We start from the raw sequence: 57,671 nt of genomic DNA on the forward strand, positions 1-57,671 counted from the left end.
GTTAATATTGTTAGCTAATGCATATGTGATTGTGTCAGCTACATATTGTGATGTGATATTACCACTGCATTCGGTATCTAATACAAATGTCTGACCGTCTCCTCCTAAAATAATGTACGCAATACCTCTTACTTCTTGTGTGTTTGCCATTGTTAAATCTCTCCATTTCTATGTATTTTTTATTTTGGGATGGTTGATCCCAGTAGCCACTTAAAACTTTTAAATAGCTAATGCAATCAATCAACTTTTATAGATATTAGAGATGCAATTAAGCATCTCTAATTCTATGATCAAAAGAAATTTCATTAAATCTATTGACATTTGATTAAAAATAGTGTATAATTCTAATAAGTTAATAGTTATTAAAGGCACTGGTATGTCTATAAGTTAGAAATAGATTCACATTTAATATTATCAGCTTTATTTTTATTTGTCAATAGATTATTTTAAATATTTTTATTTATATTAAATTGACTGAATATTTAATATAAATATATCTTTTAATATGTTATGTTTCGTAACATATCTTAGTTAAAAGTATCAAAATCAAAACTAATACTAGCGTGCATCACTTCAAATTCGTAACTTTCTCCGTCTTTTCCACACTCTTTTATTTCAATCTGTTTAAAATTAAGCATATGTGACTGTAATCTATAACCTACTTCCATTGCCGCTTCTTCTTCTGTTTTTGCATCTAGGTCAATGCTAAATACTATGCTTATGACTTGTCGATCCTCATAATTATAAAAATCACAATTTAATACTTCAGCAATGTATTCGTAAGAATGAACTGTAGGAATCATGAAATCTTCTACTTCATGAAGGATACTATCTAAAAATAACCACTCATTCTTTTTGACTGTTAATTTTAATTCTCCACCTACGTAATGCTCTCTCAAAATTGGGAGTTCTGGGACATTATTCAAAAATTCTTCTGTGTTCATTGTGTTCATTTTACATTTCTCCTTTTTTGTTTAGATATATTACTTCCATTTATCAATAAGTGATTTTATATCATTTAACTTTTCATCAAAGTCATCTGATGCGAAGTTTATCATAGATCCTCTTAAATTTGTTTTTACTTTCTCAAGCAAATTGTACATTTCAATATGTCTTTTAATTATTTTTATATTCAATTCAAAAGTTGGAATGACTAAGCTACTACCTTGCTCAATAGCGTTATTTAAGCACGCTTGATTAAAAATCAATTCAATCTCAGCTCTCTCTAATTCCCCTATCTCTTTTTCTTCTAATAAAAATAATTTTTCATCTGGAATCTGAAATAGTCTTGCAATCTCTAATTTGTATTTTTTAGGAAAATTTCTACTTCCATTTTTCCAGCCAGTTGGCGCAGATTTTTTTATACCTAAATGATTGCATAATTCCGTCAATGTTATTTTGTTTATCCTACAAAAATAATCCAATCCATGCATTTTATCAGCCCCTAATGATTATAGTAATCATTTTCATAAAAGTATTCAATTAAATATAATATATCAATAAGATTACAGTAATCATTATAATAATGCAAGTATTTCTTTTAAATCATATCGAAACCACTTGCAATGTGATTTGTTCCACGATTATTTAAGTTGATTAATTGTGGATAACTGTAAATCTAATGCTTGTAATGCGTATGCTGATACATGATTAATCTTGTAATAGCCACTTTCGCTATTGTAGTAGCAATCAAATAACGATTGATCAAGATGTTTTGTTGCATAGTTATACTCACTAGCATAGATAAATATAAATTTAGAACACTCATCGATATTACTGATTACCAATTTATTTACATCAAATAACATTAGTCTTTCCATTAATCCTTTTATAAAATCTAGTGATGTTATCTTAGTTAATTCTTCCAATTCAAGATGGTCATCTTTAAAATATTGGTTGTTAAACGATGGATCATATGTTATTAAATTTTTCATTTACTCACCTCTAAAATTAGAATATTGTAATAGATGCAAGTGTAATCATGATAGCATAAAACGAATAAAACCAAATTTGATCTGAAATAGAATACAAATCGAGATATTGGTTGATAGACTTAATTAGCTGCATTGATTCAACTCCTTTTAATTACCATTTAAGTATTACATTTTAAGTATTACTTTATTTGTAATATTAATATATTACATTTCAAGTAATACGTCAAGTGTTTACTTAAATTTTTATGAAAGATATAATAAAATAAATTAATGTTATAAAAGGAGTTGATAATAGTTGTGATTGAGACAACGTTACAAAACACATTAGATGAGTTAGGGATCACTCGTAATAAGTTATCAGTCGAATCAAAAGTAAGAGCTGCAACATTACAGTCATTAGTAGATAAAAAAGCATCATCACTTAAATTTGATACATTAAATGCTCTATTAGATACGATTAATGACTTAGCTAAACAGAAAGGAATTGATAAAATTTACGAGATAAACGACATCATCACTTATCAATACAAAAAAGAGTAAGGATTCGTTCCCTACTCTTTAATATTGGAGGTATGTATATATGGCTAGTATCACAAAACGTGGTAACACCTGGCAATACTCTGTTAGTAATTATGTTGATGGAAAAAATAAGCCGATTCGAAAAGGCGGATTCTTATCGAAAAACGAAGCTATTTATGCAGCGGCAGAAATTGAAGCGCAAAAAGCAAAAGGAAAAATTAAAACAACCAGCGAGAAACCTTTTGCATTATATTTTGAAAAATGGATTAAAACGTATAAGAGTAACGTACATCCAAATACGAAACTTCGATATAAAAACAGCTTGAAATGGATTAAAGAATACTTCAAAAATAAACCTTTGAATGAATTGACTTCTTTTGATTATCAAGAATTTCTAAACTGGTTTGGAAAAAATAGAAGTCGAGCGAGTGTTGAAAAAATAGATAGTCATGCGGGGGCATGTATCAGACACGCTTTTAACGTTGGGGATATTAAATATAACATTACGTTTAATCGGCAAATAAGCGCTACAAATGATGGGAAAAAGGCACATGACAAATATTTAGATTTTGATGATAGTCAGAAATTGTACGAACATTTATTACAACATCTTGAGGATTCACAATTTAATTATTTATTTTTATTAGCACTAGTGAGTGGTACAAGATTTCAAGAATTGGTTGGATTGACCTGGAAGGATTTGGATTTTGAAAGTAATACAATTGATATTAATAAAGCATGGGATCATCAAAAACAAACAGGATTCACGAAAACAAAAAATGAGCAATCTGTACGCAAATTAACTATTGATCCTGCTGTAATGCAAGAATTTAAGTTAATTTGTCCAGACACTCATTTGGATAGTCGAATATTTAAATCAACGTATAACCCATCAAAATCACTAACTAACAATGGCGCTAATTCAGCGTTAGAAAAGATTCTAAGAGAATTAGGAATTAAAATAATAACTGTACATGGGTTGCGTCACACTCATGCTAGCGTCTTGTTGTATAACGGAGCTAACATTCACTACATCTCAGAGAGATTAGGTCACAGAGATCTCCAAACAACCATGAATACGTACAGTCACGTAATTAAAGAGCTTAAAGAGCGTGACGATAGTGTTGCTACTGGAATTTATCATAATCAGAATGTGTAACATTTATGTGTAACCCTATGTATAATGTGTAACATTTTGTGTAACACAGTCCAAATAATTAGATAAGTTCACATTTTTTATTTTTTAACGTTTCACCTTACAAATGCTTATATATCAGCATCTATAAGGAATCAAAAAATTTTTAAAAAAACTTGCTTTTGCTACAATATGCCGACTAAGAGAATCGAACTCTTATCAATGGATTACGAGACCACCGTTCTACCATTAAACTAAATCGGCAATAATGAATGTGTTCCTTGTTAAGAACAGATATTATTGTAGCACGTATTACTAGGATTTTCAATAAAAAATTTTATCAATATATTAAAATATTCGTTAATCATTATGCATGCGTTGATTTTCTTAGTTTATAACGAAGTTGTTTTAGTTGGAAGAAGATAAAACAACCAATGCAAAATCCTAAAATAGCGATACCAGAAGCCGCTGCAACCATTATTGTAAAGATATAGCCCATCACTGGTTTATCTAATTCAAATCCAATAAATCCTAGAAGTAAACATGTGATCGCAATACATGAATTAAATTTTTGCTGTACAACATCTTCAGGGATATATTCAGAAGGTTTTTTCTTTAAAAATAAACGAGCTAATTTCATAAATGGGTTAAAATTAAAGAATAACCCCATCAGATTAGCGATTAGTGGGATCAATAAAATAAGTGGTTGTTGAAATACCCACGTAGCAATTGTACTTAATAAAATAATCCATTGATTCACACGAACCAAAGGTCTTGGAATAAATAAAGGTTTTTCTGCCATAAAAACCAACCTTTCATATATGATTAATTAAATATTACTCCATTATAAGAAAAAACAAAAGAACTTTGTTTCAAAAATTTAAAGTTTACTAGTTGAATCATTTCATCATGTAAAGTTTCACTTTATCTAAAAGTATCAACTTTGCAGAAAATAGGTTATGATATTAAAAAAGAGCCTATGAAAGGGGGCCCAATATGAAAAACTGGAAACTATTCTGTTCCATTTGTTTAACAGCTTCTTTACTTTTTGCTTGTGGAAATCCTACAGAGAAAAATTCAGAAGAACACAAAAAAACGGAAGCTTTTACAACAGAGAAACCATCTTCCAATGACAGTTCGAAAGATACATCTTCTAACAAACAAAATGAAGAAACAACAAGTATAACTGGTCAGAAAATGACGGATGTTGAGCAGCAAAAGTTGTCTGATTTTGTCGCAAAATATCCTGTCGAATATGCAAAAGCAATTGAAACGGGCGACTTTACACCTTTAGCAAATGAATATATTATGCATGATACAAAATTATATGAAAATCTTTTAAAGGAAATCGATGAAAAACATAAAGCCCAAACAACAGAAGAAGTAAACAAACTAACAATTTCTAACATCAATCGAAAGTCGGACACAGACTTTACCGTTGATACAAAAGAGATAATTGAAGAAACCAAAAATGGGAAAAAGAATACGATCGAACGTCATCGTCAATATTCTCTTTACTATGACTATGTTGAAGGTGATGTTGACAATAGTTTCTTCAAAATATCCGATATCAAAGAATTAAATGAATAACCAATAGATTGTCCAAATGAGACCAGTTCATCAATAGCCTCAGCATTTGTTCATCTACAACAAAAATCTTTAAAGCCCACTATTCAGGCTTTAAAGATTTTTGTGTTTTCCCCGGGTAGTAAAACCCCCATCTCAAGATAGAGAGAAACGAGAAAGATAGATGGGAAACTACTGCCCGTAAAAGCCTGATTGGTTCAAGCCAACAAGATGTTGGTCACTCGGGTGCTGCCACAGGACATGGTGCTTTTCACTTAAGTTCCTCTATTTTAGTGGGGGATGAGGAAACCCCCACTGATGGAGTTTCACTTTATTGAATTGCCTAAATCGATCCTATTTTCCATATCAGCGTCATTACATTCTATACAAAATCAAAGGCATTTTGCTGAAAGAGGCATTCATCCTAATCGTTTTTACAAACACTCAAAACTTTTCCTATTTATAGTTACCTAAAATTTTGACAGCTTCTTCGGTAACAGACGTATCGATGGCTTTATCAAAATCAAATTTCCCCTCTGTTGCACCATTGGCTTTATACATTTCGTATTGTTTATGAATATCTTCAATACGCATCGCACCATCTGGATCTAAACCTGTTACATGCACTTTATCCCATATTGCAGGATCTTTTAATGCTGTATATTTTGTCATGATATGAACGATTTCTGCTTTACCTTCTCCTTTTGTAAATGCATCATTATAATCACGAACACCTTTTAGATAAGCAAGCATGAAACGAAGTGATATATTTTTTTCAGTACTCATAAACTTAGGAGAAGCTAATACTAACGCGATCTGCGAATCCGGTGCAAAGTCAGTTGCGTCGCCAAAACGATGTACGATCCCTTTGCTGGCACCTTGCGCTATTAATGGCTCAATACTAAGCGCTGCATCAATAGAACCGTTTTCTAATGCACCTAGCATACTGCCGAAATCTGACATAACAACTGTTTTCACATCTTTTTTAGTTAATCCGGCGTGTTTTAGCATTAACTCATAAATATAAGCATCGATCGAATTTTTAGAAGAAATAGCGATTTTCTTTCCTTTAAAATCAGGATAATCTTTGATTACATCTTTCATTTTATTGCCAATGACAAATGTAAAATAAGATTTTCCAGGTATATTATGTCCTTTATCCCCTACTATTTTAACGTCAATTCCTTGTGCAATAGCATTAAAGAAGGATGCTGTAGAGACACCTCCTGCAATGTCTACTTCACCTGCGGCAACTGCTGGAAGCATATCATCGCTATTGGCAAATTGTGCAAACTCCACTTCAATATTGTAATCTGCAAAATAGCCTTTTTCATTTGCAATATAGAATCCTGCACCAGAAGCTGCTCCATCCTCAGCAATTACAACTTTTGCTTTCTTTTTTAATGGTGCAAGATCCCCTGATGGATTATCTTTGTCTATTCTATTGTCCACTTGAGCATTATTGGTCGTAGTAGTGCTTTTATCGGAACATCCCGCAATTAGTATGGCAAACACTAGTAACGGAATCACGAGCGCCCATTTTAACCGTTTTCCCATTGAAATCCCCCTTTACTTTAAAACAAACTACTTTCTAGATTTTTGAACTTCTTCATGCAAGTGTTTTAATATTTCAATAAAGCTTTCTGCGGTCTGTTGGTTTGCACGAATTTGTTCGATATTTCGTGGCCTTGGCAAGTCATTTTTGATTTCTTTTATAATCTTTCCGGGCTGCGCACTCATCAATAAAATACGATCACTTAAAAGTAATGCCTCATCGATACTGTGTGTAATAAAAAGTACTGTCTTCTTTGTTTCTTCCCAAATAGATAATAATTCTTCTTGAAGGATAAATTTGTTTTGTTCATCAAGAGCTGCGAATGGTTCATCCATTAGTAAAATTTCTGAATCATTCGCAAATGCACGTGCAATGCTTACTCGCTGTTTCATCCCACCAGATAGCTCTTTAGGATATAATTTAGAAAACTTCTCAAGTCCCACTTTTTTAAGATAATAATCTGTTCTTTCTTTCACCACGTTTTTGGGTAAGTGCCTCATTTTTAAACCAAAAGCTACATTATCTTCAACTGTCAACCAAGGAATAATACCTCTTTCTTGAAAAACCATTGATTGAAGAGGTCTATCCTCCTTGCCCTGCTTAATCTCAAAGTCACCAGCACTAGTTGTTTCTAATCCCGCCAAAATTCTAAGTAATGTCGTTTTCCCACATCCACTCGGGCCGACTAAGCAGACAAACTCGCCTTCCGAAATATCTACTGAAACTTGATCTAAAGCCGTTACACTACTATTTTTTTTATAAAATACTTTCGTTAGGTTGCGAATCGAAATTTTTGTTTGCTCTCTCATTCCTTCACCTCCAAGGAAGAATTTTCTTTTGAAGAAACCGAAGAACTAGCGAAAATAGATAACCAAAAAATGAGATGAGTATAAGCCCAACAAACATTTCTTTCAGTAAAAATGCTTTATAAGAAGTCCAGATTAAATAGCCGATACCAGAAGTCGCACCCATCATTTCAGCAGCAACGATTGTTAAAAGTGCTATTGCCTGCCCCATTTGAATACCTTCCATCATGACTGGTAATGAACCTGGAAGAGCGATTTTAAAAAAGAAGTCTTTTGAATTAGCCCCGTAGTTTTTAGCAACATCCAAATAGATGGAATCGATATTGACCACTCCAGCAGTCGTATTGATGACAACTGGGAAAAAAACACTTCCTGCGATTGTGACAATTTTAGAAAAATCACCAATTCCAAATAAAATGATAATAATTGGCAACAAAGCTAATGTTGGAATCGGCATGAGTGCCATTACAATGGGTGAGATGAAATGTCGAACCGGTGAATATAATCCCATCAATAAGCCAATGACAATACCGGGTATTGCGCCTAACAAAAAGCCCGCAAATATCCGATAGAGTGATATCCATATATGATGGAATAATTCTCCACTAACAATCATGTTATAGAAGGTGCGTAAAATTTCTGTTGGCGGCGGGAAGAAACGTACATCAATCAAGTCTGTCTGGGATAAAAATTCCCATAAACATAAGAGAAAAATAGGTGAAGCGATTGTTAATGTCTGCTTCAGTCGATCATTTAACCGTCTTTTTTTCCATTCCTGCTGTTCAATTTCGACAGGGTTATGGTGTTTAGCTTGTTTTTCTTCTCTCATCCTTCACCACCTCTTCAGTAAAGGATATGTATTTGCCCTTTAAAGTGTGTCGATTACCTATGAATGAACTTCAGATGAAAAAAATAATGTGGAGTATGATCATTTTGCAGCACTATAAAAACGATAGCCTGTTGCCGTATATTCACTTAAAAAGAGAAAAGCAGTGACGACTACTGTCATTCAAGCAAACTAAATTTCACATAATCGCATTAAAAAAGGGCGGATTTAAAACCAAATGAAAACAAGTGTTTGTCTAGTGAGTTAGCAAAAATAAAGTGAAGCTTCCATCAATGGGAGGTTTTCTTCATCTCCCACTGTATACAAAAAAGCATGAATGCTGTTCAATTCAGCACCCATGCTTTTGCTGTTTTGTAGGATCTTGCCTTAAATTTAATAAGACAATCCTTACAATGTGATTGCACCTTTATCCTACATGATGATTAAAATTGCCGAGCTTTCGCTTCGCTTCTCAAAAGACGGTTATGAAGAGTAATCTCCGATTGACCTTTCACTTGAGATTTTGAATGTTTTAACCTAGTCCAGAGCTGATGAACTTTTTGAGATTTTGGATCTAAATGGTCCGATTTCCCCATAGGTTCTTCCCTCCTGATCATGTTGGATTTAACAGTGGAATCTTTTTTAGTATCACTGATATATTTCTTTTTATACACTTGAAATTGGTTCAGCATCAAAATCTGTTTTTCTATCTTATACTTTCATACTATCTACCAATATATAACCAAAAACCAATCCTGCAATCGTCGTTAAAGTTGTTGCAGTATCTCCTAGCAATAGCAATTGTTTGGTGAATATTAGCTTTTCCCCATATGATGTGTATATCAGATATGGTAGCAACGCAATATAGAGAGAGGGTAATGCAATCGCGATTAACTTGAGCCAATCCAAATGCCACTTCTTTTTTCCTTTTTTCTCTCCTAGAAACTTAGGCAGTCGAAATAGCATACCCAATACAATAGGAAAAATGATGTTAAAAAACATAATTGGTAAGTTATCAAAAGATACTTCTGCCTCTTTCCCTAAATACACTCGAAATCGTAATCCTAAATATATGACAAATGTAATGATGATTAGCCAAACAACATAGTTCAACAAACGTTTCAACAATACAATCCCCTCCACTAACAGGATAACACTGCCTCTTACTCATTAACTTTCGCTATCCAACGAATAGATTCCTGTATGGGATGGTTGATCAATAAGAAAATTTGCTGTCTATAGAAGTTGGCTGCTTCTGACTTGTCGCTACAAAAAAGATTAGCTTTTGTCGCTGCACTTTCATCGCATGAAAAACATGTGCTCCTGCCGCTCTGCTTTTGTCGCATAAAAAGTATTGCTGGATCAAAATAAAAAAACCCGGAAAATTAATTCCGGGTCCGATTTCACTCGATCCTTCATGAGATTAAATTGTTTTTAGCTTTCCTTCTCAGACTAATGCATGAAGCATTTTACCTGAGATATGGGACATAACTTTTAATGTAGCCCACAGTAGATGAACTTGCCATGAGGATTAAGAACTTTGTTCTGTTTCTCATTGGATATTCAACAAACTGTTCATAAAAGTTTTGAGCCTTTTATGATGATCAAAATGTTCTGCTTTTCGCTTTTTCCCTGAGCTAATCCACGAAGGGTATTTCACTCCGTTTTCTAAGCTTGAGAATGGAACATTTTAATCTGCCCAGAGTAGATGAACTTTCTGAGTAATGAACGCTTTTTCGGCGGATCACCCATTGAGTTCTCCCTCCCAATCATGTTAGATTTACAAATCCTTTATGATGATTAAATGGTTATGCATTCGCTTTTTCCTCAGACCTGGTCCACGGGTCTTCACTCCGTTTCTTAAGCTTGAGATTTTTAACATTTTAATCTAGAGTAAATACTCACCTGGACTTGGTTCACCCATTGGTTAACCCCTCCTGTCATGAAAGGATCTCTTAAGTGAAATCTTTTATAGTATGGCTCGTACATCCTCTTTTATGCGCCTGCTAAAAAGTTTTTAGCATTATTCAAACATACGGCTTAAATTAGCCATTTCAATGGCTGAAACTGCTGCATCGTATCCTTTATTTCCTGATTTTGTACCAGAGCGTTCGATGGCTTGTTCAATATTTTCAGTCGTAACGATACCGAACATAACTGGAACTCCAGTTGTTAATCCTATATTTGCAATACCTTTCGCTGCTTCATTGCAAACATAATCATAATGTGAAGTTGCCCCTCGGATTACTGTGCCTAAACCAATGATGGCATCATATTTTTTAGTATCTGCCATTTTTTTTGCGATAAAAGGTACTTCAAATGCACCAGGAACCCATGCAACATCAATATCTTCTTCTGAAACACCGTGACGTTTTAAACCATCCAATGCCCCACTTAGTAATTTTGACGTTAAAAATTCATTGAATCTTCCAACAACAATCCCAATTTTTAAATCTGTCCCGATTAATTTTGCTTCAAATGTTTGTCCCATTTATACTCACTCCTACGCTAAAATATGTTTCATCTTTTCTTTCTTTGTTTGTAAGTATTTCTCATTTTCTGGCACAGCTTCAATTTCAATAGGCACTCGTTCAACAATTTCAATTCCATACTTTGTTAGGCCTTCAATTTTAGCCGGATTGTTTGTCATTAAACGAATTTTTGTAATGCCCAGATCACGTAACATCTGTGCACTTAGACCATAATCACGCATTTCTGCCGGAAAACCGAGATGAAGGTTTGCTTCAACGGTGTCATAGCCATGTTCCTGTAATTCATATGCTTTTAATTTATTGAGAAGCCCGATTCCTCTTCCCTCTTGGCGCATATAAAGAACGACACCATTTCCCTCTTTTTCGATCATTTCTAATGATTTTTGTAGTTGAGGGCCACAGTCACAGCGTTTTGAATGGAAAATATCTCCTGTCAAACATTCTGAATGGATGCGAACAAGTGGCGCTTCCTCATTTTGTGGCTTTCCTTTGACAATGGCAACATGTTCTTTGTCATTTAGTCGATTGGCGTAACCAATCATTTGAAATTCGCCAAATGCAGTAGGAAGTTTAACGGAAGCGACTCTTTCAATTAATGTTTCAGTTTGATTTCGATAACTTATCAAATCTTCGATCGTCACGAATTTTAAATGATGTTCCTTTGCAATTTCATGTAACTGAGGTACTCTTGCCATTTTCCCGTTATCTAACATAATTTCACAAATAACACCCGCTGAAACAGAACCACATAGTATAGCAAAATCCACCGCTGCTTCTGTATGACCTTGTCTTTCAAAAACGCCATTTTCTTTTGCAATCAATGGAAACACATGTCCAGGACGACGAAAATCTCCAGCTGTTGATTTTTCGTTGATCAATTGCAAAATAGTTTCAGAACGTTCATATGCACTAATTCCCGTTTCGGTTGTTTGATAATCGACGCTTACTGTAAATGCTGTATGATGATTATCTGTATTATTTTCGACCATCGGGTTCAGCTCAAGGCGACTTGCTAATGTTTGAGACATTGGCGTACAGATTAAACCGCGACCGTATTTTGCCATAAAATTAATATTCTCAGGTGTTGCAAATTCGGCTAATACAAGAAAATCTCCCTCATTTTCTCGTTTCTCATCATCTACGACAATAATTATTTTACCTTTTTTTAAATCTTCAATTGCTTCTTCAATGGTATTAAACATTTCCAAACACCGCCTTTTAAAATCCATTTTCTTTTAAGAAATCTAATGTAATGCCGGACTTTTCTTCTTTTCTTTCTATATGATTGATCACATATTTACCAAGCAAATCGTTTTCAATATTCACAATATCATGTTCCTTTTTGATGCCAAGAATGGTTTGGTCAAACGTGTGTGGTATTAAAGACACCGTTAATTGAGTTGGTTTTATATCGAAAATCGTTAAGCTAATACCATCAATCGCGACAGAACCTTTCATCATGCAAAACTTACTCAATTCTTGACTGATACCAATATCTACATAAACAGCATTGGCGAATTTTCGTTTTCTTAAAATAACACCAGTGCCGTCTACATGTCCAGAAACAAAATGACCGCCAAACCTACCATTTGCAGGCATTGCCCTTTCTAAATTGACCAATTGCCCCGTTTGCAATGATTGAATATTTGTTGCTTTTACTGTTTCTGGCATCACATCAACTGTGAATTGATTGCTTGAAAAAGAAATGACAGTTAAACATACTCCGTTCACCGCGATACTATCACCGACATGAATGTCTTCTAAGATTTTCTTAGATTCAATTGTCAGCTGCATACTTGTCGTTGCGTTTTTAATTGCTTTTACAGTTCCTAAATCTTCTACAATTCCTGTAAACAAATGAAACACCTCATTTCGGAACAGAAGTTATTTTAATATCTTTCCCAATCATCTCAACTTTTTTAAATTCAAGAGGGTAAGCATCTTTTACTCGTGTAATATCGAGATCTCCTATCATGGGAACTGCATGATCATCACCAAAAATCTTTGGTGCAATGTATGTGATGATCTGATTGACATAACCTGATTTTAAGAAACTGGCATTAATTGCACTTCCACCTTCCACATAAAGGTTCATGATTTTACGTTTGCCTAGTTCTTTTAATACTTCTTCTATCGATATAGTTTGTTTTGATAATGGAATAATTTCGACATGTGCTTGTAAAAAGCTTTTAACCCTTTCCTCAGATACGTTTGAACCTGTAAAAATCCATGTAGGTGTGATATCTTCTGTCATTACTTTGGCATCATGTGAAATGCTTAAGTTAGTATCTAAAATGACACGAATAGGTTGCTTTTTCGTATAGCCAAAGCGATTTGTCAAGCTTGGATTATCCTTTAAAATCGTCCCAATGCCTACTAAAATGGCATCGTTTTTTTCTCTCTCCTGATGAACATCGTGTTGAACCTCGATACCTGTAATTGCTTCTCCATCGCCTGTTTTCGCTGCCAGTTTACCATCCAATGTAATGGCTTGTTTCAAGGTAACATAGGGAACCTCATGTTGGATGAAATGGAAAAAAGCCTTATTTAACTGCTCCGCTTTCTCTTTTAAAACACCCGTCGTAACTTCAATGCCCGCCTTTTTCAAAATACCAATGCCCTTTCCTGCAACTAAGGGATTCGGATCTAATGATGCAACGACAACTCTTTTAACCCCTGCTTTCACTAGCGCATTCGCACAGGGTGGTGTTTTGCCATAATGACTACATGGTTCAAGTGTCACATAAATGGTGCTTCCAAAGGCTTTTTCTCCTGCCATTTGTAATGCGTTGATTTCGGCATGTGGTGTCCCAGCTTTTAAATGGGCACCAAAACCAACAATTTCTTGGTCCTTTACGATGACTGCTCCAACAACAGGATTCGGATTTGTTTGTCCTTCAGCAACCTGTGCAAGCTGTAGTGCAAAATTCATGTAAAAATCATCTGTCATATGAATCGCTCCCATTTGGAAATTTTTTTGCTAAATAAAAAACCATTCATGAGATGCTTCCTTAGGAGTAGTTAATAGGAGGATATGTAGTAAATGGCATTTTAAAATAGGTCAATTGAACTCTATTTTTGCGAACTTTACCATACCCCATGTTGTTCTCCTATTTAAAAAGCTATACGAGATCAGTTTCGGATTTGTACAAATCCCTCTTAAACAAAATTACAGGTTTAAAATTTTTCCATCACCATCGATTGGGATTTTCATCTTTCATTTCATGAAGCGCGATCCATTATGTCCTCATGTAATGGCTTTTAAATGATGCTTCTGAATCATGAGGCTGATCAGTTAACGGTCGGTCGCTTTCATTGCAAAAAGCTTAAGGTAAATGAAAGTAAAAAGAAAACCCCATAGATTTTCTCTACGGGGTTGGATTGGAAGTTTAAATTTAGTCATCACCAAATAGACTCATGAAATCACGTAAATTTCATAAGCAAAAGCATTCCATACATCCTTCTCTCATCCAGACTATACTGTCGGCTTTGGAATTGCACCAAATCCTGCCTATGAAGGCTCACGGGCTTAGAATTTCTTCATCACCGTCGATTGGGATTTTCACCCTACCCCGAAGGATTATTATCTATAGGGAAAGTATAGCACTCTTTTTCTGAAAAAGCATTACTATTTTTATTTTTATGAATAAATTACATACAGCCACCAGAAAATTCCTATAAAAAAACTTTGCAAAGTATTTTTTTACATACTCACTGATCCAATTGTCACTAGATTCTAGAAGTTAAATAAACTTTCAAACGGGTTTGTTATCCAATTTTATCCACTTAAACTTAGATAACTCGCTGATTTCCGCTACGGCTTGCTCGCTTTCCCACGGGACATTGAATGGACTTCCTGAATCCACACCGCACGAAGGAAATGCACAAGCCTAATCGAGGACTCGAGCAAGCCACAGCGAAGATCTATATAGATTGGCGTTTACAATGAGGAATTTTTCTCATTTATACTCATATATTTCCTAATCAAAATGCCTGATGAATTTTATCTATTCAATCGGTAAATTTAAACCACTCGATTTGAATCTTCATAACGACTTATAATTACTTTATCTAATAAATCATACCGTTTTATCAGAACGCTGATCATCTGATGCCATTTTTTACAGAGCTTAAATGCATCCTTATATTCATCTGAATCTTGATCAATTGGTTCCTCGTTTTCTAAAAAGACATATTCGATGATAGGATCATCTAAATCATCCACAACTATTTTCAAACATAGTTTTTTGATCCCTTCCTTATCCTTTTCTTTATTTTTTTTTGATTTTTCCTCTTTTTCTTCCTCTGCCTCTTTCATGTCGTTTTTAGAATCCTTTTCTTTTTTCGTAACATTTATCAATGAGTTTTCTCTTTTCTCGAGTAAAGAGCCACCGAATAATCCTCTTCTGGATATTAAAGCGATTGGATGATCATTTTCCTCAATAGAAGTTTCATATATTTTGTCGAAAGGATAGTCTCTTACCTCAAAGCCAGAATCCGTATTTTCTCTATTTGCGATCAATAAAGTTTGTGATGCCTCGTCCAGTAAAAGCGCATTTAAATAATCAGAAGATACGGTCAATTGTGAATAGGCGAATTCTTGTAGTAATTCTTCCATTTCTTTTTTTATTTCTTCCTCTTTTCTTTTCTCCACTAATAGAATTTGATTCGTTCCCCATTTAAACAATAAAAATGAAATCAACAAAAAAAATAACTTAGCACTGAGTGTTTGAACGATAAACGTAAAGATAAAGAATATTCCACTTGTCAGAAATAGAAGTAATATACTCATTCACAAGCCACCTTTAAAGAATCATTTCATGTTAATAGAATTCTATTCATCTATCCTAGATTTCATGCCTATTTTTAGTAGTGTTAATGATATTTCATAAAAAAATAGCATGCTAGAATTATTTCTAGCATACTATTTTTACTTTTGAGACATCTTTTAAAATGAAGTGATTCCATCTTGGACGGTCATTTCTTCACTTTTTACGAAGGGATTGGGCATATGATTTTTTATACCAAAATGATAAAGGATTGCATCGACAATTCGTTCAGAAGCATGTCCATCTCCATATGGATTAGAAGCTTTTGACATTTTTTCATATTCCGCAGAGTTGGTTAACAATTCTTTCAAAGCCTGATAGATCCTTGATTGATTTGTACCTACTAGCTTTAATGTACCCGCTTCTACTCCCTCTGGTCGTTCAGTTGTATCACGGAGAACTAAAACTGGAACACCAAGAGAAGGTGCCTCTTCCTGTATACCTCCTGAATCCGTCAAAATAATATGGGCTCTAGCTAAAAAGTTATGGAAATCGACAACTTCTAAAGGTTCGATTAGATAGATCCGTGGATTGCCATCTAATATTTCTTTGGCAATTTCCCTTACTGCTGGGTTTAGATGAACAGGATAGACCACTTGAACATCCTCATGTTCATCTACAATTTGTTTAATCGCTTTAAACATGTGTCTCATTGGTTCTCCAAGATTTTCTCTACGATGAGCAGTTAATAAGATCATCTTATCTTGGCCTATTTTTTCTAATATGTGGTGATGATAATTTGTAGAAACGGTTGTAGCTAATGCATCAATGGCGGTATTTCCTGTAATAAAAATAGTTTCGGGATCCTTACTTTCATTGAGCAGATTTTGCTGTGCTTTTCTGGTTGGGGCAAAGTGAAAATCAGCTATAACACCTGTTAGTTGGCGATTCATTTCTTCAGGGAACGGCGAATATTTGTTCCAAGTACGTAAGCCCGCTTCAACATGTCCAACTGGAATATGATTATAAAACGCTGCAAGACTTCCCACAAATGTCGTTGATGTGTCACCATGTACAAGAACTAAATCAGGTTTTTCATTTTGCATCACTTCATTTAATCCTTTAAGTGCTAAAGTTGTGACATCGATTAATGTTTGACGATCCTTCATAATATTTAAATCATACTTAGGATGAATATTAAAATCGCTAAGTACTTGGTCTAGCATTTGGCGATGCTGCGCCGTTACGGTTACAATCGATTCAATTTCTTCTTGATGCTTGTCTAGTTCAAGTATTAATGGAGCTAGTTTGATTGCTTCCGGTCTAGTACCGAATATCGTCATGATTTTTATTTTTCTTTGTTTTGTCAATGAAAACTACCTCCGATTTTTTTAGATAAAGTGAAACCTCATACAAAGATCCCTCTCTAGATGTTGGTTGAACCAATCAAGCTTTTACAGGCAGCTGATCTCCCACTTGTCCATTCTGTTCCATTTCCACTAGAATCTAGTAGAAGGATCTCACAGCCTGTTAATGTGAGCTTAACATATATGTTGCACTTACAATAACCGCAACTAATAAAACAAAAGATTGCAAAATGACTGATAGATTGAAGCCATTCTTTTGCTGCTCTTTACTTTGTGGCTCATTTACATTTTCTGTATACTGTTTCTCCAACATTTTCGTTCTACTAATCTTCTTTTCTTCATCACTTAAAGCATTGAACGTATGGATAAATTTTTTATATTCACTGATTACCTTTTTAGTTTCGTCAAACATCTTGATTTCTCCAAAATGGATCCACATGACTCGATCACAAAATGCTTGGATCTGAGACAATGAATGACTGACAAAAATAATTGTTTTTCCTTCACTTTTAAACTCATTAATCTTATTAAGACATTTTTGATAAAATGTTTGATCCCCGACGGACAACGCTTCATCCACTATTAAAATATCTGGATTTGTATGAATAGATATCGCAAAACCTAATCGTGATTTCATACCACTAGAATAATTTTTAACAGGCTGATGGATAAAATTTCCGATATCCGCAAATTCAACAATATCATCCTGAATCATATTAATTTCCGCATTCGTTAAACCATGCATCAAACATTTCATCTTAATATTTTCCATCCCCGTCAAAGAGGGATTCAAACCAACAGAAATGGCAATTAATGATGTCTCACCGTTGATCTCTATATCGCCAAAACTTGGAGGGATAACCTGTGCAAGTATATTAGAAAGTGTCGACTTTCCAGAACCATTCAAGCCAATGATTCCAATTGCTTCACCTTCATTAATTTCAAAATCAATATTTTTTAAAGCATAGAACTGATCTCTATCTTTTTTTAACGAAATGATATCCAATAATTTATCAGATTGTTTACGATATAATCTGAAACTTTTTGATACGTTTGTGCAACGAATTTTCGGATTCATAGATTTTCCTCCGATTATAAATAATCAACAAATTTGTTTCGGAATTTAATATGCAAATAAGCTCCGATTGTCAGTATCAGCAAACTGATACTCCAAAAATACAGCGTATAGGCGCCATCTTCAAAAAACCATTGTCCACCTAAAATGGAATATCTAAAACCTTCGATAATATAAAATAGTGGATTTAGTTTTAGTATATTCACAAAAAAGGTAGGAAAGTTATGGACATTCCAAACAATAGGTAAAAAAAACATCATCAATCGCACAACCGATTGTACCATCATTTGAACATCTCGAATAATCGTTGTAAGTGTCGATAACAATAGTGTGATCGCAAATAGAAACAGATATAAGCATGCTAGATAGTAGAATAATTGTAGCAGGTATAGACCTGAAAATATGTCATAAAAGCAAGCAATTACAATTGTAATCACGATCATTGGGAATAATGAAAGTGAATTTCCTACAATTTTAATACTTGGTAATACGCTAACTGGAAAATGCATTTTTGATACTAAACTAACCTTTGCAAATACACTATTAGATGCTTGAACAATCGTTCGGCTAATATATAGCCATGGTACAAGTCCTATGATCAACCAAAGGAAAAATGGCGTACCATCAACTGGTGATCCCTTTCTTATACCAAGACCAAAGATAAGCCAATACACCATTATTTGAATGAATGGATTCAAGATTTGCCATAGCATCCCAAAATAGTGCATTGTATATTTTCCTTTTTCTTCATATAAACTAAGTCTAACTATTAAGTTAAAATGAAGAAATTGTTCTTTCAATACTTGCCATGCGAAGTTCATACAAGAGATGTTTCCTTATTATTTGTATATTTGTAGAGATTGCCATAGTTCATATAGTTAACATCTTGTGGTAACACTTTTACAACGTTTTTCGTATCAAAAATTCTTTTATTGGACATATTCGCTAACATAGAATCGCTAAATTGTTTGAATTCATCATGATCTGATAATATAACGATTAAATCTGAGTCTTTTACCGCTTGATCAAAATCTTTCATGACCCATTCCTCTTTTACATGTGGATCATATGCACGAACTTCAAAGTCGCTTTGCGCTTGTAGCATATGGTAAATTTCTAAAGCTGGGCTTTCACGAATATCATCAACATTTCCTTTATAAGTTAAACCAAAAACGGTGACGATTTTTCCATTTTCACTTTTCATTAATTGTTTAACATTATCTACAACAAATTGTGGCATAGATGTGTTGATCGTACGAGAAAGGCTAATAAGTTGAGCTGTTTTGGGAGCTTTTGCTACGATAAAATATGGATCAACTGCTAGACAATGTCCTCCAACCCCAGGTCCAGGAGTATGCAAATTTACGCGAGGATGTTTATTGGCCATTTCGATCACATCAAGTGCGTTGATTTCCAACTCATTACATACTTTTGCTAATTCATTTGCAAGTGCAATATTCACATCTCTAAATGTATTTTCCATCAGTTTAGACATTTCAGCTGTTTTTGCATCCGTTCTAATAATTTCCCCTTGAACGAAAGTACTATATACTTTAACACCAGCTTCTGTACATGCAGGTGTAATACCTCCAACAATTCGGTTATTAAACACTAATTCTTGAAGAATTTGACCTGGTAAAACTCTTTCAGGGCAGTGTACAAGGAAAATATCTTCACCGACCACAAATCCTGCTTTCTCAACTAAAGGCTTAACAAAATCGTCCATACTGCGAGGTGCGATGGTTGATTCAACAATGATCGTATTGCCTTTTTCAATATAAGGGATTATAGAGCGTACTGCACTCAATACATATGTTAAATCACAGGATTTATATTGGTCATTACAATTGGGTGTTGGAACTGAAATGATAAATGCATCAGCTTTTTCAGGTTCATAGGAAGCTTTAAACGTTCCCATTGAAATAACTTCTTCCAAAGCTTCTTGCAAACCCGGTTCTTCTAAATGGATTTTTCCATGATTTAGTGAATCCACAGCTTCTTTTTTCACATCAACACCTACAACATTTACATGATGTTTGGCAAACATGATAGAGGTTGGTAATCCTATATATCCAAGACCGATCGTACATAGTTTCATTTTAATTTCCTCCAATTTTCGAGTAGATTTTTAGTTTTCTTTTTTATCGCAGCCTATATATTGAAAAGCAATTGCTTAAACTGATGAAAAAACGTTAGCCTTCTCGCATCACCCCTTTCAAATAAAAATTCAAATTTTTCTGAATCTATATTCTGGTGAAGTATTTTGCTATTTTCTTGTACTTTCCTTTTTTATAGAAAGCTTCGAATTTTTCACCTTCTATTGAATTTTCAACTATGAATTCTTTGTATAAAGAATAAATTTGATAGAGAATATCGATCGCCTCTTTTAGATCCTCATCTCCAATCCGTTTAATGCGGATCAAATACCAATTTTTGAAGTAAAAGTTGAATCGTTTATCCATATATAAATCGAGCAATTCATTTTTCTTTAAAAATGGTAATCTCTCTTTTTCTAATGTGTAATATTTATGAAAAAACTTTTTTGTTATCGTATTTGTAACAGATCCTGAAACTGCTGCATAATAGATGTGAATATCCAGATCGAGTACTGCTGCCTTCGTTGAATGCAATAACAGCTCTTGGAAAAACAGTGTATCTTGTCCGCCAGCATTTTCTACCATCTTCAAGTGATTATCCATAATGATCTTTTGCTTGACGATCAATGCTTGGATACTTTGAGTTCTCAGTTCTGTATCGATCAATAGCTGCTTCGGATTTTGAATGACCTTACTATGAATCACGTCTGTAACCGTTTGATAGTATTTGAAATAACTAATTTTTTTGTTATCAAATTTGACCATATTGCCAATTGCCATGTCTATATCAGGATTCCTTTTTAGCAATTGCAATAATTTCGCATATCCATCGTTGATCGCTTCATTATCCGGATCTAAATACGTTATATATTCACAACTTGCTAGTTCGACACCTCGATTTCTTGCCCTTGATGCACTACCACTTCCTCCTTTCGGGAAGAAATAAGTCATAACATTCGTATTTGACTCTGCAATTCGACGTATCGTGCTAATAGTTTCCTCATCAGTGGATCCATCATCTACTAAGATAATTTCCATCTTGTCAAAAATGCTGCTTCTTTTTAAGCTATTAAAACATTTGTTCAACAAGTATTTGCCGTTGTTATAAACAGGAACAATTACAGATAATTCATATTGACGATCATCTATCAACCCTTGCTGCAAGCATTCTTTGCTGTTTGTGTTGAGTTCAAAATGGTCAATGCAATACCCATATTGTCGTTTGTAATGAGTAGGCATTTTGAGCAATTCGTCGGTAGCAAAAGCTTCAGACCAAAACACTGTTTTATATTTATCTTGAATTTCATTCACGTACATGTGTTCTAACCCTTCTACTAATTTGTTTCCCTCGTAATAGCTGTTTTTCGTAATATAATCTGAATCTGTATATTTAAAACCGTTGATCATATCTTCTAAATAATATTCTTCGTATTGATAACCTGAACGGAAGAAAGCAATGATATCATATTGTGCTCGAATCTCATCATTGAAATCTGCTTCAGTGATTAAAGCTTTTTCTTCATAGGATTGATTCTCAAAATTTTTGATCACTTCGTCATTCAATTGATCTGCTACGACCAAAGCTTTTTTCAAGGATACTTGTTTTTCCATTTCAATTTTTTCTAATAACCCATTGAATCTTTCAAATGTTGTGTAGGAAGACATGACATTTCGGATTCCTAATACTTGATGCTTATACACTTCTTCATCTGTAAATTCATTTAATATATCTTTGACCTCCTGCTGACTATTCACAATAAAGACATTTGGAAATTTATCGTTCACGCCAACACTATAATTTGAAATAATAATATTACCGATAGCTTGCAGCTCATAAATTCGATTGGCAAACATCGTTTCACTAAACTTCACAGAGTTTAAGTTAATCGCCCAATCATAAAGCTTATGCACTTTTTGAAGATATTGATGTTCAATGGCTGGCGACACATATTCTAAATACTCTTGTGGGAAGAAATAATTTAAATTATTTAAATGAAAATTTCGATCGATGATTTTTAGATCTCGATTCGCACTTTTTACACCCTCGAAAATATCAATTGTTTCCCTTTGCCTTTCGGGATATTTGTTCAGCCATGATCCTGCAAAAAACACATCTTTACTCTTTGGATGGTTTCGGATACCAATTGGATTATGGTAAAGTGGATTGATACCAAATTCCAAGACGAAAACTTTTTGGTGCTTGCAAGCTTTTTTATAGCTTTCCACTTTTTCTTTTGCTGTTGTAAAAACATAATCACATTTCTTGGCGATCCCGATAAATTTTTCATAATTGACAGGGTCTTCTTTCGAGTAAAATACTGTTTTGACGTGATTCTTTTTAAAATATTGAATTACCTTATATAAGTCTTTTCTCTTTTGAGACTTATCATTGGCTAAACCCGTCCAGCTACCATCTAACCCCTTCCAAGTCGTCACTACAAACAAGAAATCTAATTGGTCCTTATAAGACTGATAATTATCGCGAGTAATAGAGATGAAATTGGCCACATCTTTATAAGATTGGTACAAAAATTCATCTGCAATAATCCCAACTTGCATGGAATACTTATTGTAATATCTACTGCCATTACTTTCAGGGATATTGTCCAGTAATGGTTTTATACGATCAAAATAATGCAAATCTGCTACTTCATCACGATAATCCAAGTATTCTTGTTTGGTTGTTTTTAGTGGTGCTGTTTGAATTTCATATAGAAATAATGACTCTTCAGGAATACTTTCAGGTAGAATGCCATTTTCCTTAAAATAATCAATTTCATACTTTTCTCTCTTAATGGCATCTTCAAGTTGTTGTTTACGTGATTGAATCTCTCTCAATTGTTCTTCAATTTTTGATGTTTGCATTTCTTTTGCCTCGCTTAATTCTTTTTAAAACTCGCCAATAAACATAGGTCAGTCTTCCAAGCTTCGAATGACTGATTGCATAATGTTTTGAATGTAATTTTTGATATGAACTTAATAGATGTTCTTCTTGAATATACATTCGTAAAAGTTCTTCTTGAATCATTACTTTTTCTTTTTTTTCTTGTAATAGTAATCGTCTAAGAGACTCCAATTCTCTCGATAAGTCTTCCGTTTTTAATTCCAAAATTAGCACTCCTAGTTGTAAAATTGATAGCTTTTAAGATACTTTGGCATATACATTCACAAACAATTCTTTTTCTTTTTCCCAATTGAACAATTTGCTAGCCTTTCTACTATTTTCACTATATCGAGTTCGTAATGCTTGATTTTCAAGCAATTTGTTGACAGCGTCTGCAATTTCTTGCGGTTTATGTGAGTCTATACAGATTCCAGTTTCTTCTCCTTCAACGACCCTTCGAATCTCAGGAAAATTACAAGCAACAACCGGTATCCCTGCCATCATATATTCGAATAATTTATTGGATGAAGCTGAGTAATGGTTGTAATTTATATTGTTCAACACTTGAAATCCAAGATAGGCATTCTTCGTATATTGAGGTAACTCTTCCAATGGTACTTTAGGTAAGAATTTGACCTTTTCTTCAAGATTCATGTCCTTGACCATTTTCTCCAAGTCTGGTTTTATACGCCCATCCCCTATAAGGACAAGCGTTCCCTCCTTAAACATTGGCACTGCTTTGATTAATTTATCTAATCCTCTTCCTGCCTGTATGCCACCTTGATATAGCAAGATTTTTTCATTTTCCGGCAAATGCAGAATCTCATGAAGATCGATTTTATGATTGAAAACTTCTTTTTGTATGAATGGATAATTATGCACTACATTTGGATAAAACCCATATAAAACTTCGTTGTATTTTGCTCTTGTGTGATTTTCAACAATCATAGAATCCATTTTTCGGATAAAAAACTTTTCCATTTTCGCGTATATTGAGCTATCATATCCAGTTCTACTCGTTTGAACTTCATGTGAATCATAAATTAATGGTTTTCTTCTTAATCTCCACTTTGCACATATATAACCTTGTGGTAATGTGTTTAAATCATTGGAATGATATATATCATAATTTTTCATTCGACCTTTTAAAATCATTCGGATGATAATGCAGCCTCTTACGACCACTGTTTTGAGTCTTGTCTTAATGATTATTCCACCAAGTAATGTAAGCGGAATAATGATAAATGGGAAAAGATAGGCTAAGAACAGCCATAAGACAAGTGCAACACTACCTACCAGCTTATTTTTTATACAAAATTGAAGTACGGTGAACATAATCGGATATCTTCTAACCCTATATACATTAAAATTGTCATTTCTTTTTTCAACATATTTCATGTCAGGATCATTTGGATCATGTATACAAATGAGATCAACCTTATAGCCCTTCTCTGATAGAGTCGTGCATTCTCGAAGTACTCTAGCATCATTGGTAAAATGATTCCAGACAAACATGCATACATTCTTTTTCATAATTTGATGTCCTTATCTATTCGTTTTAATAATGGTATGGGTTCTGCACTTGGTTCTTCTTTTAGTAAAGAAGTTAAAGTTTTGATATTTTTTTCCCATATAAAATGTGATTGGATCAATTTCAAGCCATTACTTGCTGTTTTTTCTCGTAAATCTGGATTGTATTTCAATAGCAAAATCTTTTTGACAATTTCGTAAGCGTCTCGTTTTTCTGAAACAAAGCCTGTTTGATATGTTTCTATAATTTCTTTGGAATAACCTGAAACAGCAGCTACAACTGGAATACCGCTCATCATATAATCGATTAACTTACCTGGCAGCACCGTTTCAAATACTTCATTGTTATTTAACGAAAGAATGCCCACGTCATGTTTTGCATTTAATGCCAAACACTCTGCCCTTGTGGTTGGATTTACGATTGAAACATTGTGTAATCTGTTTTCTTTTATAAAATGGATCAAATCGTTTTTCTTTTGTCCATATCCAACAATCGTGATTTGAATATGCTGTTTATCTAATTTTCGAATGAGATCTTTTAGAAATTCAACATCTTGAGCAAGTCCTATATTCCCTGTATAAATGACTCGAAAATTTTTATGGAATTTATAGGCTGGCTGTAATTCATATAAACGAGCCGCGTTTGGTAAATAGGTGATTTTATCTGGATTGATCTTCGCCTTTTTCACTATATAATCTTTAAAACCGATACTGTTGATAATGATGTGATTCGATTTCTTATATAAGAAGATCTCTAAAAGCGAGAAAAACTTGATGATTAATGCGTTATCAAATACGCCTACTCCCTTTAAGGATTCTGGCCATAAATCTCGAACGTCCAATATAAATTTTGCCCTATACCTCAGTCTTGCAATGAGACCAACAAATGCGATAAAAATTGCCGGCGTCGTAACAAGGACAATATCAAATTTTTGTTTTTGAAAGAGAATAAACAGAAGCATCTTCATCGATATTTCCAGGTAATGGATTAAACGATTCAGCATATTCAAAGCATACTTTCTATTTTTCACTTTCACTCGGTGGATTTTCTCTTCATTATCTAAAGACTTGTTATCCCAAAATTTCTTGTCTTCATATATATGCTTATTTGGATAGGACGGTTCAGTTGTTAAAACCGATACATCATACCCTTCTTGTTTTAATAGCTGAAATAGATTTGTCATCCGATTGGCATGACTACCGATTTCAGGGTAAAAATTTTGCGTGATGATCAAGATCCTAGATTTAGACAATTTGAGCATCCTCCTAAATAACCTTTCTAAATAACCCTTGAAGATAAGATTCGAACTATTGTTCTAATTATTTGGTTACGCGTTAATTGTAGCACAACACTTTACATATTTTGTTAAGCCAATGATTCTTTATTATTAATGGTTTGTAAATTATTATTAATTTTATTAATTACCTCTTCTTTTTTTCATAAAGTAGTCTATTTTAAAAGAAGCCCCTATTATGAAAAAAATGAATAAAATCATTTTTTCATAAAGATTTCATGGCAACAATTTACAAATATTATACGGAGGCACACAATGGCTGTAGAAAGTAGAAGATTTCAAAAAAGGAAAAAAAGAAAGATATGGAAATGGATCGTAGGGATTGTTGTTGTGCTCGCACTTGGCATCAGTGGAGTAGCATTCAGTATGTATAACAGTTTTATGTCTAATATGGAAAAAACACATATTAATATCGACCGCGATCAATCAAAACATCGTATCAAAAAAGTCAATTTCGAAAGAAAAGATCCTTTTTCAATATTGCTTTTGGGTGTCGATGGACGTAGTGGTGAAAATGGGAGATCCGATACAATCATTGTTTTGACAGTAAATCCAAATTCAAAAGATACAAAGATGCTTAGTATTCCTAGAGATACATATACTGAAATTGTTGGTCATCATTCGTATGACAAATTAAATCATGCCTATGCATTTGGTGGCATCAAAATGGCCATGGATTCTGTGGAACAGTTGTTGAATATTCCTATTGATTATGTTGGTGAGATCAATATGGACGGGTTTTCAGATATGATTGACGCAGTTGGGGGAATAACGGTTAATAGTAAACGTGCTTTTGAACAAAATGGTTATCAATTCAAAATTGGTGAAAATCAATTGGATGGTAAAGGAGCTCTTGCGTATGTTCGTAATCGACATGATGACCCTGAAGGTGACTTTGGAAGACAAGAGCGACAAAGACAATTGATATCAGGAATTATTGAAGAAGCTGTTTCTGTAGATAGTTTGTTTAATTATCAAGATATTTTTAACTCATTAGGAAACAATGTTCAAACAAATTTAACCTTCTCGGAAATCATGAAGCTTCAAAAAAATTATAAAGATTCGATTACTCATATTGATCAGTTGCGTTTTGAAAAAGGCGGCGGTGAAATCATTAATGGAATTTGGTATTACAAAATGGATGAAAATGAATTAAAAGAAATTTCCTCAGAATTACGAAAGCATTTAGAATTATCAAAATAGGTTGGTGCTATCTATAAGCCAGTAGATTTCCTATGCTTATAGATAGCTTTTTGATTTCTGCTACAGCTTGCTCGCTTTCCTGTGGGCGAGCCGGTGAGCCTCCTCGCTTCGCTGCGTGGGATCTCCACCTATCTCGCTGTTCCCGCGGTCATTGAATTGACTTCCTGAATCCACACCTTACGCAGAAATGCGCATGCATTTTCGAGAACTCGAGCAAGCCGCAACGAAGATCTATATAAATGGGGTTAAAATTAAATATTAAACACTATTTTCACCAATAAATATGCCTATTTATTTCGTTAAGCATATGTTTTGGCAAAAGCTCATAAAAACCAATGTATTTTTTCAGTTCTTTCCTAACGACTTGGTCATTCACGCGATATCCTTCTTTTAACATGGCTATTTTAAGACCAAATGTCATTTGTAGGTGTGGATAGTCTTTAAAGTCTTCCCAATCACCACCCCAATCGAATCCAAGTTTCTTTGCCATATCTGCCACTTCAAACCAATCAGATTCCCCATTTTTATTGCCATCGTAGTCAATATCCCAAATGATAGTACCATTCGAATCCAAAAGTGCATAATCGAATGCTAATCCATAATTATGAAAAGACTCCCCTGCTTTTTTATGAGTAACGATATTTCCAGTTGTTGTCCTTCCTTGTTCATACAATTGCTTTTGTTTTTCAAATGTTCGAATTCCTTCTGTTATAACAACATCGATCTTTTGATTTGCTGCTTTGTTTATTAATATATTTTTTCTTTCTTCTACGATGGGATTTAGTTGTGACGGAATTGGCGCATCTTTTCCTAGATAAACATATCGTTTATCTTTTTTCTCTTCTTGTATGTCCGGAATAACATTAATGCTTAATATCACCATAAGGAAAAATAGAATGACGACACTCCAAATAATATATAGTTGATTTTTTTTGTTCTTCATATTTATTGATGTTCTCCTCGATGTAATCCCATTTAGTATGAATAATTTGTTATTTTTCATTCTTTTTAGAATATTTTAATGGCTAATAAAAAAATTTTTTATCATATGAATTAAGGTGTGTTGATAATCCAATTTTGCCCACAAAAATAGAGAATATTCGCTGATTTACGCCACAGTCCTTGCTTTTTTTGTGGGATATTGAATGGACCTCACTGAGCGGACCATATGAAATATGTATGCATTTTCGAGGACTTAAGCAAGCCTGATCTAAATAAATAGAGCTAAAAATACAATGTTTTTAAAATGACACCAAATATTTTTTCTTAATCGACAATCCTGAGAAAAGATCATTTAAATATTCATATTTTTTATCAGGCGTGTTGATTATCCAATTTTCTCCATGAAGATAGGGAGAATTCGTTGATTTCCGCTACGGCTTGCTCGCTTTTCTGCGGGCGAGCGCTGAGCCGCTTCCTTCGCTACGCTCGTGCAGGGTCTCAACTGTCTCGCATTTCCCGCGGGAGTCGAGCAAGCCTCCGCTCCAATCTACATAAATGGAACGAAAAATACATGTTTTTTAAGAATTATATCAAAAATATTCCCTAATTTCTGCCTAATCAACACGCCTGATTTTTTATATAATTTTGGCATTATAAAATTGATTCCTTCATTTAAAATGAAGGAAAAATTCATATTGTTGAAGACTTTCATTAGGTGAGACAAATCAATCAGGTCTATACTGAAAGAAGATCCTTTGTTTGTGATTTGTTTCTTGATATGGGGATCATAGTTCTAGTTATTACGATGAAAAGAGGAATGAAATGAAAAATATGATACAAAAGCGTTTATTTGAATTGCAAGATTTAAACTATCAAGAATTTAATGCAAAATTACTGCCAACGGTTGATAAAGAAAAGATTATCGGCGTTCGTCTTCCTACCATGCGTAAAATAGCAAAAGAATTAGCGAAAGGGGACGTACATACATATTTATCCACTTGGAACGATGATTATTATGAAGAAACAATGCTTAGGGGGATGGTCATCGGCTATGCAAAGTTGGATTTTGAATGGCAATTAAAATACATTGCAGAATTTATACCGCATATTGACAACTGGGCAGTTTGCGATAGTTTTTGTACAGGACTAAAAGGAACAAAAAAACATCAAAACGAAATGTGGCAATTTTTACAGTCTTATGCTGCTTCATCTGAAGAATACAATGCCCGTTTTGCAGCTGTTATGCTTTTGAACTATTTTATAGATGAATTGTTTATCCACCAAACTTTAATGTTACTGGACTCCATTCAAAATGAAAAATTCTATACGCAAATGGCCGTTGCATGGGCGATTTCTGTTTGCTATATGAAATTTCCTGAAATAACGGAAATTTATTTGAAAACAAGTACACAAGATCATTTTACTTACAATAAAGCCCTCCAAAAAATTATAGAATCAAAACAAATTGATAAAGATACAAAAGAAAAGATTCGCACGATGAAGAGAAAATAAAGTGAAGCTTCCATCAGTGGAGGTTTTCTCCATCCCCCATTTATCTTTCTCGTTTCTCTCTATATCTTGAGATGGGGGTCTTACTGCCCTTTAAAGTGAGATAAAGTGAAATTTTCTTCATCCGCGCTGTATACAAGTAGAATCAAAATCAATCGGATCCATACTGCAGTGATCCCCACTGATCCTCCATTTGTTACTTGTATTTTGATGTGGGGATCTACTTCCCGTTAATATGGGATGAATCATTTTTTATTGTTTTTCGACCACTTTTTGAATACTTTCATGATACTCAGCCTTTAACCTTTCAACTAACTCAGCAACCGGCAATATTTCATGAATGCCACCAACTCCATGTCCAGCACTCCAGATATCTTTCCAGGCCTTGGTCTCCCCTTCAGCCTTGTGTAAGATTTCTAGTTGTTTAGGTTTTTCTAATGTTGCTGGATCTAAACCTGCGTTTAAAATACTTTTTAAAAGAAAGTTTGCATGCACACCGCTAAGTTTATCTGTATAAATAATATCCCCTGCCTGTGCTTCTAGCAGCATCTTTTTATAGGCTTTGTTCGCTAAGGATTCTTTTGTTGCGATAAAACGTGTACCCATATAAGCAAAATCAGCACCTATTACTTGTGCAGCTAAAATATCTTGCCCCTGTGTAATTGCACCCGATAAAATAACCATTCCATCGAAAAATTGTTTTACTTCATGCACAAATGCCATCGGATGTAATGTACCACCATGACCACCTGCACCATTACAGACAAGAATAAGTCCATCAATTCCTGCTTCCGTAGCTTTTTTAGCATGTAGAATACTAATGACATCAGAGAATACCAGTCCGCCATACTCATGCACGATTTTTATAATATCAGTTGGTTTTCCTAACGATGTAATAACAACTGGTGGTTGGTATTTTTTGATCAGTTTAATGTCAGCCTCATAGCGATCATTAGACTTATGCACGATTAGATTAACTCCCCAAGGCGCAACCTTTGAAGTTGTTTTTTGTGCTTCTGCTAATTGTATTGTAATCGCTTGCATCCACTCTTCTAACTCCTCACTTGTTCTAGCATTTAATAAGGGGAAAGTTGTGACCACTCCTGATTTACACCCTTCTACTACGAGTTCAATACTAGAGACTAAAAACATAGGCGCCACAATAACCGGTAAATCTAACCTTTTAAATTGTTCTTTCACATTCTTCTTCAGCATATCATCCCATCCTTCCCGAAATAAATCAATCTTGATACTGCGCAAAGTAGAGAATCCTACACATAAAGGCAAATAAAATATCATTTAAGAGAATGGATATCATTTCCTCTAAAATGTATGATATTTTTTCGAATATATGCTCAATCCCATACATACTGTAGCCTGTATGATCTGATACAAATTATCGCCTACTATTTAGGAGGAGCTGACATGATTGTCAAACAAAGATATGTAAAAAAAAGTGAAGTTGTTTTTTGTAAGGAGACGGATCTTGCTTCATCTGTATTAGAGAAACTTTATGCTTCTGGTTATAGATGTATCCCCGTTTTAGATAAAAATATGGAAAAATTTATTGGAAATGTATATAGAGTTGATATCCTTGAATATCAAAAGAAACATGGTGCTCAAGATGTGCAAATTGCAGAGTTAGCGATCGATCAGGATGGTACCATCAATATGGAAAGTCCATTTTATAAAGTTTTTTTTAAGATTAAACGGCTTCCCTATCTTGCAGTTATAGATGAATATGACAATTTTTATGGTATCCTTACCCACTCTAAAATATTTGAGCTGTTAGAAGAGGCTTGGGGGTACAAAACTGGAAGCTGTGCTTTAACCATTGCAATTCCCGTTGCTGAAGGTATTCTCGTCAAAACACTCTCACTAATTCGAAAAAAATGGCCAGTTCAATGTGTTTTCTCCATCGACGATGACGATTGGTATTTAAGACGAGTGATTATTACGCTTGATAAAGGAGCAAATCAGCAAACTGTAAAAGAAATTGAAAGCATCCTCCATAAAGTCGGTGCTCGCCTCGTTGATATAGAAGTATTCGATGAGGAAGAATTCCATAAAAAAAGAAAGAATAATTTGATCTTTTGAGTGAACGCATTTAAAAATGAAGGAAACTGACCAGCTGAAAGAAACGGAATTATCCAAAAAGCAGAAAAATCCAATTCAATGTTCAATTAAATTATCAGGCGTGTTGATTTGGAAGAAATCAGGAAATATATTTGACATAATCCTTAAAAAACATGTATTTTTTAGTTTCATTTATGTAGATTGAAACTAGCCATAGTGGAGATCAACAAATTCCCCCTATTTTTATAGAAAAAATCGGATCATCAACACGCCTGATAGATGTATTAAAAATGAAAAAGTTATTCTGTCTAACGGCATATAAAAAAGAACCTTCGATCTAAAATTAGATCAAAGGTTCTATATTGGATCTCAATCATATTCTAATGACTTATTTCGTTCTCTAAATAAAATTTTTATTTTTCAGTTAAACCAAGCGCTTGTGCTGTTGAAGTGTGAATTTCATCGATAAGCTCTGGATGTTCCACTAATGCTAAGCCGTAAGAAGGAATCATTTCTTTGATTTTTGATTCCCATTCTTTTGCATGTTGTGGGAAACATTTTTTAACTACCTCAAGCATAACAAAGACAGCAGTAGAAGCACCTGGAGAAGCACCTAGTAATGCGGCAATTGAGCCATCAGCACCCGTAATAACTTCTGTACCAAATTGAAGTGTTCCTTTACCGCCAGCAGCAGTATCTTTAATAACTTGTACACGTTGCCCTGCTACGACAATATCCCAATCTTCACTTTTCGCATTTGGAACAAATTCTTTTAATTCTTCAATACGTTGTTCTTTTGATAGCATAAGTTGTTGCACCAAGTATTTTGTTAATGACATGTTCTTTGCACCTGCCGCTAACATTGTAAATACATTATTCGGTTTCACAGAACCTATTAAATCGAAATTTGAACCCGTTTTCAGGAATTTTGGTGAGAAACCAGCAAATGGTCCAAATAGCAATGATTTTTTGTTATCGATATATCGTGTATCAAGATGCGGAACAGACATTGGAGGAGCACCAACAGCAGCTTTTCCGTATACTTTTGCATGGTGTTGAGCAATAACTTCCGGATTGTTACATACTAAGAATAATCCGCTTACTGGGAATCCACCAACATGTTTGCTTTCAGGAATACCCGTTTTTTGTAGTAGAGGAAGAGCACCTCCACCACCGCCGATAAAGACGAATTTTGCTGCATGGTTTTCTATTTGACCGCTAGCATTACGCACTTTTAACTCCCATAAGCCATCGCTTGTACGTTTAATATTCTCAACTTTATGTTTATAGTTGACTTCGACGTTTTTACGTTTTAAATGTTCAAACAACATACGTGTCAAAGCACCAAAGTTAACATCGGTTCCAGAGTCAATTTTTGTTGCTGCTATAGGTTCGTTTGATTTACGGTCTGCCATAATAAGTGGAATCCATTCCAACAATTTTTCTGGATCATCAGAAAATTCCATACCTTGGAATAGAGGATTATTTGAAAGCGCTTCAAACCTTTTTTTCAAAAATGCAACATTTTTTTCACCTTGTACTAAACTCATATGAGGAATCGGCATGATGAAATCATGTGGATTTTGAATTAGATTGCTTTTTACAAGATAAGACCAAAATTGTCTTGAAAGTTGGAACTGTTCATTAATTTTGATCGCTTTGCTAATATCTATGGAGCCGTCTGGTTTTTCGACTGTGTAGTTAAGCTCACACAATGCCGAATGTCCTGTTCCCGCATTATTCCATTCGTTAGAACTTTCCTCTCCTGCTTTATCGAGCTTTTCAAACACTTTAATTTTCCAATCTGGCGCTAGTTCTTTCAAGAGTGTTCCCAAAGTAGCACTCATGATTCCGGCACCAATTAAGATAACATCTGTTGTAGTTTGTCTGTTACTCATTTTTTACCTTCCTCTTCCTTATACCCTAAGATTTGCAGAAAGGATGTAGGCACACCTGTTTAGGGACTACAGCAAACAAGGCACCGCCCAGTCACATACCTTTTCTGTATCAATTACAACCTTACCATAGTGTATCATAATTAATTATAGATTAAAATATCTTCTATTATAACACAGCTATAAGTTGTTTTAAATGGTGAAAAAAAGGAAAAAGTCATCTAGCCGTTATAGAATTGCATAAAAAGCATAACAAATGTCCTAGCTTTTTACAAAGGGCAAGACTACCTATTGAACCACCATTTCTTCATTCCACTATACCAACTAATTTCCATCTCCTCTATTATAAACAATGGGATTTTCCTAATCTTTTTTATCAGTTCTGTTTTGTCGACTTTTGACTTAGATCTTCCACTCCAAATGTATGCTCTTTTTTCTGATATGAAATATTTCGTCCCCCATTTTCTCTAAAATCTCCTGTAATATGAATCCACACAGAATAATATAACTCTTGTCCTGCATAAGCTCTAAAAATAAAGTCAATTAGTCATGTGAATTATTCACTTATATAATGAAGCTTCACACATAAGGATAGAGGTTTGCTAGTTGCTGATATTGATGGAAATAAAATTTAATAAATATGTAAAGTTTCATAATTTATTGAAAAATTTATTGTATAATAGAATAATATATATTCCATTTTTATTGCATCACCATACCATTTGCATAGTATGAAAAAACTTCGCCTGTTGGCATTATGTATAAAGTGAAGCTTCCATCAGTAGAGTTTTCTTCATCCCCCACCGAACTAGAAGAACTTAAGTGAAGAGCGCCACGTCCTGTGGCAACACCTGAGGGACCAACACCCGCATGCGGCAGTTAATCCCCATCTATCTTTCTCATTTTTGTCTATATCTTGAGATGGGGAAGCTTTACTGCCGTTAAAGCGGAATAAAATCCAAACATTATTTATGTATAGGATTTAATTATAACTAAAGAAAGGATGGTTCAATGAGATCTTTGGAATTTCAATTCATAAAAGGAACACCAAAATATCAACAAATTTATTTTTATATTAAAGATTTAATCCTGAACAAATCTTTAAATGCAAATACTAAACTGCCATCCATTCGCCAATTATCAAATGATTTACGTGTCAGCCGTAGCACGATAGTATCCTCTTTTAACCAACTATTAGCGGAAGGATATATACGCAGCGAAGGGAGAAAAGGATACTTTGTAAATCCCGTTAAGAAAAAACAAATTCAATGGAAAACAAGTAACTCCATCATTATTCGCAAACAAATACCGATCTATAAAATAAAATTTCAGCCAACTGCTGTCGATCAGGAATCTTTTCCATTAGCCAAATGGCGACAATGTACAAACTTGGCAATGGAGCAACCTTTTATCTATTCAAAGGACCATTACCAAGGAGATCCATTTCTAAGGCAACAACTTTCTTTTTATTTGTTAAAGTCAAGAAAAATCGATACAAATGCGCATTCCATTATTATAGGGAGCAGCAAACAGGAATTGTTTATGAAAATTGGTTTATTAGTGAAAAATGATTTTCATACTATTATCTGTGAAGATCCTGGCTCTGAAACGGCACGTAGATTCAGTTCTTTGTTTGATTTCGACATTTTGCCAATGCCCTTTTCCTCAAAAGGCACGCTTTTAAAGCAATTGCCAGAGACAAACCATCATATTTTCTATACGACACCATCTCATCAATTTCCAACTGGTGTAACAATGCCTATCTATGAACGTCAACGTTTGATTGAGTGGGCTTATCATACAGATAGTTTTATTATTGAAGATGATCATGACAGCGAATTTCGTTATTCACAACAACCTATTCCTGCTTTAGCGTCTCAAGATTTGAATCGTGTCATATATCTAGGAAGTTTCGCTGAATCATTTTTACCAACATTGAAAATTAGTTATATGATTCTTCCTCAAAAATTACTGAAAGCTTATCATCACTCTTTTTCAAATATGGAGCAAACCACTTCTTCGATCCATCAAAGAGCTATGGCTATTTTTATGGAAAATGGTTTTTGGGAATCACATATTCGAAGAATGAAATCTATATATAAGAGAAAAATGGAGATATTAACTACTGCAATACAACAAGCATTTTCAGATGGCATTGAAATTCTAGGAAAAGAATCAGGACTTTATGTATTATTACGTATTCGAAACGGTTACACAGAACAACAATTGATCCAAAGAGCTGCTGAAAATGGTGTAAAAGTGTACGCTGCTTCTCGTTTTTTCATTAAGAGGAAGCCAAAATATCCATTGATTCAATTAGGCTTTGGTGGTAATACAGAAGAAGAAATCTTAAAAGGAATCGAATTATTGCAAAAAGCATGGAACTAATCATGTATATCATGTTTCATCATTCGCTTTTCTAAAAAAATAAATTTCCTTAGTTTGCCTGTTGACATTATTAAAATATAGCGTTATTATAATAAATGTCTTAAAGCAAAGGGCGTATGGCGCAATTGGCTAGCGCACCTGACTCTTAATCAGGGGGTTGTGGGTTCGACCCCCACTACGCCCATATTTGAAAGGACATCATCTATTGAGATGGTGTCCTTTTTTTTTTCATTCTGCAGAAACGCTCTATCTATCTGCCAATCTTCAACCATAATCTTTTCTCATAAAAAGCCAAAGATGGAACGTCATATGATATACTTTATACAATCAATCATCAATAAGAAAAAAAGAGAGTGTTGAAGCATGCAGATTAAAAATCTAATTTTTGACTTTGATGGCACACTTGCAGATTCAAGGCAATGTAGTGTACTAGCCACGCAACAAGCTTTTATCGAATTTGGTTTAAAGAAACCGAGCGAAAAACAGATTGAATATTATATGGGTGTTCCCATTGAAGTATCCTTTAAAAAAATGGCAGCTACAGGTTTCACGGATGAATCATTTGAAAAATTGCTTACTATCTTCCGACAAACCTATAAAAATTTAGAGAATAAAACCCTCTCTACATTTCCAAATATACCAAATGTGTTAGAAAGTATAGCCTCAAGCGGTAAGCAGCTTTTTGTTGTATCAAGCAAAAAATCGGATGTACTTCTTCGTAATTTACAAACACTCAATATCAATATATATTTTAAAGATATTATTGGTTCTGATAAAGTGACACATTATAAGCCTCATCCAGAAGGTATTTTAAAACTAATGGATTTTTATCAATTAAATGCAGATGAAACGGTAATGATCGGTGATACTATTTTCGATTTGCAAATGGCGAAGCGAAATCCGCAAATGTTTTTTCATGTGGAGTAACATGGGGAAGCCATAGCAAAGAAGCCTTACAGGAGGAACGATCAACATTTTTAGTTGATAAAGTAAACCAATTAGCCATGTTAGAAGAATTATGGTTATAGCAATTTAGAAGTTCACATTGTTGGATATTCTAGTGATACTTGTTATTGAAGTATTTACATAGCAGCCTTTAAAAGATTTGATATTCGTTTGAACGGATTATTTCTTGTTAGATTTCACCACATGTTTTCTATTCACAATATGCAAATTGAACAAAACAAGCTTTTCAGGGCGTTTTCCCCCACCTATTGATACTTGAATCTTAAAATATGAGCTGCTTCCTACCAATTAATATGGGATAAAAAATAGCTAACCCCTTTACATTATATAAATATAGTGATATGATAGTTAATGTCTTAAAACAAAGGGCGTATGGCGCAATTGGCTAGCGCACCTGACTCTTAATCAGGGGGTTGTGGGTTCGACCCCCACTACGCCCATACTGGAAGAACATCATCCATTCGATGATGTTCTTTTCTTTCTCATTCATGCAGAAATAAGCTTAACCATCCCCCATATCTTCTTTAGCACAATCTTTTTCATCAATGTTAGCTCTAATTCTTTAGATAATAAAATAGAACATAAAAATACCGCTGTAAGAAATCGAATAACTTACAACGGATTTTTTACCATTTCCTTCATTCCCATTCATAAGGTGTTTCTTGGTATACATAATAATTTAACCAGTTTGAAAATAATAGATGTGTATGTGCACGCCAAGTATTTAAAGGTGTTTTCGATGGATCATCGCTTGGAAAATAATGTTTTGGAACAGGAACATCTAATCCCTTTGCTACATCTCTCTCATATTCTTCTTTTAACGTGCAGGCGTCATATTCTAAGTGACCCGTTACCATGATAAATCTTTCATCCTTTGAGATCGCTATAAAAAGCCCTGCCTCATCTGAAGAAGATAGTACCGCTAAATCCGGATGCGCCTCCACTTCTTTAAGAGAAACTGAAGTATGACGTGAGTGTGGAGCTGTAAACACATCATTAAAACCTCGTAATAGTTTAATGGTTGAATCATTTACCGTGTGCTTAAAAATACCTGAGCATTTTTCTGGTAGAGGGAATTTTCCAATCCCAAAATGATGATAAAGGGCAGCTTGTGCACCCCAGCATATATGCAAAGTTGATGTCACATTTGTTTTGGACCAATCCATGATTTGTTTGATCTCTTCCCAAAAATCGACTTCTTCAAATTCCATTAACTCAATTGGCGCACCCGTAATAATTAGTCCATCAAATCGACGGTGTTTTACTTCTTCAAATGTTGTATAAAATGTTTCTAGATGTGATTTACTTACATTTTTAGACTCATGAGTTGCTGTATTTAAAAATGTTACATTCGTTTGTAATGGCGTATTCCCTAATAGCCTAAGAAGTTGCAATTCTGTTTTCTCTTTTTGAGGCATTAAATTTAAAATAGCAATATTTAGCGGACGGATATTTTGACTTTTGGAACGATCTTCATCCATTACGAATATCTTCTCTTTCTTTAATAATTCTGTAGCAGGCAAATCTTTAGGGATATTAATAGGCATTCATAAACTCTCCTTTTTACTATCATTAATCAGCAAGCCGCTCATTAACGTATTCATCTACCGTATTGAGACATTTTCTCTAAACGAAAACCCCTTTTCTATGATAAGAAAAGAGGTTTGAAATGCACTCAATTCTTATCTTTCAAGACTGTCATCTGTCTTGTAGGACTTAGCACCTTTCTGCTAGGCAGAGGTTGCTGAAGCTTCGCTGGGCCATTTCCCTCGGCTTCTCTTGATAAGTGTGTTTTATGTAATTAATGTAATCCTAACATGGAAATGCTACAATTGCAAACTTTCGCGAAATTAGAAACAATCAATAAACATTGATATATAGAGCTTTTTAAAACCATCAGCTTTATATGATCTAAAACATCAGGGGGTGTCCGGAAAGTCTCTAAATTAAATGAAAAACGAAACACTTAATACTCTCTGGACACAATCCCTAACAATTTTTCTATACCTTCTATATTTTGGCGCTGTACTTAATCATTTTTCATCCGAACTGCGTTTATAAAGAAAATGCCAGAACAAAAATAGAACAATAAACCAAAATAATTATGATTTGTTATTTGAAAGGTACCTATTACGATAAATAATATGATTAAGAAATAATTATAAATTTTTCTTTTCATACTCAATCCCCAAATCTTTTTTAGAACTCTTTCTTTTCGTAAATCCGCAATGATAGGAAGTAAGAAACTAGAGCAATCGTTAACGTTATAATCATACAGGAGGTCACTGGATACTTGAATACCATGGAAATAATACCTGACTTAACATCTAACGATAGTAGCTTTCCAAGTCCAAAGGAGAACAGAAAAAAGAGCCCCACTATCAGTATTTGAGCAGCTTTCCAACCAAATTTATAGTAAATCGGATAAAAAACCGCTGCAAGAATATAAGTTATGCAAAGAGAAAAAATGAGTGAGTTTAAATCAAAAGTTGGAAATGAAAATTCATGAAATACATTTTTTAAAATAAAAGCTAAAATCGTACAAGAAATATAAGCACATAACCACCAGACACTCACCATAACATATTTGGCATTGATAACCGACCATCTTTCTACTGGTAGACTAAGCACAAGGCGATTATGCATTTTTTCGGTCTCTCCTGTATTAAAGTTGGAATAGACCAACATGAGAAAAGCGATGAAAGCAACGGCAAGACTATATGCCATGGCAATCAGAGAACCTGTATTTTCTAGTTCTCTCCCCATAGTCAGGAAATAAATCAGTAAAAAAACAGGTGCAATAAACGCTGTTTTTCTTTGTATATAAATGTCTTTCAACATAAGCTGAAACAATTTGCTACCCCCTTCATAAATAGATGAGTTTTTGAACGATCATGATTTTTTTGATTTGACTATGTAATACATAATTTCATCAAGATTTGGTCGTTCAATATGAATATCAGTTTTTGAAGTCAGTTTCCTTGCTGTACTACTTGGCATAAACGCCTCGATCCCAAATGATGTTTCTTTTAATGCAATAGGTTGAGCGCTTTTGATTTCTGGCTCAAGACTTCTTGGCCCCTTAACAATAACATAATTTTCCAGTAATTCTTCCATCTCACTACTAAATACGATTTTTCCATCAAGGATAAACGTGATGTAATCAGCTATTTTTTCGAGATCTGTCGTGATATGCGTTGAAAAAAAAATCGACTTGTTTTCATCTTGAATAACTCCCAGAAGAATATCTAGTAATTCTTTTCGGAAGACAGGATCCAATCCACTTGTTGGTTCGTCCATGATAATTAACTCGGCATGGTGCGAGAGTGCAATTGCTAAAGCGAATTTCATTTTTGTTCCCTTAGATAAATCCTTTATTTTTTTATTTAAGGGAATATTGAATTCTTTTATATATCGATAAAAAACGACATCATCCCAATGTTCATAAAAGGGAGAAATGATTCGTTTATTCTTATCAACCGTTAAATCCTCAAAAAAAACATCCTGGTCATAGACAAAACCAATACGTTGCTTTAAAGATTTCAAATCATGACGAAAGTCTTCTCCAAACAACCGTACATTGCCACTATCAATATGAATAAGATCCATCATACAACGTATTGTCGTACTTTTCCCAGCACCATTCGGGCCGATAAAACCCATAATATATCCTTTTTCAAGCGAAAAACTCACATCTTCGAGTGCGAATCCATCAAATGCTTTACTAACATGATTTAATTCCAAAATATTTTCCATTCTCAGTCCTCCTCATAATATTGACTGATTAACATAATCAGCTGCTCCAATGTAATGTCAGCCTTTTTGCTTTCTTCAACCATCTGTTTAATTTGTTGCTTAATCCCTTCCTGTTTTTGTTTTAACAATGCCTCTTTGTCCAGTACAGAAACAAAAGTCCCTTTTCCTGGTACGGTATCAATAAATCCCTCGTTTTCCAACTCCTTATAGGCTCGTTTAGTAGTAATCACACTGATTTTTAATTCTTTGGCAAGCTCACGAATTGACGGTAATTGTTCCCCCACACTAAGTTGCCCATTGACAATCTGCTCAGCGATTTGCTTTCTTATTTGCTCATAAATAGGCTGGGCAGCTGTATTTAAAAGTATGATATCCATTTTCATCACTCATTCGATTATACTGTGTATATACATTATACACTGTTTGAAAAGAGAGTCAATATTTTTACTAAACAATGGTTAAATAGTTATCATTTAAAGTAATCAATCAGATAAAGTAAAGCTTCCATCAGTGGGGGTCTTACTGCCCGTTAACGCGGAATAAATAAAAAATTCTTTACGAAAAAATACGTTTCTATCGCAAAACATCTCCTAAATGAAGATAATAAAAACAGCACCGTATTAACAGTACTGCTGAGATAAACCGATTAATATTTCCTTAATTACTTCTTCAAAAAAATCATTAAACGTATAATCTAATAACATTTAGTCAAAGATGGGAGTAGACGGCTCCACACCGTCTTTAAACTCCCTTTTCGCACGTTTGATAATTCAAACGTGTTTTTTATTTTTGAACTACATCAATACAAGCATATAAAACACCACCGTAGTTATGTCCTGTTTATAAAACTTACTATATTGGGCGCTAGCCAAGCTCTTGATGTTTTTCATATATATGAAATCATACTTTGTCACTTATTCAACTTTCTTATGATTTTTAAAGATGCGCTCTCTAAGCCATTGAAAAGAAATTCTGCCGCATTGATCAGTTTGTTAGCGGACATAGAAAGTGCCTCTTCTAGACTAATAGGTTTATCATGCTGGGAGGTCCTGAAAATTTTATGAGTTGTTTTGATTACGGGCTCGCGCAAAGCATCTATTACATATACATAAAGATAAAAATGGGTAGCCCAAACCACAATCGTGGTGTTGTGCTACCCATTTTAGTGAATTTTTATACTAATCTTCAATCATTCTTCGAATCTGTATTAAATTTTTTGATGGCAGTAGAAAGTTCGTCACTTAAAAGCGTTAAGTTTTCAGAAGATGTCGAAACCGCTTCTACTGCATTTAATTGTTCTGTTGATGAAGCACTGACTTCCTCACATGCAGCCGCTGTTTCTTCTGAAGTTGCTGCGATATGTTGGATCAGTTCCACTACTTCATCTTTAAAATTCGTTACTTTCAGCACATCATCAGAAATTTCTTTAATCGAATTATCAAGACGTTGAATCAGTTTAGAAATGCCATGGAATGCCTCACTTGTCGTTTCAACCACTTTGTTTTGGCTTTGGAAGGCTTTTTTCGTTTCTAGCATCTGCTCTGTAACTTGATTTGATTCTTCTTGTAAAGCATTAACTGTTTCACGTACTTCTTCTGTAGCCTTAGCAGATTGCTCAGCTAATTTTCTTACTTCATCTGCCACAACTGCAAAACCTTTCCCGTGTTCTCCAGCTCTTGCCGCTTCAATGCTTGCATTCAATGCTAGAAGATTCGTCTGATTCGAAATTTCCATAATGATCTTCATGACATTATTGATAGAACTGATTTTATTTTCTAAAGAAGAAATCATATTTGCCATTTCCGACATACTATTTCCCCATCCAGAGAAAGTAGTTTGTAAATGATTGAATTGCTTTTGCCCACCTTTATTCACTTGATGTGCTTCCTCAGCAACTTCTTTCATGGCAATCGATTTTGAGTGAATTTCATTAATTTGATTACTCAAGGCTTGTGCATGTTCCCCTGCAGTTTCTGCACGTCCTGCGGAACTACTTGCCCCTTTAGCAATTTCAGTCATAGCTGCTGTTACTTCCTGACTTGATGCACTTGTTTCTTCTGCCAATGTATTTAATTTCGTAGAGTTTTCGTTTACTTGATGAGAAGATTTTTTAACAACTTGAATGATTGAACTCATATTTTCAGCCATTTTATTAAAATCATGTGACAGTTGTCCAATTTCATTTTTTCCATTATAGGTTGAACGAACCGTTAAATCTCCATTAGCCATTTTTCCCATTAAAGTCCTAAGTGCTTCTATTGGTTTTGTAATTCTAGCAATCAAGAATACTAAAGCTACAAATAGGATCACTAATAAGATAGCTGACATTAGAATAAAAATATTCCGAATATCCTTTGAAGTTTGATAGATTTGGTTTTCATCATAGACCGCAGCAATTTTCCAGTTTAAATTTGGCAATGTATCATAAATCGTTATATACGTTTTGTCTTTTTCATCTGTGCGGACAACGCCACTGTTTTTATGGCTTCCTAACATATCCTTTACATATGAGTAATTCGATAAATCTTTACCAAATTTTGTTGGATGAGCAATCGCGGTTCCGTTGTTTCCTATAATAATGGGAAAACCGTGATATCCTAATTCACGTTTTGAAATTTCTTTTGATAAATTTGATAATAAAATATCCGTTCCTACAACACCAATCACTTTTCCATTTTTCACGACAGCTTTTGCTGCGGTGATTGCATATGATTTAGTAGCTTGATCGATATATGGGGTAGTCCAATAAACCTTATCTGGATTATTGTATGCATTTTTATACCAATCTCGAGAAGTAGGATCAAAATCCTTCCCTAAATCAACTTTTGGTAAAATATCGAGATGTCGATTTGTTTGCGCATAATAAACAGAGGAAGCTGAAGTATATATGGACAAAAAGTCGTTAAACTTCGTACTCACTTCTTTGGCTGAAGAAGATCCTTTATAATTGAGAACTTCAGATGATTTTGAAAACTGAATAATGCCTTTTTCATAACTTCCAAGATAGTTTTCGATGGAAGAAGACATTTCCGTAACAAACACTTGACTTTGCGCTTTTAAATTAGCACTTGTTTTATGATTGACCGTATAAGTACTTACAGCATTCAATAAAAGAACCCCAATTACAACAAGCGCTATAACAGTACTTATTATTTTCCATTTTATTGTTTTTCCCATGGTTTTCTGTCCCTTCCACATACATTAAAACAAAAGTACAAATTGACTATCCCAATAGAAAAATAGTCATATGACTTAAGTTCATCACTAAGTATAACAAATTATGTATTAAAAGTTCATAAAATATTTACAAAAATCTAGTAATTTAAAAAAACATTTTTTTGAATCCATTTCATCCGCCTGATGTTTTATGATAGCCGACTTTCTAGATTATAAAATTAAGCCTTATTATAGAAAGCCTTTTCCTTTATGATTATTCAGAAAAAATTTTAATTTACCCTGTTGTATAATAGATAACTATGGTAGAATATTTGTTATATTAAATTTCAATCTAAGGAGTGCTTACTAGTGAAAATCGAACGATCAAAGAAAATGGCTATGTTTCCAAAAGCAATATTCGGAGATTTAAAAGCCGCCGCCAATCGTAAAGCAGCTACAGGTACAAAGCTGATCGATTTGAGTCTTGGTAGCCCCGATCTACCACCAGATGAAAAAGTGCGTACAGAACTTTCAAAACAAGCAGCTTTGGCAAGTTCATACGGTTATACTTTAGGCGGAACAACAAAATTCTACAAAGCTGTTGCCAATTATTATAAACGCCGCAGCAATGTTGATTTAGATCCCGAAACGGAAATTATTCAAACAATGGGTTCTCAAGAAGGATTGGTTCATGTCCCTATGGCCTTTTGTAACCCAGGGGATTATGTATTAACAACTAATCCCGCCTATGTAGCCTATGATGCCGGTATTCACTTAGCCGAAGCGATTCCTTATTATATGCCTTTATTAGAAGAAAACTCTTTTTTACCAGACCTTGATGCAATACCTGCTGAAATCACTGAAAAAGCGAAAATGATGATTTTAAATTTACCTGGAAATCCCGTTCCTGCAATGCCTTCAATAGATTTTTTCACTCAAGTTGTAGCATTTGCGAAAAAATACAATATTATCGTGCTTCATGATGCTGCCTATTCAGAATTCTATTTTGATGGTGGGCACCCAATGAGTTTCTTATCAACACCAGGTGCAAAAGAAGTAGGAATGGAAATCAATTCACTTTCTAAAAGTTTCAGTTTAGCAGGCGCTCGTATCGCATATATTGCTGGTAATGCTGAAATGGTTTCTATTATTCAAGAACTAAAATCGAATCTTGACTATGGTACGTATAGACCTATTCAAGATGCGGCTTGTGTAGCTTTAGACAATGCTGAAGAAATTACGGATCGTTTACGTGCAGTCTTTACAAAACGTCACCGTATTTTAGTAGATGGACTAAAGAAGATTGGCTGGACTGTTACCCCTTCAAATGGTGGTATGTTCGTTTTTGCAAAATATCCTAACCAAGAATTGAATGATATCGATTTTGTCTATGAAGCAATTGAAAAAACAGGTGTCGTGATGGTTCCTGGCTCCATTTTTGGTGAAGCAGGGAAAAACTATGTTCGTCTTGCGCTAGTTCAGGATGAAACCCTACTTGAAGAGGCTGTAGAACGCTTGGGAAAGCTTTCTAAAATAGAAGTTGGTATTTAAACGAAAATTCCAAACCAATCAATTGAGAAATGCGTAACTGTTTAAAAAATTCTGTTCTATAAAGTGAAAACTCACCCAGTATGATTTTCTTCATCTTATTGGGTGGCAATTGAATCAGTTAAGTTTTTACAGACGGTTATTCTCTCCGTATACGGTCTTGTACTATGATAGGGGATCAAAAAGGCTTCGACTAGTTAATAAAAAATCTGCTCATTCTCATGTACAGAATGAGCAGATTTTTTATTACTCTATATGAAAAGAAGCAGATCACCATAATTTATAACAAAATAAAAAGTGCTCCCAAATAAGAGAAAAGGTACCCGTTCCTTTTCTTTTTTAGAAGCACATTAAAAGAGGTTATTTGCTGTGAATAGCGGTTCTCGGAGCGCCTTAATTCACGATGATTATTGATTATTTTGATGTGGTGACTGGAATGGAAGCTTGTAAAATTTCAACTGCTTGATCTAATTCATCATAGCTTACTGTAAGAGGTGGCAATAAACGCATAACTTTCTCTCCAGCTGGAACAAGCAATAATCCATTCTTGTCTGCTATTTCAACTAACTTTGATGAATTTTCGCAAGTAATCCCTAGCAATAAGCCCATTCCCCTTACTTCAACTGTAGGTGGTAAGGCTGCCTTTAATTTTTCTTTAAAGTATTGTGATTTATCCTGAACTGTTTTTAAAAATTTCTCTGTAAAAATTTCATTTACAACAGCTGTTGCTACTGCCATTGCTAACGGATTTCCACCAAATGTCGTACCATGAGTTCCTGGACCAAAGCTATCATATAATTCTGCTGTTCCAAGCATAGCTCCAATTGGGAAACCGCCTGCCAATCCCTTTGCAAGTGTCACAATATCTGGTTTTAATGCGGTTTGCTCATAGGCATAAGCAGTTCCTGTACGCCCAATCCCTGTTTGTACTTCATCTACAATGCATAGAATGCCTTTTTCATCACAGATTTTTTGAATAGCTTCAGCAAATTCTGGTGTGATGACGTGAACTCCCCCTTCGCCTTGTACGACTTCTAACATAATAGCGGCAGTTTCATCATCCACTGTTGCACGTAAACTTTCAACATCGTTAAAAGGAATATAGCTGAATTTCTCTACAATTGGTCCAAATCCATTATGTACTTTATCTTGACCAGTTGCTGACATGGCACCAAAAGTTCGACCATGGAAAGAATCCAAACAAGTAATAATCTTATGTTTACCTGTATGCTTTCTGGCTAATTTGATCGCCGCTTCATTTGCCTCTGTCCCACTATTACAGAAAAAAGCATATGACAAATGTGTATTCTTTACCAATTTTTCTGCTAATTGTTCTTGGTATGGACTCTCAAATAAATTGGATATATGCCAAAGTAATTCACTTTGATGTTTGATTGCATCAACCAAAATTGGATTTGCATGACCTAAACTTAATACAGCGATGCCGCTTGTGAAATCTAAATAAGATTTACCATTCTTATCCCATACTTTTGTTCCAAGACCTTTTACAAGTTGGATAGGTCTTCTTTTGTAATTGTCAAATAATGCACTCATAACAGTACTCCTTCTTTTGAAATTTTTGTTCCTTCAAAATGTTGATTGACAATATGAATAGCTGGAATCCCCGCCTCTAAACATTCAATAGCTGCTTGCACTTTTGGGATCATTCCACCATAGATATCTTCCGATTGAATCCATTGTCGGATTTTCTCAGGATTTACTTCTTTTTGCACTTCATCGTTAATTTTAATACCAGCAGTGTCAGTTACTAGCAACAATGCATCCGCATCGAGAGCTAATGCAAGTTCACTTGCCACCGTATCACCATTGATATTCAGCGGAATTCCTTCCTCTGTAGCGCCAAAACACGCAATAACAGGGAGTTTTCCTTCTTCTAAGTATTTTTGAATCGTTTCATGATGAACATTTTTGATCTTTCCTACATATCCATAAGTCGATTTGTCGAGAAAATCACTTTCAAAAATAGTTCCATCTATTCCATTTAAACCTATTGATTGAATACCCGAAGCGTTTAGTTCATTCGTTAAAAGTGGATTAACTTGATCAACAAGTGCTTGCTGCACAATTCCAACTGCTTCTTTTGAAGTAAAACGAATACCATTTACAGTCTTATAAGCAATGTTGCTATCCTGTAATGCCGCATTGATCGCTGGACCACCACCATGAACGATGATAATTTCATCACCTTTCGCTAAGTGATTCTTTAATGTGGCAAAAAACGATGGATCAAGACCTGCCAACATACTTCCACCCAGTTTGATGACTAATTTTTTATGATCTGTATGTGGCATTGATTTGGACATAGTCATATGTTAAATCACACCCCCATGCAGTTCCCTTACCATCACCAATTCCCATATCAACTGCGATTTTCACTTCGTTTTCCTTCAAATATTCAGTTAATTGATCATTTAAAAATAGAATAGGCTCACCAAATTCTACAACTGGAATTTCGCCGATGTGGATTTTAATGGTTTCTGGGTCCACTGTCATACCACTATACCCAACTGCGCAAATGATTCTACCCCAGTTGGCATCACAGCCAAAGACAGCGGTTTTCACCAAGGAGGATCCTACAACTGTTTTGGCAATTTGTAATGCTTCCACATCTGTTTTGGCTCCTGTCACGTTGACCTCGATTAACTTTGTTGCACCTTCCCCATCTTTGGCAATCATTTTAGATAAGTCTTCACATGCTGCCTTGAAAGCTTCTGTAAAGACATTCCAATCTGGATGATTGGGCGTTAACTCATTGTTGCCTGCCAAGCCATTTGCCAACACAAGCACCGTATCATTGGTAGATGTATCCCCATCAACTGTGATTGCATTAAAAGTTTTTTCAGTAGTATCCGCAAGTAATGCTTGTAATGTTTCATGACTAATATTAGCATCTGTTGTGATATAGGCTAGCATTGTTGCCATGTTTGGTTTAATCATACCAGATCCTTTTGCGACTCCTGCAATGATCACTTCTTTACCATCTATTTTTAGATTATAGGCTGTATGCTTCGTGGCTGTATCTGTCGTAAGGATCGCTTGTGAAAAGTCTAATGCGTCTTCCAGTTGAGAACCCACTTCGATTTTTTCAATCCCTGCTTTGACGATATCCATTGGCATTAATTCACCAATAACACCTGTTGAACAGATACCTACTAGATCTTGTGCAATGCCTAATTTTTCGGCTGTTAACTTTTGCATTGTATAAGCATCATCTGCACCTTGTGATCCTGTACATGCATTTGCATTTCCAGAATTCACAATGATTGCTTGCATTTTTCCTGTATTTTGAACTACGTCTTTGGATAATAATATTGGTGCAGCTTTGATGACATTTGTTGTAAATACACCTGCTACATTCGCAGGGACCTCACTCACTAATAACGCTAAATCTTTCTTTTTATGTTTAAGGCCACAATGGATACCTGCTGCTTTATATCCTTTTGGCGAAATAATATTATGACTTGCACTTCTCTTTAATTTATCTGAAACGGTCACCATACGTTTCTCCCCCCTAAATCCAAATTGGAATTTGTGTTAAACCTGTTGTTTCTTCTAAACCAAACATGACATTCATATTTTGAATGGCCTGACCTGCAGCACCTTTGACTAAGTTGTCGATAACAGAAATGATCGTGGCACGTCCTGTACGTTCATCCACATTTATATGAATATCACAATAATTTGTTCCTCTAACTTGACTAGTACTAACCTTTGAAGTTTTTTCAATAATCCGAATAAATGAATTTTGATCGTATTTATTATGTAGACTTTGTAGAAGATCTTCCTTTGATACGCCTTCTTTTAACTTTGCATAACTAGTCGCCATAATACCACGATTCATCGGTACCAAATGTGTTGAAAAAGTAATTGGACTATCTTTATGAGCAAACATTGCCATTGCCTGTTCAATCTCTGGAATGTGTTGATGCTGATTGATTTTGTAAATGGCTGTGCTATCGTTTGCTTCACAAAAATGGTTGTTGGCATTTGGCTTGTTCCCTGCCCCACTTATACCACTTTTGGCATCAATTATAAGATTTTCTGAATCGATCAGGTCATCATGTAATAGTGGTAATAATGACAATAAAACAGCCGTTGGATAACAGCCCGGATTGGCAATCAAATTTGCTTTCTTGATTTCTTTACGATTCCATTCGGTTAATCCATAAACACTTTTATCAATAAATGGTTGTGGAGCTGAAGGCAACTTATACCATTTTTCATAATCTTCTGTATTCTTGATTCGGAAATCTCCTGAAAGATCAATTACTTTTATATGTTCAGTAAGGACTTCTGGAATTAGCTTACTTGATACGCCTGATGGAGTGCTTGTAAAAATGACGTCTAACTTTTGCAATGCTTCAGGTTCAATTTTTTGTAATGGCTGATCGATTATTCTTCGGAGATGTGTATATTTATTCGAAAATGAAACGCCATCCTCTGATGAAGAGAAGAGATGGATTTTTTCAATTTCTGAATGATTATACAAAAACCTTAATAATTCTAGACCACCATACCCTGTTGCTCCAATTATACCAACCTGCATTGCTCTCACCTCTTGTATATGATGTTACTATTATATGTTTGGATATTTATAAAGTCAATTGTATTTTTATTATTTATTAATTTTTTTAAAATAGAATGCTTTAGAATTCAAATTTAAAAAGAAAAACATCCTAATGGCTTTTGTAACCATCAGAATGTTCTTTCTCAATTGGTTTATTCGTAAAAACACTTTAAACAGGTAAGTTGCATTTAAAATGATGCATGTCTTAGAAATGTCAAATGTGATTTTTGACGAAGAGCCTTTGGATTTCACATTAATCTTCTTTTTTCCAATCTTCCAACTCATACTCCAAAGCTTTATCATCTGTATACCTATTGTAACGTTTTTTAAATAAATAAAATAAATGTGTGACCAAAACTTTTAAAACTGCATAACCAGGGATTCCTAGAATAACTCCTGGAACACCAAATATAGAACCAGCTGTTAATAGGACAAAAATAATCGTAATCGGATGTACATGCAGTGATTTCCCCATTATTTGAGGTGAGATGAATTTTCCTTCCACAAACTGTACGATTGTCCATACGACCACAAGCTTTAATAACATAAGCGGTGCATTCACAATCGCTATGATCGCTGCAGGTGTAACGGCTATGATTGGTCCAAGATAAGGCACAACACTTGTGACCATTGCAAGTACCCCTAAAACAACCGCATAATCTAATCCAATGATTAAAAAACCTATTGTCACCATGATTCCAATGCAAATAGCAACTAAAATTTGGCCTTGTATATAACTACTAATTTGATGATCAGCTTTGTGCAATACATAAGCAGTATCATCTCTCATACGTGGTGGAAGAAGGTTTAATGCGTATTTAGGTAACTTTTCTCCATCTTTTAAAAGGTAAAACAAGATAAATGGTACTGTAACAATCGCTACAATTATACCTGTAAGGGTAGAAATAAAACCCGTAATCCCTGATGCGATTCCGGTTCCCAATCCTTTAGCAGCACCTTTAACTGTACTATTCAACTGATTCGAAATATTATTTAATACTTGATTTAAATTGAAATTATACTTAGCTAAAGTTTCACCAAAACTTGAAGTTTCTATTAGATTCTGCACAGAATGAACAACTTGCATAAAATAATTAGGAAATTCTTGTATTAGGTTCATGAATTGCTCTTTTAAAAACGGGAAGATAAGTGTCACGAACAAAGAGATAATCCCAATCCCAGCAATATAAATAATAAGTATTGCCCAGATCTTAGGAATTTTCCATTTCATCAATAAATGCAATACTGGTCTTAGTAAATAATACAAAATCAACGCTAGTATAACTGGTAAAACAACGGTTCTCAAAAAAACGACAATTGGATAAAAGATAAAGGAAATTTTGTCATAAACAAAAATAATACATCCCACTAATAATAATGTAATTAACCCAAACAACAAATTTTTGCCACCCAGAAACTGGATAAACCTTGTTGTAAAGAATGATCTTTTTTCTGGTTGCAATGAATTTCCCCCTCTTTTATACTAAAAAATCTTCTGAATCTTTCTTACTATTGCCATTATACTCCCCTATTACGGATTAGAACCAAGAAATTTCTCTAACGCTTTTTTATTTTGATCCACATTAATATCAAGTACTGAACCAGCCTGTGGATAGTATCCATAATTATAGCTATGTTCAACAGGAATCGTTAGACGATGAATAGAAAGATTTCCTTCCTTTATAGCCGTAAACAGATAGCCTAATTCTTGACTATTTGTCATATCAGTTTGTACATAGCCTTGAATTGCCCCTAAAAGCTTCGGATAATTTTTAAAATTGCTTGGTGAGAATGCCTCTTTTTTTAAGGCTTCTAGCGCTTTTTGTTGTCGATCCACACGTCCAAAATCTCCAAGATTATCATGGCGGAAACGTGCAAAGCCTAACAACTCTTTCCCATTAAGTTTTTGTTTTCCTTTTTTCAAGCTAACACCAATGTTTTGTGACATATCGTGATCGACATAGACTTCTACCCCATTTGGTGCAACGATATCCACTAGTTTTTCAAAGCTTTTAAAGTCAATCAATGCATAATGGTTTATTTCAACATCAAATGTGTTTTGCAATGTATCTTTTAATAACTGCACGCCATCTAAATAATAGGCCGTGTTGAGCTTATATGATTGATAACCAGGGATATTTGCGTAAATATCACGCATGAAAGAAACCATTTTAATATCATTCGTATCTTTGTCCCAAGATACTAAAATCATAGAATCTGTTCGAGATTTCTTTTCACCCCTAGAGTCTACACCTAATAGTAAGATATTCTCTATATTCGACTTTGTTTGTGTATCACCTTTAAATTGTTCTGTTTTTTGAACAGTGTTAGATGCTAGTTTTTGGCCTTCTTTATATTGAGTATATGAGTAAATAATAGCCGTAATTGCCAGTAGAATAAGTATAGTAAAGAAGACACGTCCTTTTCTTAACTTTCTTTTTTTCTTACGGACATATGAATGACGACTTTCGTCCATATGAATTTCTCCCTTCAACACTTCTTTTTTTCTAAGAAGTTATCGTGTAAACTACATAATAGTTGTAGAAACTATTCTACGCAAGTAAAATGGACAAAATAGACTTAAGGAGGTCAACTAAATTGACAGAAACAACTCTTTCAACTGCTACATTTGCTGGTGGATGCTTTTGGTGTATGGTCAAACCATTTGTCGAATGGGATGGTATCCATAGTGTCACCTCTGGTTATATGGGCGGACATTTAAAAAATCCTACATATGAAGACGTAAAAAAAGGCACCTCAGGTCATGTAGAAGTTGTCCAAATCCTATTCGATGAAAAAGTTTTTCCATATGAAAAATTATTGGATCTCTTCTGGCAACAAATCGATCCCACTGATGATGGTGGCCAATTCCAAGATCGTGGCAGCAATTATCGAGCAGCTATCTTCTATCATTCTGAACAACAAAAAATTGTAGCCGAAAAGTCTAAACAAAATTTAGCTAACAGCGGTCGATTCAAGAAGCCTATTGTTACAGAAGTCCGAGCCGCTACAGCTTTCTATCCAGCAGAAGGTTATCATCAAGATTTTTATAAAAAGAACCCTGAACACTATAAGCAAGATCGTGCTGCATCTGGTAGAGATGAGTTTATACAAAAAAATTGGAAGTAGAAAACACAAATAACCTATTCGATTTGAATCAAACAAAGCTATATTCGATTCATATGTATAGACGCTTGATAGATGAATAAGATGCATTAAAAGGAGCATAACCTAAAACCTATTTTTATTCATTTTTTTGCAAAAATACTTGCCATTCTTTCGAAACATGAAATAATAAAAATAGAAAATGATATAAGGAGGGAAATCGTTGGATTTGTTTTTCATTATTTTGCCCGTATTAATCGTGTTTTTGATCGGTTATATCGGACAAAGAATCATCGATTTTGACATCAAAACGATTTCTACAGTTTCGTTGTATTTAATGTCACCTTTTCTTGCTTTTCGTACATTCTATACAACTGCATTAACAATGGATTATTTATACATATGTTTGTTCGCAATCCTTTTAATTATTGTTTTATTTATCATTACATGGATTTGGGCTCGTTTTTTAAAGGCGGAGCGTTCTGAAGTTTCAGCAATGATGCTTGGTGCGGTCTTTATGAACAGCGGTAATTATGGCGCACCAGTCGTATTATTTGCGCTTGGCTCTCCAGGATTTCATATTGCTGTCATCATTATGGTATTGCATTCATTGTTTATGAACTCACTGGGTATTTTCTTTGCAGCCATTGGAGGAAAAGGAAAAGCAACGGTCAAACAAGCGTTCAAAAATGTCCTTCACATGCCTGTATTACATGCTTCCATCATTGGGATATTCCTTCAGCTCATTCATGTGCATGTCCCAAAGCCAGTGATGAATGGGGTTGATTTAGTAGCTGATGCTTCTATTCCTCTTGTTATGCTTGTATTAGGGATGCAACTTGCAGCTATTTCCAAAACGCGTGTTAAATATCGCTTTGTCACAGCGGTAAGTATTATTCGTATTATTTTATCGCCACTCGCAGCAGTAGCCATTCTTTGGTTTATGCCTCTTAGTGATTTGATTAAATCCGTTTTAATTATCCAAGCAGCTATGCCTGCAGCGGCAAACACAACTATGCTCGCTTTACAATTTGATACAGAACCAGATTTAGTGTCTTTCACAACATTCGTTACGACTATTATTAGTATTTTTAGCATTCCGATCGTCATGCATTTTATAGGGATTTAAAATGGATATTTTCTAAAAAGAGAAGATGTTATCGATCATATTAAGGATTTATATCGAATTTTATCGCATTTTCCAATCAGCACATTTGTAAAATTAATTTATATTTTAAAAGTGAGGTCTTTTGATGAATAAGTTTCCTCCAGTTGTATTGCTTTTAATAGCAACCATATTATGGGGTGGCAATTTTGTAATAGGAAAAGCCGTTGCCAATGATTTACCGCCATTTACATTAGCATTTTTTAGATGGTGTGTTGCACTAATCATATTCCTACCGATTATTTATACATCACTGAAACGCGAATGGTCGCAAATCAAAAAGCATTGGGCCATTATATTGGCATTAGGTTTTACGGGTATCGCAGGTTTCAACACACTTATCTACATTTCTTTGCATTATACTACTTCGATCAATGCTTCTTTGATGAATATGTTGACACCTGTCATTATTTACATGCTTTCATTTCTTTTCCTTCATGAAAGATTGAATCGCAATCAAATCATTGGTACAGCTATTTCTTTTATTGGAGTCATAACGATTATTTCAAATGGATCTTTAGAAGTACTCCGTCACTTTAGGTTCAATAAAGGTGATTTGATTGTCATTATTGCTTTAGTTTTGTGGAGTGTTTATTCATTATTAGTCAAGCAATATGCAAAAGAACTGCCAGGACATTCAACATTTTTTGTATCTATTGCAGTAGGTATCGTTATGCTTCTACCATTTTATATCTATGAAACTTTAACAACTACAATGGTTGTTCATTGGTCGGCTACTTCTATTTTCGCTATTCTTTATACAGGGATTTTGGCCTCTATCGTTGCTTTTATTGCATGGAATACTGGTGTAGTCAAATTAGGGACAAATCGTGCCGGTATTTATTTGAACTTAATCCCTGTATTCGCATCTATCTTTGCCGTTATTTTTATAGGAGAAAAAATCGTATTGTCACAAGTCGTTGGTGGCCTTTTAGTTCTAATGGGCGTCTATTGGACAGGTCGTAAGATTGCTAAGAAAAAACAAATAAAGTGAAGCTTCCATCAGTGTGGTTTTCTTCATCCCCCACTGAACTAGAGGAACTCAGGTTAAAGGCGCCACGTCCTGTGGCAACACCTGAGTGACCAACATCCTGTTGGCCCGAACCAGTCGGGCGCATGCGGCAGTTTGATCCCCCACCTACCTTTCTCATTTCTCTCTAAACCTTGAGGTGGGGGGTCTTACTGCCCATTAACGCGGGATAAATTAATCTATTTATCAATCTTTAGAATTTCTCATAGTTGTAATGGGCCTCATTTCCTTAAAAGGAAAATCAGCAAGAAACAGTTTCAAATTCATATTCAAATCGCCCTTTCTGTATGTTAGTTTAGTCGCTGAACATTAGAAGAAAAGGACGATTTTTTTGCATTCTTTTTTATAGATCAATTTTCATAAGTGATTGCTCCCATCCTCCTTCATCAATACGCCTAATCTTTTCACTTGAATATGTATATATGTAAATATCTTTTGCATATATTTACATAGATGAATCAATTTCATAATGTAAAATTCAGATAAAAAACACGAACATTTTAAATCAACATGAACATTGATATTCAGAATTTTTGTTCCGCTCCAGACGGCGCTTTCCACGGGCTTGGCTTCAATCTCCTCGTCACTACGTTCCTGCGGGGCTTTCAGCTCAAGCTTTTCCCGTAGGAGTCGCCGTCCTCCTCTCCACAACTATCAAAATTAGTTATTATCAAATGTTCGTATTTTTTAAGAAGAAAATGATTTATGAAATTGATTCAGATATTAATGATTGAAAATTCCATTTACTTCCCTATTTACCTACTTCTTAATTAGAAACTTCTTCTCATAAAAATCATTTTTCTTCATTTAAAACTATTACAAAAGTATTCATTTTAAAAATGTTACAAACTTTACTTGTATTTGTAACATTCGTAATATATATTGTACTCAAGGAGGAATTCTTTATGAAAAACAAGTCCATTATTTCATTGTCCTTAACTGCTACTCTTGCCTTTGGAACGATTTCATCTATCATTTTGCCAAGTCATACAGCAGCAATCTCAAATATTTCAAATGTTACAAAAAATACGCAAACTTCTACATATAAAACGGCATCATTGAAATCATTTAAATTAGTTCAGTCAAATCATTCCGTAAAAATATATCGCAAAGCTTCAACAAAGAGTGGTGTTATGGATTCAGTAAAAAACAATCAAGGTGTAGTTGTTTTAAAGAAACTTAATAATGGTTGGTCAAAAATTTCTTTACAATTTTCAACTGGCTATATTCCTTCAAAATACTTACAAAGTGCAAAAGCAAATGCAAAAACACCATATGCTATGAATACAAATAAAACTTATTCGTACTATTCACCTGGAAACAAAGGCTCTGGTTTTAGTACATTATACAAAGCTAAATTTAAAACGGTCTTCTCTTCTGATAAAACATTGACTAATTTTTGGTATTTAAACGCTGAACCCGATCCATATGGAAGAATGGAATACGAAACCTCAAAAGGACTTTTTACAGGATATAAAGATGTTGGGATTGCTGAATTAGCTATCAAATACCCAGTTAAACTGAATAAAACTTGGAAAGGACTAGACGGTCAAACACTTAAAATCGTTGCTACGAATAAAAAGCTCAAAATAAAGGCTGGTACTTTTAAAAACGTCATTGTTGTCAGAGATAGTAAAGGTAAAACTTATTCCTACTATGCACCTAAAGTAGGTCTCATCAAGCAAACTTTTAAGGGTAAAACTTTTACAGAACTTTCATCAATCAAGTGAGAATTTTAACAGAGGGGATTTTCTATACCCCCTCTGTCTAGTGTTCGTTGAATGAGGCAAACTTTTACTGGCGATCGCTCCTCTCTTTATGCTTTCTTATCTATTTCTTGAAACGGAATGCTTACTTTGCTTGCTATTGCGAGGGCAAATCATAATTCACGAGGACCCTTCAGTAAAATTCTTAAACATTCCATATCAGTATATAAACAGTTGGTCATGCTGTTTTTGACCAACTTTTTTGGGATGAACAAATTTGTTTTGGTATACAATAATCGTTCGATGAAAAATAATGTTATAATGTATATCTATGTTTGATATGAAAGGCGTTGAAATACTTGAATTTAAAAAAATTATCCCAAAAATTACAAAATTATGAGCATATCCATTTAATCACTCATACAGATTTGGATGGTGTAGGTCCATCTATTGTCTTACGTGCATATGGTATTACACATTCTCCGTACTATGTTGAAACACGAAAGGTGGATGAAGCTGTACAAGCTCGTCTAGCTGAATTGAACGACCATGAATTATTAATCATAACAGATTTGAGTGTAAACGAAGAAACAGCAGAAATGATTGAAAAAGTGAATCAAAAACCTGATGATCGTTCTGTTGTTTTAATGGATCACCACGCATCAGCTATCGCTTTAAATAAGTATGAGTGGGCAACCGTTCTTCCAACTCTAAATAATATTAAAATGTCTGCAACAACCTTAATTTTTAAAGCATTAAAAGACGCTGAATATGAATTATCCCCTATTT

Annotated in this window: 52 protein-coding genes, 3 tRNA genes, 1 pseudogene and 2 riboswitches (2 of these 58 only partly in view); of the genes and pseudogenes, 16 read left to right on the forward strand and 40 right to left on the reverse strand. The window is 34.3% G+C overall.

Translation table 11 applies throughout. From position 1 onward, the window contains the following. From FEU33_RS07535 to FEU33_RS18760, 5 genes are all read right to left on the reverse strand, one after another. Positions 1 to 150, reverse strand: partial view of a hypothetical protein gene (locus FEU33_RS07535; protein WP_146548786.1) — the beginning only. The gene continues 255 nt to the left of window position 1, outside the view; the window shows 150 of its 405 coding nt (coding positions 1-150); the start codon lies at positions 148 to 150; its stop codon lies beyond the left edge, outside the window. A 377-nt stretch (positions 151 to 527) separates the two neighbouring features. Then, the gene (locus FEU33_RS07540) at positions 528 to 953 is read right to left on the reverse strand and encodes a hypothetical protein (protein ID WP_146548787.1); all 426 of its coding nucleotides are present in this window, start codon (positions 951 to 953) and stop codon (positions 528 to 530) included. A 30-nt stretch (positions 954 to 983) separates the two neighbouring features. Then, positions 984 to 1,433, reverse strand: a complete 450-nt coding sequence (locus FEU33_RS07545) for a hypothetical protein (protein ID WP_146548788.1) — start codon at positions 1,431 to 1,433, stop codon at positions 984 to 986. 150 nt (positions 1,434 to 1,583) lie between these two features. Then, positions 1,584 to 1,934 carry a hypothetical protein gene (locus FEU33_RS07550; RefSeq protein WP_146548789.1) on the reverse strand — a complete coding sequence of 117 codons (351 nt, stop codon included), beginning with the start codon at positions 1,932 to 1,934 and terminating at the stop codon, positions 1,584 to 1,586. Between the two features lie 16 nt (positions 1,935 to 1,950). Beyond that, complete coding sequence (locus FEU33_RS18760; RefSeq protein WP_186731351.1) at positions 1,951 to 2,067, reverse strand: DUF3961 domain-containing protein; 117 nt, start codon at positions 2,065 to 2,067, stop codon at positions 1,951 to 1,953. A gap of 164 nt (positions 2,068 to 2,231) precedes the next feature. Between FEU33_RS18760 and FEU33_RS07555 the strand changes: the two genes are divergently transcribed. Continuing rightward, positions 2,232 to 2,474 (forward strand): helix-turn-helix domain-containing protein, encoded by a 243-nt coding sequence (locus tag FEU33_RS07555; RefSeq protein ID WP_244950992.1) that lies wholly within the window; start codon positions 2,232 to 2,234, stop codon positions 2,472 to 2,474. Positions 2,475 to 2,514: 40 nt separating this feature from the next. Next, a complete protein-coding gene (locus tag FEU33_RS07560; RefSeq protein ID WP_146548790.1) occupies positions 2,515 to 3,612 on the forward strand; it encodes a site-specific integrase in 1,098 nt (365 codons plus the stop codon). A 169-nt stretch (positions 3,613 to 3,781) separates the two neighbouring features. Here the strand turns inward: FEU33_RS07560 and FEU33_RS07565 are convergent. Continuing rightward, positions 3,782 to 3,852: transfer RNA gene (locus FEU33_RS07565), tRNA-Thr, on the reverse strand. A 103-nt stretch (positions 3,853 to 3,955) separates the two neighbouring features. Further along, a complete protein-coding gene (locus FEU33_RS07570) occupies positions 3,956 to 4,390 on the reverse strand; it encodes a DUF4395 domain-containing protein (RefSeq protein WP_146548791.1) in 435 nt (144 codons plus the stop codon). A 194-nt stretch (positions 4,391 to 4,584) separates the two neighbouring features. On the opposite strand from FEU33_RS07570, the gene FEU33_RS07575 reads away from it, so the two are divergent. Next, positions 4,585 to 5,178, forward strand: coding sequence for a TcaA NTF2-like domain-containing protein (locus FEU33_RS07575; protein ID WP_146548792.1), 594 nt, complete (start codon positions 4,585 to 4,587; stop codon positions 5,176 to 5,178). A 432-nt stretch (positions 5,179 to 5,610) separates the two neighbouring features. Here the strand turns inward: FEU33_RS07575 and FEU33_RS07580 are convergent, their stop codons facing one another. The 18 genes and pseudogenes from FEU33_RS07580 to FEU33_RS07665 form a co-directional block, all read right to left on the reverse strand. Continuing rightward, positions 5,611 to 6,711: an ABC transporter substrate-binding protein gene (locus FEU33_RS07580; RefSeq protein WP_146548793.1), complete on the reverse strand. Its 1,101-nt coding sequence runs from the start codon at positions 6,709 to 6,711 to the stop codon at positions 5,611 to 5,613. Between the two features lie 27 nt (positions 6,712 to 6,738). Then, positions 6,739 to 7,518, reverse strand: a complete 780-nt coding sequence (locus tag FEU33_RS07585) for an ABC transporter ATP-binding protein (protein WP_146548794.1) — start codon at positions 7,516 to 7,518, stop codon at positions 6,739 to 6,741. Between the two features lie 4 nt (positions 7,519 to 7,522). After that, positions 7,523 to 8,344, reverse strand: a complete 822-nt coding sequence (locus FEU33_RS07590; RefSeq protein ID WP_146548795.1) for an ABC transporter permease — start codon at positions 8,342 to 8,344, stop codon at positions 7,523 to 7,525. A gap of 440 nt (positions 8,345 to 8,784) precedes the next feature. After that, the gene (locus FEU33_RS07595) at positions 8,785 to 8,937 is read right to left on the reverse strand and encodes a YpzG family protein (protein WP_146548796.1); all 153 of its coding nucleotides are present in this window, start codon (positions 8,935 to 8,937) and stop codon (positions 8,785 to 8,787) included. A gap of 115 nt (positions 8,938 to 9,052) precedes the next feature. Next, positions 9,053 to 9,466 carry a hypothetical protein gene (locus FEU33_RS07600; RefSeq protein ID WP_146548797.1) on the reverse strand — a complete coding sequence of 138 codons (414 nt, stop codon included), beginning with the start codon at positions 9,464 to 9,466 and terminating at the stop codon, positions 9,053 to 9,055. 898 nt (positions 9,467 to 10,364) lie between these two features. Beyond that, on the reverse strand, positions 10,365 to 10,832 hold the full coding sequence (gene ribH, locus FEU33_RS07605) for a 6,7-dimethyl-8-ribityllumazine synthase (protein WP_146548798.1): 468 nt from the start codon (positions 10,830 to 10,832) through the stop codon (positions 10,365 to 10,367). Between the two features lie 12 nt (positions 10,833 to 10,844). Beyond that, entirely contained in the window at positions 10,845 to 12,035 is a 1,191-nt protein-coding gene (locus tag FEU33_RS07610) for a bifunctional 3,4-dihydroxy-2-butanone-4-phosphate synthase/GTP cyclohydrolase II (RefSeq protein WP_146548799.1), read from the reverse strand. 16 nt (positions 12,036 to 12,051) lie between these two features. Beyond that, positions 12,052 to 12,690, reverse strand: coding sequence for a riboflavin synthase (ribE, locus tag FEU33_RS07615; RefSeq protein WP_146548800.1), 639 nt, complete (start codon positions 12,688 to 12,690; stop codon positions 12,052 to 12,054). Positions 12,691 to 12,700: 10 nt separating this feature from the next. Further along, a complete protein-coding gene (gene ribD / locus FEU33_RS07620; RefSeq protein WP_146548801.1) occupies positions 12,701 to 13,783 on the reverse strand; it encodes a bifunctional diaminohydroxyphosphoribosylaminopyrimidine deaminase/5-amino-6-(5-phosphoribosylamino)uracil reductase RibD in 1,083 nt (360 codons plus the stop codon). 504 nt (positions 13,784 to 14,287) lie between these two features. Then, positions 14,288 to 14,417: riboswitch (FMN riboswitch) on the reverse strand. A gap of 440 nt (positions 14,418 to 14,857) precedes the next feature. After that, positions 14,858 to 15,625 carry a hypothetical protein gene (locus FEU33_RS07625; RefSeq protein WP_146548802.1) on the reverse strand — a complete coding sequence of 256 codons (768 nt, stop codon included), beginning with the start codon at positions 15,623 to 15,625 and terminating at the stop codon, positions 14,858 to 14,860. Positions 15,626 to 15,781: 156 nt separating this feature from the next. Beyond that, positions 15,782 to 16,945: a non-hydrolyzing UDP-N-acetylglucosamine 2-epimerase gene (gene wecB / locus FEU33_RS07630; RefSeq protein WP_146549935.1), complete on the reverse strand. Its 1,164-nt coding sequence runs from the start codon at positions 16,943 to 16,945 to the stop codon at positions 15,782 to 15,784. A gap of 354 nt (positions 16,946 to 17,299) precedes the next feature. Beyond that, positions 17,300 to 17,909: pseudogene (locus FEU33_RS07635) on the reverse strand (ABC transporter ATP-binding protein); the annotation flags it as partial. A gap of 152 nt (positions 17,910 to 18,061) precedes the next feature. Further along, on the reverse strand, positions 18,062 to 18,865 hold the full coding sequence (locus FEU33_RS07640) for an ABC transporter permease (RefSeq protein WP_146548804.1): 804 nt from the start codon (positions 18,863 to 18,865) through the stop codon (positions 18,062 to 18,064). Further along, positions 18,862 to 20,142: a nucleotide sugar dehydrogenase gene (locus FEU33_RS07645; RefSeq protein ID WP_146548805.1), complete on the reverse strand. Its 1,281-nt coding sequence runs from the start codon at positions 20,140 to 20,142 to the stop codon at positions 18,862 to 18,864. Before FEU33_RS07645 ends, FEU33_RS07640 begins: the two co-directional genes overlap by 4 nt. A 145-nt stretch (positions 20,143 to 20,287) precedes the next feature. After that, on the reverse strand, positions 20,288 to 23,005 hold the full coding sequence (locus tag FEU33_RS07650; protein ID WP_146548806.1) for a glycosyltransferase: 2,718 nt from the start codon (positions 23,003 to 23,005) through the stop codon (positions 20,288 to 20,290). Beyond that, a complete protein-coding gene (locus FEU33_RS07655; RefSeq protein WP_146548807.1) occupies positions 22,986 to 23,249 on the reverse strand; it encodes a hypothetical protein in 264 nt (87 codons plus the stop codon). The genes FEU33_RS07650 and FEU33_RS07655 overlap by 20 nt, the downstream gene beginning before the upstream one ends. 33 nt (positions 23,250 to 23,282) lie before the next feature. Next, positions 23,283 to 24,560 carry a glycosyltransferase gene (locus tag FEU33_RS07660; RefSeq protein WP_244951041.1) on the reverse strand — a complete coding sequence of 426 codons (1,278 nt, stop codon included), beginning with the start codon at positions 24,558 to 24,560 and terminating at the stop codon, positions 23,283 to 23,285. Continuing rightward, on the reverse strand, positions 24,554 to 25,807 hold the full coding sequence (locus tag FEU33_RS07665) for a glycosyltransferase family 4 protein (RefSeq protein ID WP_244950993.1): 1,254 nt from the start codon (positions 25,805 to 25,807) through the stop codon (positions 24,554 to 24,556). Before FEU33_RS07665 ends, FEU33_RS07660 begins: the two co-directional genes overlap by 7 nt. Positions 25,808 to 26,104: 297 nt before the next feature. Here FEU33_RS07665 and FEU33_RS07670 point away from each other — a divergent pair, with 297 nt between their 5' ends. Then, the gene (locus FEU33_RS07670; RefSeq protein ID WP_146548810.1) at positions 26,105 to 27,052 is read left to right on the forward strand and encodes an LCP family glycopolymer transferase; all 948 of its coding nucleotides are present in this window, start codon (positions 26,105 to 26,107) and stop codon (positions 27,050 to 27,052) included. A 271-nt stretch (positions 27,053 to 27,323) separates the two neighbouring features. On the opposite strand, the gene FEU33_RS07675 is transcribed toward FEU33_RS07670, so the two are convergent. Further along, complete coding sequence (locus tag FEU33_RS07675; RefSeq protein ID WP_146548811.1) at positions 27,324 to 27,995, reverse strand: M15 family metallopeptidase; 672 nt, start codon at positions 27,993 to 27,995, stop codon at positions 27,324 to 27,326. A gap of 821 nt (positions 27,996 to 28,816) precedes the next feature. On the opposite strand from FEU33_RS07675, the gene FEU33_RS07680 reads away from it, so the two are divergent. Next, positions 28,817 to 29,506 (forward strand): DNA alkylation repair protein, encoded by a 690-nt coding sequence (locus FEU33_RS07680; RefSeq protein WP_146548812.1) that lies wholly within the window; start codon positions 28,817 to 28,819, stop codon positions 29,504 to 29,506. 249 nt (positions 29,507 to 29,755) lie between these two features. Here FEU33_RS07680 and FEU33_RS07685 read toward each other — a convergent pair whose 3' ends face one another. Continuing rightward, positions 29,756 to 30,718, reverse strand: a complete 963-nt coding sequence (locus tag FEU33_RS07685; RefSeq protein WP_146548813.1) for an NAD(P)H-dependent flavin oxidoreductase — start codon at positions 30,716 to 30,718, stop codon at positions 29,756 to 29,758. Between the two features lie 210 nt (positions 30,719 to 30,928). Between FEU33_RS07685 and cbpA the strand changes: the two genes are divergently transcribed. Then, positions 30,929 to 31,600 (forward strand): cyclic di-AMP binding protein CbpA, encoded by a 672-nt coding sequence (gene cbpA, locus FEU33_RS07690; protein WP_146548814.1) that lies wholly within the window; start codon positions 30,929 to 30,931, stop codon positions 31,598 to 31,600. Between the two features lie 392 nt (positions 31,601 to 31,992). Here cbpA and FEU33_RS07695 read toward each other — a convergent pair whose 3' ends face one another. Then, positions 31,993 to 33,477: a malate:quinone oxidoreductase gene (locus FEU33_RS07695; RefSeq protein WP_146548815.1), complete on the reverse strand. Its 1,485-nt coding sequence runs from the start codon at positions 33,475 to 33,477 to the stop codon at positions 31,993 to 31,995. A 1,008-nt stretch (positions 33,478 to 34,485) separates the two neighbouring features. On the opposite strand from FEU33_RS07695, the gene pdxR reads away from it, so the two are divergent. The 4 genes from pdxR (at position 34,486) to FEU33_RS07715 (ending at position 37,268) form a co-directional block, all read left to right on the forward strand. Further along, positions 34,486 to 35,862, forward strand: coding sequence for a MocR-like pyridoxine biosynthesis transcription factor PdxR (gene pdxR, locus FEU33_RS07700; RefSeq protein WP_146548816.1), 1,377 nt, complete (start codon positions 34,486 to 34,488; stop codon positions 35,860 to 35,862). A 110-nt stretch (positions 35,863 to 35,972) separates the two neighbouring features. Next, positions 35,973 to 36,046: transfer RNA gene (locus FEU33_RS07705), tRNA-Lys, on the forward strand. A 179-nt stretch (positions 36,047 to 36,225) separates the two neighbouring features. After that, positions 36,226 to 36,789: an HAD family hydrolase gene (locus FEU33_RS07710; RefSeq protein WP_244950994.1), complete on the forward strand. Its 564-nt coding sequence runs from the start codon at positions 36,226 to 36,228 to the stop codon at positions 36,787 to 36,789. A 405-nt stretch (positions 36,790 to 37,194) separates the two neighbouring features. Further along, positions 37,195 to 37,268: transfer RNA gene (locus FEU33_RS07715), tRNA-Lys, on the forward strand. Between the two features lie 198 nt (positions 37,269 to 37,466). Here the strand turns inward: FEU33_RS07715 and metA are convergent. The 5 genes from metA to FEU33_RS07740 all read right to left on the reverse strand — a co-directional run bounded on the left by metA (position 37,467) and on the right by FEU33_RS07740 (position 43,761). Then, positions 37,467 to 38,375, reverse strand: a complete 909-nt coding sequence (metA, locus tag FEU33_RS07720; protein ID WP_146548817.1) for a homoserine O-acetyltransferase MetA — start codon at positions 38,373 to 38,375, stop codon at positions 37,467 to 37,469. Positions 38,376 to 38,507: 132 nt separating this feature from the next. Further along, a riboswitch (SAM riboswitch) is annotated at positions 38,508 to 38,617 on the reverse strand. A gap of 410 nt (positions 38,618 to 39,027) precedes the next feature. Continuing rightward, positions 39,028 to 39,681 (reverse strand): ABC-2 transporter permease, encoded by a 654-nt coding sequence (locus FEU33_RS07725; protein WP_146548818.1) that lies wholly within the window; start codon positions 39,679 to 39,681, stop codon positions 39,028 to 39,030. A gap of 39 nt (positions 39,682 to 39,720) precedes the next feature. Next, entirely contained in the window at positions 39,721 to 40,584 is an 864-nt protein-coding gene (locus FEU33_RS07730; protein ID WP_146548819.1) for an ABC transporter ATP-binding protein, read from the reverse strand. A gap of 2 nt (positions 40,585 to 40,586) precedes the next feature. After that, positions 40,587 to 40,961 carry a GntR family transcriptional regulator gene (locus FEU33_RS07735; RefSeq protein WP_146548820.1) on the reverse strand — a complete coding sequence of 125 codons (375 nt, stop codon included), beginning with the start codon at positions 40,959 to 40,961 and terminating at the stop codon, positions 40,587 to 40,589. A gap of 808 nt (positions 40,962 to 41,769) precedes the next feature. Continuing rightward, entirely contained in the window at positions 41,770 to 43,761 is a 1,992-nt protein-coding gene (locus FEU33_RS07740; RefSeq protein ID WP_186731352.1) for a methyl-accepting chemotaxis protein, read from the reverse strand. Between the two features lie 348 nt (positions 43,762 to 44,109). On the opposite strand from FEU33_RS07740, the gene FEU33_RS07745 reads away from it, so the two are divergent. Beyond that, a complete protein-coding gene (locus tag FEU33_RS07745; RefSeq protein ID WP_146548822.1) occupies positions 44,110 to 45,291 on the forward strand; it encodes an aminotransferase class I/II-fold pyridoxal phosphate-dependent enzyme in 1,182 nt (393 codons plus the stop codon). Between the two features lie 411 nt (positions 45,292 to 45,702). On the opposite strand, the gene FEU33_RS07750 is transcribed toward FEU33_RS07745, so the two are convergent. From FEU33_RS07750 to FEU33_RS07775, 6 genes are all read right to left on the reverse strand, one after another. Then, a complete protein-coding gene (locus FEU33_RS07750; protein WP_146548823.1) occupies positions 45,703 to 46,842 on the reverse strand; it encodes an acetylornithine transaminase in 1,140 nt (379 codons plus the stop codon). Further along, a complete protein-coding gene (gene argB, locus FEU33_RS07755) occupies positions 46,839 to 47,618 on the reverse strand; it encodes an acetylglutamate kinase (RefSeq protein WP_146548824.1) in 780 nt (259 codons plus the stop codon). Before argB ends, FEU33_RS07750 begins: the two co-directional genes overlap by 4 nt. Further along, on the reverse strand, positions 47,581 to 48,807 hold the full coding sequence (gene argJ / locus FEU33_RS07760) for a bifunctional glutamate N-acetyltransferase/amino-acid acetyltransferase ArgJ (protein WP_186731353.1): 1,227 nt from the start codon (positions 48,805 to 48,807) through the stop codon (positions 47,581 to 47,583). The genes argB and argJ overlap by 38 nt, the downstream gene beginning before the upstream one ends. Before the next feature lie 13 nt (positions 48,808 to 48,820). Further along, positions 48,821 to 49,855: an N-acetyl-gamma-glutamyl-phosphate reductase gene (argC, locus tag FEU33_RS07765; RefSeq protein ID WP_146548825.1), complete on the reverse strand. Its 1,035-nt coding sequence runs from the start codon at positions 49,853 to 49,855 to the stop codon at positions 48,821 to 48,823. A gap of 274 nt (positions 49,856 to 50,129) precedes the next feature. After that, a complete protein-coding gene (locus tag FEU33_RS07770; RefSeq protein ID WP_146548826.1) occupies positions 50,130 to 51,338 on the reverse strand; it encodes an AI-2E family transporter in 1,209 nt (402 codons plus the stop codon). A gap of 69 nt (positions 51,339 to 51,407) precedes the next feature. Then, complete coding sequence (locus FEU33_RS07775; protein WP_146548827.1) at positions 51,408 to 52,352, reverse strand: LCP family protein; 945 nt, start codon at positions 52,350 to 52,352, stop codon at positions 51,408 to 51,410. 89 nt (positions 52,353 to 52,441) lie between these two features. Here FEU33_RS07775 and msrA point away from each other — a divergent pair, with 89 nt between their 5' ends. The 3 genes from msrA to FEU33_RS07790 all read left to right on the forward strand — a co-directional run bounded on the left by msrA (position 52,442) and on the right by FEU33_RS07790 (position 55,140). Further along, the gene (msrA, locus tag FEU33_RS07780) at positions 52,442 to 53,005 is read left to right on the forward strand and encodes a peptide-methionine (S)-S-oxide reductase MsrA (protein ID WP_146548828.1); all 564 of its coding nucleotides are present in this window, start codon (positions 52,442 to 52,444) and stop codon (positions 53,003 to 53,005) included. Positions 53,006 to 53,204: 199 nt separating this feature from the next. Next, positions 53,205 to 54,110, forward strand: a complete 906-nt coding sequence (locus FEU33_RS07785; protein WP_146548829.1) for an AEC family transporter — start codon at positions 53,205 to 53,207, stop codon at positions 54,108 to 54,110. A 124-nt stretch (positions 54,111 to 54,234) separates the two neighbouring features. After that, on the forward strand, positions 54,235 to 55,140 hold the full coding sequence (locus FEU33_RS07790; RefSeq protein WP_146548830.1) for a DMT family transporter: 906 nt from the start codon (positions 54,235 to 54,237) through the stop codon (positions 55,138 to 55,140). Here the strand turns inward: FEU33_RS07790 and FEU33_RS18765 are convergent. Next, positions 55,118 to 55,264 (reverse strand): hypothetical protein, encoded by a 147-nt coding sequence (locus tag FEU33_RS18765; protein WP_186731354.1) that lies wholly within the window; start codon positions 55,262 to 55,264, stop codon positions 55,118 to 55,120. The two genes, FEU33_RS07790 and FEU33_RS18765, sit on opposite strands and share 23 nt — an antisense overlap. An 817-nt stretch (positions 55,265 to 56,081) precedes the next feature. Here FEU33_RS18765 and FEU33_RS07795 point away from each other — a divergent pair. Beyond that, on the forward strand, positions 56,082 to 56,906 hold the full coding sequence (locus FEU33_RS07795) for an SH3 domain-containing protein (protein ID WP_146548831.1): 825 nt from the start codon (positions 56,082 to 56,084) through the stop codon (positions 56,904 to 56,906). A 335-nt stretch (positions 56,907 to 57,241) separates the two neighbouring features. After that, a protein-coding gene (locus tag FEU33_RS07800; RefSeq protein WP_146548832.1) for a DHH family phosphoesterase crosses the window boundary here: on the forward strand, positions 57,242 to 57,671 show its start. It continues 632 nt past the right edge of the window; 430 of the gene's 1,062 nt are visible here — the first part of the coding sequence; its start codon is at positions 57,242 to 57,244; its stop codon lies off the right edge, out of view.

Source organism: Rummeliibacillus suwonensis, from assembly GCF_007896435.1.
GTDB lineage: Bacteria > Bacillota > Bacilli > Bacillales_A > Planococcaceae > Rummeliibacillus > Rummeliibacillus suwonensis.

Excerpts from the sequence above, each read along its gene's own strand:
- cbpA (WP_146548814.1), top strand. The coding sequence starts at position 30,929 with ATGATTGTCAAACAAAGATATGTAAAAAAAAGTGAAGTTGTTTTTTGT.
- metA (WP_146548817.1), bottom strand. The coding sequence starts at position 38,375 with ATGCCTATTAATATCCCTAAAGATTTGCCTGCTACAGAATTATTAAAG.
- FEU33_RS07740 (WP_186731352.1), bottom strand. The coding sequence starts at position 43,761 with ATGGGAAAAACAATAAAATGGAAAATAATAAGTACTGTTATAGCGCTT.
- FEU33_RS07595 (WP_146548796.1), bottom strand. The coding sequence starts at position 8,937 with ATGGGGAAATCGGACCATTTAGATCCAAAATCTCAAAAAGTTCATCAG.
- FEU33_RS07610 (WP_146548799.1), bottom strand. The coding sequence starts at position 12,035 with ATGTTTAATACCATTGAAGAAGCAATTGAAGATTTAAAAAAAGGTAAA.
- ribD (WP_146548801.1), bottom strand. The coding sequence starts at position 13,783 with ATGACAGATGATTTTTACATGAATTTTGCACTACAGCTTGCACAGGTT.
- FEU33_RS07695 (WP_146548815.1), bottom strand. The coding sequence starts at position 33,477 with ATGAGTAACAGACAAACTACAACAGATGTTATCTTAATTGGTGCCGGA.
- FEU33_RS07585 (WP_146548794.1), bottom strand. The coding sequence starts at position 7,518 with ATGAGAGAGCAAACAAAAATTTCGATTCGCAACCTAACGAAAGTATTT.
- FEU33_RS18760 (WP_186731351.1), bottom strand. The coding sequence starts at position 2,067 with ATGCAGCTAATTAAGTCTATCAACCAATATCTCGATTTGTATTCTATT.
- FEU33_RS07775 (WP_146548827.1), bottom strand. The coding sequence starts at position 52,352 with ATGGACGAAAGTCGTCATTCATATGTCCGTAAGAAAAAAAGAAAGTTA.
- FEU33_RS07545 (WP_146548788.1), bottom strand. The coding sequence starts at position 1,433 with ATGCATGGATTGGATTATTTTTGTAGGATAAACAAAATAACATTGACG.
- FEU33_RS07680 (WP_146548812.1), top strand. The coding sequence starts at position 28,817 with ATGAAAAATATGATACAAAAGCGTTTATTTGAATTGCAAGATTTAAAC.
- msrA (WP_146548828.1), top strand. The coding sequence starts at position 52,442 with ATGGACAAAATAGACTTAAGGAGGTCAACTAAATTGACAGAAACAACT.
- pdxR (WP_146548816.1), top strand. The coding sequence starts at position 34,486 with ATGAGATCTTTGGAATTTCAATTCATAAAAGGAACACCAAAATATCAA.
- FEU33_RS07650 (WP_146548806.1), bottom strand. The coding sequence starts at position 23,005 with ATGCAAACATCAAAAATTGAAGAACAATTGAGAGAGATTCAATCACGT.
- FEU33_RS07790 (WP_146548830.1), top strand. The coding sequence starts at position 54,235 with ATGAATAAGTTTCCTCCAGTTGTATTGCTTTTAATAGCAACCATATTA.
- FEU33_RS07540 (WP_146548787.1), bottom strand. The coding sequence starts at position 953 with ATGAACACAATGAACACAGAAGAATTTTTGAATAATGTCCCAGAACTC.
- wecB (WP_146549935.1), bottom strand. The coding sequence starts at position 16,945 with ATGACGATATTCGGTACTAGACCGGAAGCAATCAAACTAGCTCCATTA.
- FEU33_RS07795 (WP_146548831.1), top strand. The coding sequence starts at position 56,082 with ATGAAAAACAAGTCCATTATTTCATTGTCCTTAACTGCTACTCTTGCC.
- argJ (WP_186731353.1), bottom strand. The coding sequence starts at position 48,807 with ATGGTGACCGTTTCAGATAAATTAAAGAGAAGTGCAAGTCATAATATT.
- FEU33_RS07750 (WP_146548823.1), bottom strand. The coding sequence starts at position 46,842 with ATGAGTGCATTATTTGACAATTACAAAAGAAGACCTATCCAACTTGTA.
- FEU33_RS07580 (WP_146548793.1), bottom strand. The coding sequence starts at position 6,711 with ATGGGAAAACGGTTAAAATGGGCGCTCGTGATTCCGTTACTAGTGTTT.
- argC (WP_146548825.1), bottom strand. The coding sequence starts at position 49,855 with ATGCAGGTTGGTATAATTGGAGCAACAGGGTATGGTGGTCTAGAATTA.
- FEU33_RS07645 (WP_146548805.1), bottom strand. The coding sequence starts at position 20,142 with ATGAAACTATGTACGATCGGTCTTGGATATATAGGATTACCAACCTCT.
- FEU33_RS07590 (WP_146548795.1), bottom strand. The coding sequence starts at position 8,344 with ATGAGAGAAGAAAAACAAGCTAAACACCATAACCCTGTCGAAATTGAA.
- FEU33_RS07550 (WP_146548789.1), bottom strand. The coding sequence starts at position 1,934 with ATGAAAAATTTAATAACATATGATCCATCGTTTAACAACCAATATTTT.
- FEU33_RS07570 (WP_146548791.1), bottom strand. The coding sequence starts at position 4,390 with ATGGCAGAAAAACCTTTATTTATTCCAAGACCTTTGGTTCGTGTGAAT.
- FEU33_RS07730 (WP_146548819.1), bottom strand. The coding sequence starts at position 40,584 with ATGGAAAATATTTTGGAATTAAATCATGTTAGTAAAGCATTTGATGGA.
- FEU33_RS07735 (WP_146548820.1), bottom strand. The coding sequence starts at position 40,961 with ATGGATATCATACTTTTAAATACAGCTGCCCAGCCTATTTATGAGCAA.
- FEU33_RS07625 (WP_146548802.1), bottom strand. The coding sequence starts at position 15,625 with ATGAGTATATTACTTCTATTTCTGACAAGTGGAATATTCTTTATCTTT.
- FEU33_RS07685 (WP_146548813.1), bottom strand. The coding sequence starts at position 30,718 with ATGCTGAAGAAGAATGTGAAAGAACAATTTAAAAGGTTAGATTTACCG.
- FEU33_RS07560 (WP_146548790.1), top strand. The coding sequence starts at position 2,515 with ATGGCTAGTATCACAAAACGTGGTAACACCTGGCAATACTCTGTTAGT.
- argB (WP_146548824.1), bottom strand. The coding sequence starts at position 47,618 with ATGACTATGTCCAAATCAATGCCACATACAGATCATAAAAAATTAGTC.
- FEU33_RS07640 (WP_146548804.1), bottom strand. The coding sequence starts at position 18,865 with ATGAACTTCGCATGGCAAGTATTGAAAGAACAATTTCTTCATTTTAAC.
- ribH (WP_146548798.1), bottom strand. The coding sequence starts at position 10,832 with ATGGGACAAACATTTGAAGCAAAATTAATCGGGACAGATTTAAAAATT.
- FEU33_RS07710 (WP_244950994.1), top strand. The coding sequence starts at position 36,226 with ATGCAGATTAAAAATCTAATTTTTGACTTTGATGGCACACTTGCAGAT.
- FEU33_RS18765 (WP_186731354.1), bottom strand. The coding sequence starts at position 55,264 with ATGCGCCCGACTGGTTCGGGCCAACAGGATGTTGGTCACTCAGGTGTT.
- FEU33_RS07670 (WP_146548810.1), top strand. The coding sequence starts at position 26,105 with ATGGCTGTAGAAAGTAGAAGATTTCAAAAAAGGAAAAAAAGAAAGATA.
- FEU33_RS07575 (WP_146548792.1), top strand. The coding sequence starts at position 4,585 with ATGAAAAACTGGAAACTATTCTGTTCCATTTGTTTAACAGCTTCTTTA.
- FEU33_RS07675 (WP_146548811.1), bottom strand. The coding sequence starts at position 27,995 with ATGAAGAACAAAAAAAATCAACTATATATTATTTGGAGTGTCGTCATT.